58 protein-coding genes and 1 tRNA gene (1 of these 59 cut by a window edge) are annotated in these 53,983 nt (G+C 64.1%); 23 read left to right on the plus strand and 36 right to left on the minus strand.

Annotated elements, in window-relative coordinates; all coding sequences use genetic code 11:
• Positions 1-302: 302 nt before the first annotated feature.
• The 6 genes from ACQUSY_RS03415 to ACQUSY_RS03440 are packed head-to-tail and all read right to left on the minus strand — an operon-like array spanning position 303 to position 5,600.
• Positions 303-1,301, minus strand: a complete 999-nt coding sequence (locus ACQUSY_RS03415; RefSeq protein ID WP_428903113.1) for a DUF2804 domain-containing protein — start codon at positions 1,299-1,301, stop codon at positions 303-305.
• Positions 1,288-3,123, minus strand: a complete 1,836-nt coding sequence (locus tag ACQUSY_RS03420; RefSeq protein ID WP_428903114.1) for a glycoside hydrolase family 2 protein — start codon at positions 3,121-3,123, stop codon at positions 1,288-1,290. Before ACQUSY_RS03420 ends, ACQUSY_RS03415 begins: the two co-directional genes overlap by 14 nt.
• Complete coding sequence (locus ACQUSY_RS03425) at positions 3,120-3,446, minus strand: hypothetical protein (protein ID WP_428903115.1); 327 nt, start codon at positions 3,444-3,446, stop codon at positions 3,120-3,122. The genes ACQUSY_RS03420 and ACQUSY_RS03425 overlap by 4 nt, the downstream gene beginning before the upstream one ends.
• Complete coding sequence (locus ACQUSY_RS03430; protein WP_428903116.1) at positions 3,443-3,595, minus strand: hypothetical protein; 153 nt, start codon at positions 3,593-3,595, stop codon at positions 3,443-3,445. The genes ACQUSY_RS03425 and ACQUSY_RS03430 overlap by 4 nt, the downstream gene beginning before the upstream one ends.
• On the minus strand, positions 3,573-4,061 hold the full coding sequence (locus tag ACQUSY_RS03435) for an ATP-binding cassette domain-containing protein (RefSeq protein ID WP_428903117.1): 489 nt from the start codon (positions 4,059-4,061) through the stop codon (positions 3,573-3,575). Before ACQUSY_RS03435 ends, ACQUSY_RS03430 begins: the two co-directional genes overlap by 23 nt.
• 48 nt (positions 4,062-4,109) lie before the next feature.
• The gene (locus ACQUSY_RS03440; protein WP_428903118.1) at positions 4,110-5,600 is read right to left on the minus strand and encodes an L-serine ammonia-lyase, iron-sulfur-dependent, subunit alpha; all 1,491 of its coding nucleotides are present in this window, start codon (positions 5,598-5,600) and stop codon (positions 4,110-4,112) included.
• A gap of 134 nt (positions 5,601-5,734) precedes the next feature.
• Between ACQUSY_RS03440 and ACQUSY_RS03445 the strand changes: the two genes are divergently transcribed.
• Complete coding sequence (locus ACQUSY_RS03445) at positions 5,735-6,112, plus strand: cupredoxin domain-containing protein (protein ID WP_428903119.1); 378 nt, start codon at positions 5,735-5,737, stop codon at positions 6,110-6,112.
• Between the two features lie 189 nt (positions 6,113-6,301).
• On the opposite strand, the gene ACQUSY_RS03450 is transcribed toward ACQUSY_RS03445, so the two are convergent.
• The 5 genes from ACQUSY_RS03450 to ACQUSY_RS03470 form a co-directional block, all read right to left on the minus strand.
• Positions 6,302-7,219 carry a G5 domain-containing protein gene (locus tag ACQUSY_RS03450; protein WP_428903120.1) on the minus strand — a complete coding sequence of 306 codons (918 nt, stop codon included), beginning with the start codon at positions 7,217-7,219 and terminating at the stop codon, positions 6,302-6,304.
• A 152-nt stretch (positions 7,220-7,371) separates the two neighbouring features.
• Positions 7,372-7,800 (minus strand): hypothetical protein, encoded by a 429-nt coding sequence (locus tag ACQUSY_RS03455; protein ID WP_428903121.1) that lies wholly within the window; start codon positions 7,798-7,800, stop codon positions 7,372-7,374.
• A gap of 241 nt (positions 7,801-8,041) precedes the next feature.
• Entirely contained in the window at positions 8,042-8,701 is a 660-nt protein-coding gene (locus tag ACQUSY_RS03460; protein ID WP_428903122.1) for a hypothetical protein, read from the minus strand.
• A 1,500-nt stretch (positions 8,702-10,201) separates the two neighbouring features.
• Positions 10,202-10,274: transfer RNA gene (locus ACQUSY_RS03465), tRNA-Arg, on the minus strand.
• Positions 10,275-10,418: 144 nt separating this feature from the next.
• Positions 10,419-10,979 carry an asparagine synthase gene (locus ACQUSY_RS03470; RefSeq protein WP_428903123.1) on the minus strand — a complete coding sequence of 187 codons (561 nt, stop codon included), beginning with the start codon at positions 10,977-10,979 and terminating at the stop codon, positions 10,419-10,421.
• 172 nt (positions 10,980-11,151) lie between these two features.
• On the opposite strand from ACQUSY_RS03470, the gene ACQUSY_RS03475 reads away from it, so the two are divergent.
• Together ACQUSY_RS03475 and ACQUSY_RS03480 are read left to right on the plus strand one after the other, a co-directional pair.
• The gene (locus tag ACQUSY_RS03475; RefSeq protein ID WP_428903124.1) at positions 11,152-12,003 is read left to right on the plus strand and encodes an SDR family NAD(P)-dependent oxidoreductase; all 852 of its coding nucleotides are present in this window, start codon (positions 11,152-11,154) and stop codon (positions 12,001-12,003) included.
• Between the two features lie 57 nt (positions 12,004-12,060).
• Positions 12,061-13,128: a threonine aldolase family protein gene (locus ACQUSY_RS03480; RefSeq protein ID WP_428903125.1), complete on the plus strand. Its 1,068-nt coding sequence runs from the start codon at positions 12,061-12,063 to the stop codon at positions 13,126-13,128.
• A gap of 97 nt (positions 13,129-13,225) precedes the next feature.
• On the opposite strand, the gene ACQUSY_RS03485 is transcribed toward ACQUSY_RS03480, so the two are convergent.
• The gene (locus ACQUSY_RS03485; RefSeq protein WP_428903126.1) at positions 13,226-13,480 is read right to left on the minus strand and encodes a hypothetical protein; all 255 of its coding nucleotides are present in this window, start codon (positions 13,478-13,480) and stop codon (positions 13,226-13,228) included.
• 87 nt (positions 13,481-13,567) lie between these two features.
• Here ACQUSY_RS03485 and ACQUSY_RS03490 point away from each other — a divergent pair, with 87 nt between their 5' ends.
• Both ACQUSY_RS03490 and ACQUSY_RS03495 read left to right on the plus strand, forming a co-directional pair.
• Positions 13,568-14,032, plus strand: coding sequence for a nuclear transport factor 2 family protein (locus tag ACQUSY_RS03490; protein ID WP_428903127.1), 465 nt, complete (start codon positions 13,568-13,570; stop codon positions 14,030-14,032).
• A 418-nt stretch (positions 14,033-14,450) separates the two neighbouring features.
• Positions 14,451-16,946: a helix-turn-helix domain-containing protein gene (locus ACQUSY_RS03495; protein WP_428903128.1), complete on the plus strand. Its 2,496-nt coding sequence runs from the start codon at positions 14,451-14,453 to the stop codon at positions 16,944-16,946.
• Positions 16,947-16,987: 41 nt separating this feature from the next.
• On the opposite strand, the gene ACQUSY_RS03500 is transcribed toward ACQUSY_RS03495, so the two are convergent.
• From ACQUSY_RS03500 to ACQUSY_RS03510, 3 genes are all read right to left on the minus strand, one after another.
• Positions 16,988-17,479, minus strand: a complete 492-nt coding sequence (locus ACQUSY_RS03500; protein WP_428903129.1) for an SRPBCC family protein — start codon at positions 17,477-17,479, stop codon at positions 16,988-16,990.
• Positions 17,476-17,856, minus strand: a complete 381-nt coding sequence (locus ACQUSY_RS03505; protein ID WP_428903130.1) for an ArsR/SmtB family transcription factor — start codon at positions 17,854-17,856, stop codon at positions 17,476-17,478. Before ACQUSY_RS03505 ends, ACQUSY_RS03500 begins: the two co-directional genes overlap by 4 nt.
• A 150-nt stretch (positions 17,857-18,006) precedes the next feature.
• Entirely contained in the window at positions 18,007-18,624 is a 618-nt protein-coding gene (locus ACQUSY_RS03510; RefSeq protein ID WP_428903131.1) for an LLM class flavin-dependent oxidoreductase, read from the minus strand.
• 50 nt (positions 18,625-18,674) lie between these two features.
• On the opposite strand from ACQUSY_RS03510, the gene coaE reads away from it, so the two are divergent.
• A complete protein-coding gene (gene coaE / locus ACQUSY_RS03515) occupies positions 18,675-19,301 on the plus strand; it encodes a dephospho-CoA kinase (protein ID WP_428903132.1) in 627 nt (208 codons plus the stop codon).
• Positions 19,302-19,305: 4 nt separating this feature from the next.
• Here coaE and ACQUSY_RS03520 read toward each other — a convergent pair whose 3' ends face one another.
• The 3 genes from ACQUSY_RS03520 to ACQUSY_RS03530 are packed head-to-tail and all read right to left on the minus strand — an operon-like array spanning position 19,306 to position 21,913.
• Positions 19,306-20,229: an NAD-dependent epimerase/dehydratase family protein gene (locus ACQUSY_RS03520; protein WP_428903133.1), complete on the minus strand. Its 924-nt coding sequence runs from the start codon at positions 20,227-20,229 to the stop codon at positions 19,306-19,308.
• Positions 20,226-21,011, minus strand: a complete 786-nt coding sequence (locus tag ACQUSY_RS03525; protein WP_428903134.1) for a MaoC/PaaZ C-terminal domain-containing protein — start codon at positions 21,009-21,011, stop codon at positions 20,226-20,228. The genes ACQUSY_RS03520 and ACQUSY_RS03525 overlap by 4 nt, the downstream gene beginning before the upstream one ends.
• Entirely contained in the window at positions 21,008-21,913 is a 906-nt protein-coding gene (locus ACQUSY_RS03530) for an SDR family oxidoreductase (protein ID WP_428903135.1), read from the minus strand. The genes ACQUSY_RS03525 and ACQUSY_RS03530 overlap by 4 nt, the downstream gene beginning before the upstream one ends.
• Positions 21,914-22,059: 146 nt before the next feature.
• Here ACQUSY_RS03530 and ACQUSY_RS03535 point away from each other — a divergent pair, with 146 nt between their 5' ends.
• From ACQUSY_RS03535 to ACQUSY_RS03555, 5 genes are all read left to right on the plus strand, one after another.
• Positions 22,060-22,818 (plus strand): enoyl-CoA hydratase family protein, encoded by a 759-nt coding sequence (locus ACQUSY_RS03535; protein ID WP_428903136.1) that lies wholly within the window; start codon positions 22,060-22,062, stop codon positions 22,816-22,818.
• A gap of 8 nt (positions 22,819-22,826) precedes the next feature.
• The gene (locus tag ACQUSY_RS03540) at positions 22,827-23,669 is read left to right on the plus strand and encodes a CoA transferase subunit A (protein WP_428903137.1); all 843 of its coding nucleotides are present in this window, start codon (positions 22,827-22,829) and stop codon (positions 23,667-23,669) included.
• Positions 23,666-24,406 carry a CoA-transferase gene (locus tag ACQUSY_RS03545; protein WP_428903138.1) on the plus strand — a complete coding sequence of 247 codons (741 nt, stop codon included), beginning with the start codon at positions 23,666-23,668 and terminating at the stop codon, positions 24,404-24,406. Before ACQUSY_RS03540 ends, ACQUSY_RS03545 begins: the two co-directional genes overlap by 4 nt.
• Entirely contained in the window at positions 24,406-25,479 is a 1,074-nt protein-coding gene (locus ACQUSY_RS03550; protein WP_428903139.1) for an NAD(P)H-dependent flavin oxidoreductase, read from the plus strand. Before ACQUSY_RS03545 ends, ACQUSY_RS03550 begins: the two co-directional genes overlap by 1 nt.
• A gap of 157 nt (positions 25,480-25,636) precedes the next feature.
• Positions 25,637-25,909 carry a hypothetical protein gene (locus tag ACQUSY_RS03555; RefSeq protein WP_428903140.1) on the plus strand — a complete coding sequence of 91 codons (273 nt, stop codon included), beginning with the start codon at positions 25,637-25,639 and terminating at the stop codon, positions 25,907-25,909.
• A gap of 295 nt (positions 25,910-26,204) precedes the next feature.
• Here the strand turns inward: ACQUSY_RS03555 and ACQUSY_RS03560 are convergent, their stop codons facing one another.
• Genes ACQUSY_RS03560 through ACQUSY_RS03570 form a run of 3 tightly spaced genes read right to left on the minus strand, consistent with a single transcriptional unit; the run spans position 26,205 to position 29,328 of the window.
• Positions 26,205-27,356: an acetyl-CoA C-acetyltransferase gene (locus tag ACQUSY_RS03560; protein ID WP_428903141.1), complete on the minus strand. Its 1,152-nt coding sequence runs from the start codon at positions 27,354-27,356 to the stop codon at positions 26,205-26,207.
• Positions 27,357-27,370: 14 nt separating this feature from the next.
• Positions 27,371-28,162 (minus strand): SDR family oxidoreductase, encoded by a 792-nt coding sequence (locus ACQUSY_RS03565; protein WP_428903142.1) that lies wholly within the window; start codon positions 28,160-28,162, stop codon positions 27,371-27,373.
• On the minus strand, positions 28,159-29,328 hold the full coding sequence (locus ACQUSY_RS03570) for an acyl-CoA dehydrogenase family protein (RefSeq protein WP_428903143.1): 1,170 nt from the start codon (positions 29,326-29,328) through the stop codon (positions 28,159-28,161). Before ACQUSY_RS03570 ends, ACQUSY_RS03565 begins: the two co-directional genes overlap by 4 nt.
• Positions 29,329-29,446: 118 nt before the next feature.
• Here ACQUSY_RS03570 and ACQUSY_RS03575 point away from each other — a divergent pair, with 118 nt between their 5' ends.
• The 4 genes from ACQUSY_RS03575 to ACQUSY_RS03590 are packed head-to-tail and all read left to right on the plus strand — an operon-like array spanning position 29,447 to position 33,523.
• Positions 29,447-30,301, plus strand: a complete 855-nt coding sequence (locus ACQUSY_RS03575; RefSeq protein ID WP_428903144.1) for an enoyl-CoA hydratase — start codon at positions 29,447-29,449, stop codon at positions 30,299-30,301.
• Positions 30,298-31,470: an acyl-CoA dehydrogenase family protein gene (locus ACQUSY_RS03580; protein WP_428903145.1), complete on the plus strand. Its 1,173-nt coding sequence runs from the start codon at positions 30,298-30,300 to the stop codon at positions 31,468-31,470. The genes ACQUSY_RS03575 and ACQUSY_RS03580 overlap by 4 nt, the downstream gene beginning before the upstream one ends.
• Entirely contained in the window at positions 31,467-32,435 is a 969-nt protein-coding gene (locus tag ACQUSY_RS03585) for an acyl-CoA dehydrogenase family protein (protein WP_428903146.1), read from the plus strand. Before ACQUSY_RS03580 ends, ACQUSY_RS03585 begins: the two co-directional genes overlap by 4 nt.
• On the plus strand, positions 32,435-33,523 hold the full coding sequence (locus tag ACQUSY_RS03590) for an acyl-CoA dehydrogenase family protein (protein WP_428903297.1): 1,089 nt from the start codon (positions 32,435-32,437) through the stop codon (positions 33,521-33,523). The genes ACQUSY_RS03585 and ACQUSY_RS03590 overlap by 1 nt, the downstream gene beginning before the upstream one ends.
• A gap of 97 nt (positions 33,524-33,620) precedes the next feature.
• Here the strand turns inward: ACQUSY_RS03590 and ACQUSY_RS03595 are convergent, their stop codons facing one another.
• Entirely contained in the window at positions 33,621-34,733 is a 1,113-nt protein-coding gene (locus ACQUSY_RS03595; RefSeq protein ID WP_428903147.1) for a hypothetical protein, read from the minus strand.
• A 21-nt stretch (positions 34,734-34,754) separates the two neighbouring features.
• Positions 34,755-35,552 carry an alpha/beta fold hydrolase gene (locus tag ACQUSY_RS03600; RefSeq protein ID WP_428903148.1) on the minus strand — a complete coding sequence of 266 codons (798 nt, stop codon included), beginning with the start codon at positions 35,550-35,552 and terminating at the stop codon, positions 34,755-34,757.
• Positions 35,553-35,608: 56 nt separating this feature from the next.
• Here ACQUSY_RS03600 and ACQUSY_RS03605 point away from each other — a divergent pair, with 56 nt between their 5' ends.
• Positions 35,609-35,758, plus strand: a complete 150-nt coding sequence (locus ACQUSY_RS03605) for a hypothetical protein (protein ID WP_428903149.1) — start codon at positions 35,609-35,611, stop codon at positions 35,756-35,758.
• Between the two features lie 42 nt (positions 35,759-35,800).
• Here the strand turns inward: ACQUSY_RS03605 and ACQUSY_RS03610 are convergent, their stop codons facing one another.
• A complete protein-coding gene (locus ACQUSY_RS03610) occupies positions 35,801-36,406 on the minus strand; it encodes a gamma carbonic anhydrase family protein (protein ID WP_428903150.1) in 606 nt (201 codons plus the stop codon).
• A complete protein-coding gene (locus ACQUSY_RS03615) occupies positions 36,406-37,143 on the minus strand; it encodes an SDR family NAD(P)-dependent oxidoreductase (protein WP_428903151.1) in 738 nt (245 codons plus the stop codon). The genes ACQUSY_RS03610 and ACQUSY_RS03615 overlap by 1 nt, the downstream gene beginning before the upstream one ends.
• An 80-nt stretch (positions 37,144-37,223) precedes the next feature.
• Between ACQUSY_RS03615 and ACQUSY_RS03620 the strand changes: the two genes are divergently transcribed.
• Complete coding sequence (locus tag ACQUSY_RS03620) at positions 37,224-37,664, plus strand: VOC family protein (protein WP_428903152.1); 441 nt, start codon at positions 37,224-37,226, stop codon at positions 37,662-37,664.
• Here the strand turns inward: ACQUSY_RS03620 and ACQUSY_RS03625 are convergent.
• Complete coding sequence (locus ACQUSY_RS03625) at positions 37,661-38,548, minus strand: aldo/keto reductase (protein ID WP_428903153.1); 888 nt, start codon at positions 38,546-38,548, stop codon at positions 37,661-37,663. The two genes, ACQUSY_RS03620 and ACQUSY_RS03625, sit on opposite strands and share 4 nt — an antisense overlap.
• Positions 38,545-39,267 carry an SDR family NAD(P)-dependent oxidoreductase gene (locus tag ACQUSY_RS03630; protein WP_428903154.1) on the minus strand — a complete coding sequence of 241 codons (723 nt, stop codon included), beginning with the start codon at positions 39,265-39,267 and terminating at the stop codon, positions 38,545-38,547. The genes ACQUSY_RS03625 and ACQUSY_RS03630 overlap by 4 nt, the downstream gene beginning before the upstream one ends.
• 151 nt (positions 39,268-39,418) lie before the next feature.
• Between ACQUSY_RS03630 and ACQUSY_RS03635 the strand changes: the two genes are divergently transcribed.
• The gene (locus ACQUSY_RS03635; protein ID WP_428903155.1) at positions 39,419-40,282 is read left to right on the plus strand and encodes a CoA transferase subunit A; all 864 of its coding nucleotides are present in this window, start codon (positions 39,419-39,421) and stop codon (positions 40,280-40,282) included.
• A complete protein-coding gene (locus ACQUSY_RS03640; RefSeq protein ID WP_428903156.1) occupies positions 40,279-41,034 on the plus strand; it encodes a CoA-transferase subunit beta in 756 nt (251 codons plus the stop codon). The genes ACQUSY_RS03635 and ACQUSY_RS03640 overlap by 4 nt, the downstream gene beginning before the upstream one ends.
• Here the strand turns inward: ACQUSY_RS03640 and ACQUSY_RS03645 are convergent.
• Entirely contained in the window at positions 41,031-41,639 is a 609-nt protein-coding gene (locus ACQUSY_RS03645; protein WP_428903157.1) for a TetR/AcrR family transcriptional regulator, read from the minus strand. The genes ACQUSY_RS03640 and ACQUSY_RS03645 overlap by 4 nt on opposite strands.
• Positions 41,640-41,748: 109 nt before the next feature.
• Here ACQUSY_RS03645 and ACQUSY_RS03650 point away from each other — a divergent pair, with 109 nt between their 5' ends.
• Together ACQUSY_RS03650 and ACQUSY_RS03655 are read left to right on the plus strand one after the other, a co-directional pair.
• A complete protein-coding gene (locus ACQUSY_RS03650; RefSeq protein ID WP_428903158.1) occupies positions 41,749-43,362 on the plus strand; it encodes an AMP-binding protein in 1,614 nt (537 codons plus the stop codon).
• Positions 43,363-43,459: 97 nt separating this feature from the next.
• The gene (locus ACQUSY_RS03655; protein WP_428903159.1) at positions 43,460-44,089 is read left to right on the plus strand and encodes a hypothetical protein; all 630 of its coding nucleotides are present in this window, start codon (positions 43,460-43,462) and stop codon (positions 44,087-44,089) included.
• Positions 44,090-44,231: 142 nt separating this feature from the next.
• On the opposite strand, the gene ACQUSY_RS03660 is transcribed toward ACQUSY_RS03655, so the two are convergent.
• Genes ACQUSY_RS03660 through ACQUSY_RS03670 form a run of 3 tightly spaced genes read right to left on the minus strand, consistent with a single transcriptional unit; the run spans position 44,232 to position 47,084 of the window.
• Positions 44,232-45,083, minus strand: coding sequence for an SDR family NAD(P)-dependent oxidoreductase (locus tag ACQUSY_RS03660; protein WP_428903160.1), 852 nt, complete (start codon positions 45,081-45,083; stop codon positions 44,232-44,234).
• Complete coding sequence (locus ACQUSY_RS03665) at positions 45,083-46,303, minus strand: acetyl-CoA C-acetyltransferase (RefSeq protein WP_428903161.1); 1,221 nt, start codon at positions 46,301-46,303, stop codon at positions 45,083-45,085. Before ACQUSY_RS03665 ends, ACQUSY_RS03660 begins: the two co-directional genes overlap by 1 nt.
• Positions 46,296-47,084 (minus strand): SDR family oxidoreductase, encoded by a 789-nt coding sequence (locus ACQUSY_RS03670; RefSeq protein ID WP_428903162.1) that lies wholly within the window; start codon positions 47,082-47,084, stop codon positions 46,296-46,298. Before ACQUSY_RS03670 ends, ACQUSY_RS03665 begins: the two co-directional genes overlap by 8 nt.
• Before the next feature lie 63 nt (positions 47,085-47,147).
• Here ACQUSY_RS03670 and ACQUSY_RS03675 point away from each other — a divergent pair, with 63 nt between their 5' ends.
• A complete protein-coding gene (locus ACQUSY_RS03675) occupies positions 47,148-47,978 on the plus strand; it encodes an SDR family NAD(P)-dependent oxidoreductase (protein ID WP_428903163.1) in 831 nt (276 codons plus the stop codon).
• A gap of 47 nt (positions 47,979-48,025) precedes the next feature.
• Here ACQUSY_RS03675 and ACQUSY_RS03680 read toward each other — a convergent pair whose 3' ends face one another.
• The 4 genes from ACQUSY_RS03680 to ACQUSY_RS03695 form a co-directional block, all read right to left on the minus strand.
• On the minus strand, positions 48,026-48,751 hold the full coding sequence (locus ACQUSY_RS03680) for an ABC transporter ATP-binding protein (protein ID WP_428903164.1): 726 nt from the start codon (positions 48,749-48,751) through the stop codon (positions 48,026-48,028).
• Positions 48,744-50,579, minus strand: a complete 1,836-nt coding sequence (locus ACQUSY_RS03685; protein ID WP_428903165.1) for a branched-chain amino acid ABC transporter ATP-binding protein/permease — start codon at positions 50,577-50,579, stop codon at positions 48,744-48,746. Before ACQUSY_RS03685 ends, ACQUSY_RS03680 begins: the two co-directional genes overlap by 8 nt.
• Before the next feature lie 2 nt (positions 50,580-50,581).
• Positions 50,582-51,439, minus strand: a complete 858-nt coding sequence (locus tag ACQUSY_RS03690) for a branched-chain amino acid ABC transporter permease (protein WP_428903166.1) — start codon at positions 51,437-51,439, stop codon at positions 50,582-50,584.
• Between the two features lie 76 nt (positions 51,440-51,515).
• On the minus strand, positions 51,516-52,745 hold the full coding sequence (locus ACQUSY_RS03695) for an ABC transporter substrate-binding protein (protein WP_428903167.1): 1,230 nt from the start codon (positions 52,743-52,745) through the stop codon (positions 51,516-51,518).
• 132 nt (positions 52,746-52,877) lie between these two features.
• Between ACQUSY_RS03695 and ACQUSY_RS03700 the strand changes: the two genes are divergently transcribed.
• Positions 52,878-53,636, plus strand: coding sequence for an SDR family oxidoreductase (locus tag ACQUSY_RS03700; RefSeq protein WP_428903168.1), 759 nt, complete (start codon positions 52,878-52,880; stop codon positions 53,634-53,636).
• Positions 53,637-53,694: 58 nt separating this feature from the next.
• Here the strand turns inward: ACQUSY_RS03700 and ACQUSY_RS03705 are convergent, their stop codons facing one another.
• Positions 53,695-53,983, minus strand: the 3' portion of a protein-coding gene (locus ACQUSY_RS03705; RefSeq protein ID WP_428903169.1) for an SDR family NAD(P)-dependent oxidoreductase. 578 nt of this gene lie beyond the right edge of the window; the window shows 289 of its 867 coding nt (coding positions 579-867); its start codon lies off the right edge, out of view; it ends in the stop codon at positions 53,695-53,697.

A 53,983-nucleotide genomic window follows, 5' to 3' on the forward strand; every position in this document is an offset into this window, starting at 1 on the left:
ACCGACCGGTCACCGTCGGCATCAACGGCTCCATCACGGCCCACACCTCGTCAGAGATCTCCTGTCGCGTCACCGTTCAAGACTCACCCACCGAGGAGCGGAACCTCTTGATCAACACGCCCTAGCACCACAGCGCCCACGCGCCACAAAGCCGCAGCGCTCACCTAGCCCGAGAGCGCCCACCTAGCCCGCGAGCGCTCCCTGGCCGTGCCTCAGCCCACGCCGCGAGCGCACGTTGAAGAGATCACCCAACGGCGCAGCGCGTCGCTGAGCATACGTCGCCGCACCGAGCGCCAACGCCCTCACCAGCGGTTGTGCACGTCTTCCGCGAACCCAATGATGTTCTCGAACTCGACGACCTCTGACCCGGTGTCAAAGGTTCCGCTCCAGTAGCCGAAGCACTGGTCGGTGCGGTTGCTGAGCACGCCGAGGTTCATCGACGATTCTTTGTTGTAGAACGGTCGCAGTGTCGCGTCGAGGCCACCGCCGATGATGCGCCACGGGTCTGCCCAGTTGTCGAGGTCGTAGCTCCACTGCAGCTTTTCGTGAATCTTGTACAGCGTCGTCCCAACGAGCACGGAGTTCTCCGTCGACCCGGTGCCGTCGGTCCAGCGGTCGCCAACCTGCAGCCCGATAACCCGCCCGTTCATGGTTCCGGAGCCCGCACCCCAGTTCCATGCGATGTCGTACGGCCAGCGGCCGCGGCCGTGATCGAGGACCGCCCACGACTGCCCCGCCGGCACCGGGTAGGTGCGGCCGTGAATCGTGACCGACCCGGATGCCGGGCGTGCGACATCTTTCACGGTGTATTGAAACCGCTTCGTGCTCCACGGCACTACAACCGCGAGAGACTCGTGCCCCTCGGGGCGCTCAGCAAACACGTCGAATGACGCACCCGGAATCGACGCCTTCAACCTGGTTCCGCCCGCCTCCTCGACGATGTCGATCTCGAGGGTGCCGCTCTTCGCGCGCGCCGGGCCGTCGCCGAGCGTCGCGGGGAGCACGACCGAGCCGGAACCCAGATTCGTCTTGCCGAGGTGCACGACGTCGCTTGTGGCGCGGTCGAAAACCCACACATCGTTGACGGTGGCGTAGTCGAGGCTCGAGACCGTGAGCGCGAGGATGTGCGTGGGCGTGATGACGTTCCAGTACTCCCACCGCTTGTTGCGGCCCCATGCGGTGCGGCCGTTGATGCCGGCGGTCGTGACGAGCGGCTGACGCGCCCAGCCCACACTCTCCGGGTTCAGCAGACCCTGTTCGTTCGTGAGGCTGACGGGTGCGGTGAGTTCACGCAGAATCATCGTCTCGGTCCTTTCCGGTGCTGCTGTTGCTCTTGCCAGCGAACACGCGCCGCAGCTGATCATTAATCGCGCGCACGGCCGATTCATCAAACTTCACGACCTCACGGTCGTACGTCACCATACCGTTGACCTCGTTCTCGACGTCGCTCAACTGGGTGTAGACAGTGGCGGCGAGGCCATCGGCAATCGCGGGGGCAATCTCCTCCACGTGCAAGCGCATGAACCCATTCAGTAGGTCGCCAGCCGATGTGAATTTCTTGTAGCCCATCGGCTTCGCGCCCCACGTGTGCCGCTTAATCGCGTGGCTGTAGCCGCCGTATTCGGTCAGCGCGATCACGCGGTCATCGCGCTTCCAAGCACGGCGAATCTTCACCGGCCGGAAGTAGATGTGTTTGCTCACCAGGTCGCCCGCGCCCTGATCGTGCCATCCACTCGCGTGGTCAACGCCGCGCGTCGGGTCGACAGCCTTCACGACCTCCGCGATGCGCGCCGCATCGAACTGGCCCCACCCTTCGTTGAAGGGCACCCACATCGAAATGCTCGTCACCGATCTCAAGTGCTCAATCATGTCGACGAGCTCAGCCTCGCTCATCGCGCGCCCAGCCTCGTCGCTGCGGGCGAAGAGTCCGTACGCGCGGTCGCTGATCGTCGGCGACACGATCGCCGGCATCGTGACGATCGGCGCGCGGTACTGCTCGCCACCGTTGACGTGGTCTTGCCACACCAGCATGCCGAGGCGATCGCAGTGGTAGTACCAGCGCAGCGGTTCGATCTTGATGTGCTTGCGCAGCATCGTGAATCCCATGCGTTTGGCGAGCTCGATGTCAAAGATGAGTGCTTCATCGCTCGGAGCCGTCAGCCCGCCGTCGGGCCAGTACCCCTGGTCAAGGAGACCGACCGGCAAGTAGGGCGACCCGTTGAGCGTCAGACACGCGTGCCCAACGGGGCTCTTGCCCATGCCAAACGAACGCATGCCAACGTAGCTCGTCACGCGGTCTTCACCGAGACTCACGGTGACGTCGTACAAGAACGGGTCTTCCGGCGTCCACGTGCGCACCGGCTCATCCAGCCGCACCCGCGTCGGAATGTTCGGCTCGATCTCCGCAAACCCGTGCCGCTCGCCGTGCACCAAAATCTCAACGGCAACCATGGTTCCGTCTGCCGCCGCATGACTCACCACCGTCACCTCAACCTCGCGCGAAGAGAGCACCGGTGTGAGAATCAGTCGGTCGATGGCGACGGCGGGCACACGCTCGAGCCAGACTGTCTGCCAAATGCCCGACTGCGGCGTGTACCAAATGCCGCCCGGCTTCGATGACTGTTTGCCGCGTGACAGCCACGACTTGTCGGTGACGTCGCGCACGGCGACGACGATCTCGTGCGTTTCGCGGTCGCCGAGCGCGTCGGTGATGTCGAGCGTGAACGGCAAGAATCCGCCGGTGTTACCGCCGATCTCGACGCCGTTGATAGCAACGCGGCACGACTGGTCGACCGCACCGAAGTGCAGGAGCACGCGGCCACCGACACCCGCTGGGGCGGTGAACTCGCGTCGGTACCAGAGCACTTCGTCTTCGGCCAGGGTGCGAAAGGCGCCACTGAGCGGCATCTCTGGGGAGAACGGAACCAGAATCTCGCGATCGAAGGTGGGCGGATGTTCCGGGTCGGCTACGTCGAGCGGATCGGGCGAAGGGAAGCTCGTAAATGCACACTGCCACGTGCCATTGAGGTTCGACCACCCCTCGCGCACCAGTTGCGGGCGTGGGTATTCGGGCAGCGGGGTGCCCTCGCGGGCGGCGGCGCTCCAGGGCGTCGTCAAAGTCATGCGGTGGGCTCCGTGGGTTCGGGGGTTTCGCGGCGTCCGGGCGCCGCGGGAGTATCGGGGTGATCGGCGTCAGTCGCGTGCGCTGCGTGAGGTTCGGGTGCCGCGTCGGGCGCGTGCGCTGCGTCAGATTCGGCCGGGAGCGACCGGAGCCACACCCACGGAATCACAACGAGTACGGCGATACCCGCCGCCACGAGGAACATCCACGCGGTCGGCACCTGGCGCACCATGCCCAGCTCTTCGTAGGTTGCGTTCGCACCGATGATGACAGCGGCACCGATGAACGGGCCAATCAGCATCGGCACCAGCACCGTCGCGATCATGCGCAACCCTTGCACCATACCAACGCGACTGCTTGGCGTCGCATCACGTGGCTGGAGACGAGCACCGTCTTGCCCGCGTCGGCGAGTTCGCGAAGGACGGTCCAAATGCCTTCGCGCAACAGCGGGTCAAGGCCGACCGCCAGGCTCATCGAGCACGAGGAGTTCGGGGTCGGCAAGCATCGCGACGGCGAGCGAAACGCGCCCGCGCTGGCCACCGCTCAGTGTTGCGACGCGCTGTTTGGCCTGAGGCTCAAGGCCGACCGCTGCGAGCGCCCGATCGGTGTCGGCGCGCGTTCCACCAAGCACCCGGCCGAAATAGTCGAGGTTCTGCCGCACGGTGAGGTCGTCGTACACGGCCGCCGACTGCGTGGAGTACGACACCCGCTTGCGCAACCCACTGGTTCCGCCCGGCAACCCCAGCACCGTCACATCCCCCGAGTTAATTCGCTGCGCGCCGACGATGCATCTCATGAGCGTCGTCTTGCCGCAGCCGGACGGCCCGAGGAGACCAACGAGTTTGCCCTCACCGATCTCCAGATCGAAGCCGCGAAAGATGGATTGGCTGCCACGTTTTACGTGGAGGCCGCTGACAGTCACCGCCGGTGTGCTCGTCATGCGACGAATATCCTCCCGTGACGGCGTTGCGTCAAGGGTGACGCGCGGTCAGCACTCGATGACGTTGACGGCGAGGCCGCCTTCGCTCGTCTCTTTGTACTTCGTCGACATGTCGATGCCGGTCTGACGCATGGTTTCGACAACCTGGTCGAGCGAAACGTAGTGCGTGCCGTCGCCGCGCAGGGCGAGGCGGGCGGCGGTGACGGCGGTGGAAGCCGCGATCGCGTTGCGTTCAATGCACGGGATCTGCACGAGGCCGCCGACCGGGTCGCATGTCAGGCCGAGGTGGTGCTCCATCGCGATTTCAGCGGCATTTTCGATCTGGCGGTTCGTGCCGCCCATGACGGCGGTGAGTCCGCCGGCTGCCATCGCGCAGGCGGAACCAACCTCGGCTTGGCAGCCGCCCTCGGCTCCCGAGATGGAGGCATTTGCCTTGAACAGCGAGCCGAGTGCGGTAGCGGTCAGGAGGAAACGGCGGATGCCGCGGCGGCGGTTGGCCTCGGCAAGTTCTTCGTCGGTGAGGTTGTCGGGATTTGGAGTTTGGGGTTCTGAGGTGAAGCCCAGCAGGGCGCTGCCGACGAGCTCACCGTGCGGCGTGACGGCGTTGCCCTGGCCGAGGCCGGAGTCGGCGAGGAAGCGCCACCAGTACATAGCAACGGCGGGAAGGATGCCCGCGGCACCGTTCGTCGGGGCGGTGACAACGCGGCCACCGGCGGCGTTTTCTTCGTTGACGGCGAGGGCGAAGGCGCCGAGCCATTCGCCGGGGAGTTCACGGTGGCCGTCAGATTCAGAGTGCTCGAGCTGTTCGCGGATTGTGTCGGCACGACGCTTCACCCCGAGAATGCCGGGCAGCACGCCCGGTGTGTGAAGACCGGCGTCAACGCAGCCCGCCATCGCGTTCCAGATCGCGTCGAGGCCGGCCGCGACGTCTGCTTCGCTGCGCAGCGACTCTTCGTTGCGGCGAGCGATTTCAGCGATCGTGAGGTTGTGTTCGTCGCACAGCGCGAGCAGCGTTTCAGCATCGCGGTAGGCGTAGGGGAAGGAACGCGTGCCGAGGCTCTCGGCCTGACCATCGCGGCGAATGAAGCCGCCACCGACCGAGTAATAGGTCTCTTCAGCGACGATCGCGTCACCGTCATAGGCCCACAGCGTCATCGCGTTGGGGTGGCCGGGCAAGCGCGTGCGCGGCTCAAACGTGATGTCGGCCTTCGCGAACGCGATATCGTGCGTGCCCGCAAGTGTCAGCGGCTCGCCTTCGACATAGTTGGTCCACGCGTTTCGCACGGCCGCCGGGTCAACGGTTTCGGGATGCTGCCCGCGCAGGCCCGCGACAACCGCATCGGGTGTGCCGTGGCCGATGCCGGTTGCTCCCAGTGATCCGTAGAGAACGCAAGCGACCCGCGTGACGCGAGCAATGGTTCCGTCATTCTGCAACCGCTCCACGAAGTCCACGGCAGCGCGAATCGGCCCCACGGTGTGGGAGCTTGACGGGCCTACACCGATGGAGAACAGGTCAAAAGCAGAGACGTACGCAGTCACACCTCAAGCCTAGGTCGGTCGGGGCGCCTGTGGGCCATTCACGGGGTGTGGCGAGGCGGGGCGGTTTAGGCCGGTCGCACATAGTGAGAGAGGATGAATTGACCGCCCAAAGCTCAAGACGTCAGGAGAAACCGGTGTCCCTTCGCAAACCCCTCATCAAGCTCGGAGCGATTGCCGCGACGCTGATTCTGCTGACGGGGTGTGCGGCGAGCGGCCCGGCCGTTGAACCGACGGGTGAGACCACCGAAGTGACCGTGACGGTTTCGGGCATGTCGTATGTGCCTGACGTGATTGAGGTTCCGGTTGGCAACGAGCTGGTCGTCACGTTTGAGAACACCGGAACCGTGATGCACGACCTCAAGTTTGCGAACGGTGCCGACTCGGGAGACATTGCGCCCGGCAAGAGCACGGTTGTCGAGGTCGGTGTCATCGGTGATGACATGGACGGCTGGTGCTCCGTCGGCAACCACCGCGCCATGGGTATGGAACTGACGGTCGTCGCCGTCAAGTAGTTTCGCGGGCTATTACCCCGCGCCCGATGCGGCTTTCACCTGCAAAATGCATCGGATCATGTGACTGGTGTTGTTGGTGAGGCACATGAGCACGGCATTTCGCGAGTGGCGATGCATTCTGAAGGTGCTATCGGCCGCCGTTGACGGTGGTGAACCACGCCCGGTTCGCGGGCCGGAAGTCCGCCGCAGTTAGTCGCGCTCGCAGGCGTAGCCGTCTTTGTCGCGATCGAGACCGTAGACATCGCTGCCGACGACGCGCGCCACGCCGTCGAAGTACGACGGGCCGTCGCCGGTTCCCCACGCGCAGTCGACGTCGACCGGGTCGTTCGGTACGCAAGCATCGGCATAGTTGGGGTTGCACCCGTTGTCGGCGCTTCCAGCGAAGGCTGCGGGCGGCGTGTACATGCCGACCGATACCACCTCGTGGATCGGCTCGGTGGTCACGAGGTTGGAGACCTCGACGCGAGCCGTCTCGACGCCATCCGTGTACGTGACTTCGTAGGTGATGGTGCGCGTGCCGGCGACGCCTGCAACGGCAACCTGCGTGAGGCCGCTCTCCAGGTTCCAATCTTCCTGTTGTGAGGTCGCGTACGGAATTTCTTCCGTAACCGACACCTGCTTCTTTTCGATGACAGGGGTCGGTGAGGGTTGCGGTGAAGGTGCCTTCGACGGCTTCGCGGCGGATTGAGCGCTCTGCGACGGCTGAGTCGTTGTCGACGGTGTTTCGCTCGGCATCGCGACGAAACCGGCCGGAGAGTTGTTGCTCGAGTTCGTGCTCCCTGCCACGGCAGTACCGACGCTTGAGAAAGCAAAGGCGACCACGGTTGCCACGACGATGGCAACCTTGGCCTGCCGAGGTGACGCAAACTTCAGCCAGGTCGGTCGGTTCTTCGCCACGGCAACGATCGCGGTGATCAATACAACGACAGCGAAAGTTGCTGTGAGCTGCCAGAGCAGAATCGCGAGCACGACGACCGCCGCTACGATCGCACCACGAGCCCACAGGGGCAGTCGCGCCAGCGGTCCCCACAGGGATCGGGTCGGATCGGCATCAGGTGCCTGAACCGCCGACGGCGGTGTGAGTGGGGTCATCGGATCGTGCGTCATTACAGCTCCCGGGTCAACAGAGCCTCAACCAGATGAGAACTCTCTCATCTTGGATGATATCGACAGGACGACCCAGCTCAAATTGCTGCGCACGGATGCGCTATCTCGCGCCGTTGCGCGGCACATGAACAGGCATCTGCCTCAACGTAATGTCAGCCCACGGGCACCAAGTACACGGCTGCGTCACGAACCTCGAGTTCGCCCGGATACGGGTACGGCTTGAAGGTGCGTGACGAGTCAAAGCCCAGCGGGGCGCCTGCGGTCTGAACCGTCTCGACAACGACCCCGTCGCCCAGAAACACCAGCGTCGAGTTGTAGAGGTGGTCGCCGGAAATGAGGCCGCCCGGCAGTTCGACACCGGTCTTCGCTTGAATGTCATCGACCGCCGTGTTCTCGGGGAAGAAATACACCTCGTCCCACTCGAACGTGGTCATGCTGCCGAGGTTCTTGTCGGCCGTTCCCGCGTCTCTCAGGGCGGTGATTCCGTCGACCACGGCGTCGTCATGATCAGGCTGCGCACAACCTGCGAGCGACAGCGTCGAGACGGTTGCTGCGAAGGCGGCCGCTGCACGTGTTAGCACCAATGTCTTCAACTTTTACCTGCATCTTCCACAACGTCATCGAGGTCTTGATTACCGGGAAGCGCCCCCGCGCCTGTGCCAGCGCCCCCGCAGCGCCCCGCGGAACCTGATTCGACCACTACAAACTATCGTCCCGGTCGACGACGAGAAGTCGCCCCTCGTCGAGCGCTTCTTCAATCAGGTCAGCAAGTTCTTCGTCGGAAGCATCGGGATTGTGACCGTTGCTACCCTGCACGCGTCATTAGCTGATGCGGCTTGTCGCTTCTTCCGCGATAGATCTGTCCGGGTCACGACTCAGGTCGCCGAGCACGGCTTGGGGGGTCTGCGGGTTCGACGCGACGGACAACCGCACCATACGGTCTTCGTCGGTCGCGAGAAGCCGCAGAAGCGCGGCGTCGAGGTTCGGGTTTTCCGCTACTCCACGGCGCACGCGCACGTCTTCGTCCCGCACGAAGAGAACTTGGGTGTCGCTGTCTAACAAGGGGTTTCGCGCGGCGCCTTTCCTCACTTTCCCGTTAGCGCTACGCGCCAGACGCTCTCGGATGCGTGGATTCAGGGATGCCTTCGAAGCGACATCTGACCGCACCTGGGCTTCTGGATCGCGCGCCAATCGTTTCTGTAGCCGCGGCCCCGCGGACGGATTCCGCGCGACTGCGGCCCGGACGTCGACCTGCTTGTCCTTCGCGAGGCGGACAAGGACTCCGTGTGGGAGGTCCTCGCGACCAGCGACAGCCACGCGCACAGACCAATCCGCGTCTCGCGCGAGGAAGGCCAGCACATCGGGCGGAGTCTGTGTGGCCCACGCCACGTTCTTGCGCACAAGGTGGTAGGGGTGGGCCGATAGCTCACGGAGCGCATCCGCAGAAACGTTCGGGTCCCGAAGCACATCACTGTCGATCATCAACGGCCTCCCTGAGTCAATTGGTCCGATACTAGCGAACCCGCAGCACAACCTGCGGTCACCCTTCGTACCGGATTACCCCGCCGGACGAAGGGCAGGACCATGTGTCCCCAGCCCAAGTGAAGCTTGCAAAGCCGGGCCGCGGAACCCAGACGTCGCCCAGTATTTGAGTGTCGGAGATTCCTATCGCGCTGCTTCCCCGAGCCGAAAAAGTGACGGTTTCCCCTGCTTCCAGCACAAATTCGGGGAAATGCGCGAAAACACTCTGACGTGAGTCGTCTGGGTTATCGACTGTGACTCCAATTCCGGCGCTGAAGATAGCCCGAGTAGCCGAGTTCGTCACGACGATTGTAAGGGTCGAATCGTAATGGTTGCCGACGCCCAGATTGCGGAAGACACTTTCGGAAGCTTCCGAGAAAGCCACCGACGCGAGCACCCAGTCGACCGTACCCTCGGGGCAAACATTCGTCGGCGGTGGTGATTGCTCAGTTTGTGGAGAAGCAGCCACTGGCGGGCCTACGGGTTCTACACCGTTGTCGATGACTCCAACCTCATTGGAGGATGGTTCGGGACGTGGTTGAGTCACAGCCGCGGGTTTCGGCGTCACTTTCGGGCCAGCAACGATGTCGTCACCTGATGGATCGGTGCTTTGTCGCATCGAAGAACTCGCCGAGGACGGACTACGATCGATTGCTTCACCTTCCGACCCGGTGTTTGCATGGAACGACAACGCCATAAGGAGTCCCAACGCACTAATCGCTACGGCAACGCCCAGCGCGGACCACGGCAAAACATGAACTGGGGTGGCTGGACTCGTTTCCCTCCTCATACCGTGAGACTACCGTGTAGGTCCGGACTAAAATTCATCCGGACTCCGTATCAAAGTCACCGATCGCAGGAACTTGCGCGAACCGTAGATCTTCGAGTCACATCAGGAAACCTGAGTGCCTCCTAGGGGCCAATCCCGCGACGGTTTCGCGATCCATAGCGCTCAATTATTAAGGGTGCGTGCGTATGTTTTCGTCATCGATGGGCGCCGTGCGCAACTTCAAATCTGTACGGTCGCGCAACACATTGAAGGCCCTGTCTGTCATCGATTGGAGCTCCAAATGGTATTCGTCGTCCGTCCGCTCGATGATCGTGCGGAGGTAGATTGTTACATCCAAGTCGCAGTCTTCTGGGCTTTCCCAATAGGTATTACGCGTCACCCATACGTCCCAATCGAGGTTTCGACTGAAGGCCCACTCTTCTCCTCGCGGCGAGTCAGCGGGCTCTGTCTCTTGAGCCGTCGCACCAAACTCCGCTGCAAGTATCACGGCGACCTCGCGAGGAGTCGATGATCACCAAATCTCGAGCCCCGAAATAATCGTCATGCCTCTCCCGCCTCGACTGAAATACTCATCCGTTCTTAGCAGGCAAGGCCGGTTTACAGGAACCACCTGCGGAAACGAAGAAAGCCTCTGCTTTCGCAGAGGCTTTCTGTACTGTCTCAACACAGTGTGCGCTCGAAGGGACTCGAACCCCCAACCTTCTGATCCGTAGTCAGATGCTCTATCCATTGAGCTACGAACGCCCGGCCGTTGCTTTCGCTTGGCCGTAGATAAGCTTACAACACCTTCGTCGAACGAGCGAATCGGCGCCTTCCCGGAGGGATCCCGGGCGCGCCGCACTCGCGAAGCCGACGCGATGCGCGCAACAGAACCCCTGGTTCCGCGCCCTATTGCTTCGCGTGGTCCTTCTTTTTCTTCGCCTGCGCCTCGAGGTTCTGCAAATCAACCATGACGAGAGCCTGCATGCGAGCTTCGCGCATCTGCTCGTAGTCGGGATCAGCGTCGGGCCGCATCGCTTCGACGCGCAAGCGGTTCTGCAGGTTGTTAGCGACGTCGATCCACGCGGCCTCACGGCTGGACTCAACGAGCTCACGCACCGCAGCTTCGTCATCAACCATGGCACGCAAGCGCGCCGCCACCTGCTCGGAGTGCTTGCGGCGCTGACGAAGGTTCTTCACGTCGCGATCACGATAGTCGTGCGTGCCATCGGAGAGCGAATACCGGCCGAACGCTGCCCGCTGCATCTTCTTCAGGCGGCGCGCGCCCTTCTCGGATTCCTTGGCGAGCGTGTCGATGGCTTCGCGAGCTACAGCGTCGAACGCGTCGGGCTCGAAGTTCTCGCCACCGGCAATGGTGTCAACGAGGATGTGATTCTTCACAATCAGTCGAGCTGCCGCGAGCGCAATCGCCACACCTTCAGCGATGGCATCGGCATGCTTTTTCCTCATTGAAAACCTCCCTCATGATCGAGAGTAGTCGCACGCGTGCGTGAGGTCACGAAAACCCACCGTCCGGGCATGGCGTGCACAAAACCGCCCGGCATGGCGTGCACAAAACGCGGTCAGCGTGCGCCACCATGAGGATTGCGCGCAATGATGCCGCGAAAGGACTCCCCCACACATGCCCAGACTCAACGTCGCCGGCAACACGACAGCTATTACCGGCGCCGCCGCCGGTATGGGTGCCGCGATTGCTCATCTACTCGCGCAACAGGGCGCGAATCTCGCTCTCATTGACCGTGACGCCGTGGCGCTCGAATCGATCGCCGCCGAGCTCCGGTCCATCGCCTCGCACAGCACCGTCACGACCCACGTTGTTGATCTGGCCGACGACGCTGCGGTCGCAGCGGCCTGCGCCGACATCATCGCCCAGCACACCGCGCTGCAGACGCTCATCACGTGCGCGGGCTCGTCCATGCTGGGCTCAATCGACCAACTCACGATGGCCGAAATGCGTTGGCTGATGGACGTCAACCTCTGGGGCACCGTCAACATCACGCAAGGGCTCCTGCCCGCACTGCGAGCGTCGAGTCAAGCCCACATCACCCATCTCGCGAGCATCTACGCGCTCGCCGCCCCAGGCGGCCGCATCCCCTATTCGATGAGCAAGTTCGCCGTACGCGGTTTCTCAGAAGCCCTGCGCCACGAACTCGCCGGCTCTAACGTCACGGTCGGCGCGATCTACCCGGCCGGCGTGAAAACCGGCATCATTCTGCACGGTCGATACGCCGCGGCGCTCGACCCCGCCATCGCCGAACGCGCCGCCACCGCTCAAGCCCTCATGTACGACACCGAACCCGACGTCGCCGCGAACATCATCCTGAACGCAACGCTCAAACGCCGTGCCCGCACGATGATTGGCCGCAAGGCCTACCTCGTCGACGCGCTCGTACGTCTCTTCCCGGTGAAGCACTGGTCGTTCATGCGCGGCCCGCTCCGCGCGGCCACAGACACCACGACACCCATCGGGTAGCGGAACCATCGGCTTGCGACCGTCAGGGATCCAGCGAAAAAGTCATAGGCTAATCGGGTGACTTCTCTGCACGACGCAAACGTACGCGGCTTCGCTTCTGACAACTACTCCGGCATCCACCCTGAGGTGCTCGCGGCTATCGCGGCGGCCAATGGTGGCCACCAGATCGCTTACGGCGACGATCAGTACAGCGAACGCCTTCAAGAGGTCTTCGTTTCGCACCTCGGTGAGGGCGTCGAAGCCTTCCCGGTGTTCAACGGCACCGGTGCGAACGTTGTCGGCCTGCAGTCGATGATTCCGCGATGGGGTGCGGTAATTGCCGCATCGACCGCGCACATCAACGTTGACGAAGGCGGTGCGCCCGAGCGCGTGGGTGGCATCAAGCTCCTCACCGTCGACACCCCAAACGGCAAGCTCACCCCTGAACTCATCGACAAAGAGGCCTGGGGCTGGGGCGATGAGCACCGTGCTCAGCCGCTCGTGGTGTCGATCACGCAGACCACCGAGCTGGGCACCCTCTACTCGATCGACGAAATCCGCGCGATCACCGATCACGCGCACAGCCTTGGCATGACCGTGCACATGGACGGCGCCCGCCTCGCAAACGCAGCGGCCGCTCTCGGCGCCCCGATGCGTGCGTTCACGCGCGACGCCGGCGTTGACGTGATGAGCTTCGGCGGCACCAAGAATGGGGCGATGCTCGGCGAGGCCGTTGTGGTCATGAACCCTGAGGCCTCGACCGGCCTCAAGTACCTCCGCAAGCTCAACATGCAGCTGTCGTCGAAGATGCGCTTTGTGTCGGCACAGCTGATCGCGCTCCTCGAGGGTGACCTGTGGCTGCGCAACGCGTCGCACGCCAACGCGATGGCCCAGCGCTTGCGCTCGGCTCTCGAAGCGGGCGTCGCCGATGGATCCATCCGCGGCGTCGGCTTCACGCAGGCGACCGAGTCCAACGGCGTGTTCGCGACGCTCCCCGAAGGTGTCGCCGACCGCGTGCGCGAGACGTTCCGCTTCTACGACTGGGACGCCGCAAACCGCGAAGTGCGCCTCATGTGCAGCTTCGACACGAGTGAATCTGACATCGACGCCCTCGTCGCCCTGATCGCGCAAGAAACGACGCGCTAACAACGCAACAGCAAGCGGCTCTCGGAACCACGCAGATGGTTCCGAGAGCCGCTTTCGTTTGGGGGTTTAGACCGGTACCGGGCCGCTCGGTGCGACCTCAGCGAACGAACCCGGGCTGTTCGTCAGGCAGTTCGATGGATACCTCGAACATGCCCGAGGTATCCATCGCGATACGGCCGCCCACCGGAATCTGCGCGGCCGAATCGTTGATCGCGATCGCGTCGGCGAGCGGGTACGACTCCCCCGGCGTGAAGATGCGAAACTCCAGGCCAAAGAGGCGGGTGTAGCGTTCAACGGCTTCGTCCAGGTCGTTAACGACAACGCCGAGCAGTTCCATGCGATCGATCTTCATTGATCCTCCTGTTTCGTTGACCGCCACGGTATACCAAGCAAGCACCCGTTTGGTATAGCGTGAACGAAACAGTTCAAGGAGGAACGCATGGCCACGGTCGAAGAACGACTAGAACAGCTCGAATCCCGCCTCCGGGTGGCCGAAGACCGCCTCGCGATTGCCGACCTGATTGCCTCGTACGGCCCCGCCGTTGATCGTCGCGATGGTGCCGCTACCGAGGCGCTGTGGACCGCAGACGGAACCTACGTGATCGGTGATGAGGTGGTTCCATTTGCCGAGTTGGCTGATATCGTCGACCGCCCCGGCCACTTGCGCTACGTCAACGCCGGCTGCAGCCACTTCCTCAGCCCACCGCGCATCGAGATCACGGGAGACACCGCGGCTGCGGTGAACTACTCCATGGTCGTCATGCACGAAGGCCAACGCTGGGTCGTTGACCGCCTCAGCGCAAACCGCTGGGAGCTTGTGCGCACGGCCGAGGGCTGGCGCGTACAGGTTCGCTCCAACCGCACGATCACGGGTGTCGAAGAGGCGCGCGCACTGCTCGCGTAGTTCATAGAGACACACGAACGGGGTTCGCACTGCGGTGCGGGCCCCGTTTTCGTGCGTGCGCGTCACCTCCGTACGCAACCGGGAGGCGAGCACGCTCAAAATGCACGATTCGGGAACCCAGTCGGGTGTGGAGCGATATTTTACGGACACTTACTTACGTACTTACGCAGACACGCCCATCAAATTACTGCGATGCAGCCTCAAACCACGGAGAAACCCGTGATTCTGTGCCGGAGAACCCCTGAACGAGGGCTTAATTCACCAATCCGTCGCCATAAAGGAATACGTTCGAGGAAATTCAAGATCATGGCATTTCTGGTCTCAATCCTCGTTTCCGAGACGAGGACCGAAACCTATTGCAACGCAGCAGTATGCAGTACCAGCAAGAAAACCCGTTCACCTCCTCTCAGGTTCCGTCATGCAACACACAGATTTTCCGTCTCCGAGGACGCCAATCGCTGACTCTTCAGCGCCCCTTTACTACGGTCGGGCAGAGACCGTCAGTGCGATTCTTGACGCGCTCGCATCGAACCGCGACGTCATCGTTGAGGCCGAGCCCGGTCTCGGCAAGTCCATGCTCCGCGCAACCGTCGCCCGTGCCGCGCACGCCGAAGGCTGGCGCACCATCCGGCTCGACCAACCGGTCGCCGAAGCAAGCAACAAGCGCGCGCTCCTCATCGCCGACCTCGACGTGCTGAGCACGACCGACCTCAGCCGTCTCGCCGATCTGCAACGCGCCCACGGTGTGCGTTTCGTCGCAACCCGACGGCCGCCTCACCCGTTTGCCGCGCCTACCGATCACTCCCACACACCCGCGCTTGCTCACGCCACCACGATGACACTGTTGCCGTTGACGTTGTCGCAGTGCGACGCACTCATCGAGGAACAGGTGAGCATCACACCGATGCACTCCGAGCCCACGCTCGTCGAGCGTCGGTGGGTGTGGGCCCGCAGCGGTGGCTTTCCTCGGGTGGCCGCCTCGTTGCTGGAGACGTTGAACGACACCCCCGCTGAAGAAGACAGCCTGTCGACGCCGTCGCGCCGCACCCTCATCGAGGCCTCTGCGGTACTGACGGGTCTGCCGCCGGCGATGCAACGCTTCGCCAGCAGTTTGCTCCCACTCGTGGGCGTGAGCTTCACGCGCATCCGCCGGTTCTTCAACCGCGTTGAGTTGTCTCTGCTGATTGAGTCGCACGTCATCAGCGATCACCGTGACACCCTGGTCATTCCGCTACCGTTTCAGTCGGCGCTGCGCATGATGGCGGAGCCAGAAATGACGCCGCTGGCGCAAGACATCATTGCTGACATCTGCGCCTCGGTCGTCATCGATGCCGAATGTAGCGAGAGCGAAGTCGATGTCGCCGCCCGCGCCTTGACGGTTGACCCCACGCTTCGCGCCCTCATCGACGCTGACGCGCAACTGGCGGTGCTCAGCATGGCGATGTGGCTGGCCCGCCGTCGCGGCGAATCTGAGCCCGCTGCCGCGCTGGCTCGTCGCATTCTGACGACCTACCCGGCTGCCGCCAACGACGGTCTGCGCCGCATCGCACGCCAAGAGGGCGACGACTTCGCACGACTCGCCGCCGACCTTCGTGACGGCCAGAAGGTTCCGGTCGCCGACCTGTGCCTGTGGGCGCTGTGCTTGCAAATGCCGCTGACCGCGACTGTCGATGGAATCGACGACCTCCTCGTCGAGATCGGCGAACGCCAACGCGACACGATCGACCGCTACGGCCTCGACGCGCACCGTGCGAGTCTCGCGGCCGCCGGCGCGCTGGCTCGCGGTGACAGCGATGAAGCTCTGCACCTCACCGCACCTCTCCTGGTTCCGTCTCACCGCAATGCGCTGGCCGCCCTGCGCTCCTACAGCGTGAACGCACTCGTATACGCGCGCAGGCTTGACCATGCGGCCTTGCGCGCAACCGCCGAAGGATTCGCACAGCTCGCGACCGCGACAACATTTGAACGTGGCCTCAAGGCCGACCTGACGCGCCGCATGACGCTCGACGCCATGACGGTGATCGTGTGTGCGTTTGGGGCTGCCGGGCAGCGCGTGCCCGCCAGCTTCGAGGAGATTGTCGACCGCTTCATCACCGAGGGCCTGGTGCACGAAGACCTTTCGATGAGCACGTCGGCCACGATCTGCCATCTCGTGACGTCGGCACAGCACGATCGTCAGGCCGAACTGCAAGGAGACCTGCGCTTCCTCACTCGCGAAGCGCGCACCGATGTGTCGGCCTGGGTTCTCGCCGCCGTTGGGGGCCAGCACCCGGAGCCGCTATTTTCCCCTGTCACCTCGGCGCTCTCGCAGGCCGTCTCACTGACACTGGCCGTGACGATCGCAATGCAACATGGCCAGGTGGCCTTTGCTGACGCCATCAGTGCACTTCCTGACGCCACCGTTCCGCTCGTTCGTCTCGCCCAGCAGTTCATTGCGACGGCCTCGACGGGCAAGGCCGGCGCGATCGACCAGATCGCAGGCATCGACGAGGCCACGATTCCCGGCGCGATGATCGACTTCTGTCTCGGCATTCGCGACAATGACCCCACGCGCCTCCGCCGCGCCGCTTTCACCTTTCAGTCGATGGGCGGCGGCGAGCAGGCGCAGGCCGCGCTCACGGCCCTCGCGCCACTCGTGACCGGCGACCACGCGTTTGAGAAGTCGCTGCGTCCACTGAAGCGCACCGTCACATCGCGCCTGCGTGCCATGGAAGAGAAGGCGGAACCATTGACGCCGCGCGAATACGAAATTGCGTTGCTTGCTTCGCAGGGGCACCGCAACGCCGACATCGCGCAGCGACTGTTTTTGTCCGTGCGCACCGTCGAGTCACACCTGTATCGCGCGATGCGCAAGCTCGCCGTCGACCGCGACGGCCTGCACCCCTCCGTGCTCCTGCGCATCGGCATCGACTAGGTCGAGGCCTTTGGGGGCTGTGCTGCGCGTTGAACCGCGGCTCAGAGTGCGCCGAATCGGGCTTTATACTCCGGTGAGAGCTCGGCGAAACGGGTGTCCCAGTCGAACGGGGCCTCCTCGCCAGCGAGGTGCGCGGCCAATCGCTCGAGGTAGGTCTGCCAGCCGGCGCCATAGAAGATCGAGCGAATGCCTGTGTGCACGAGCCGCATGCGTGTGCCATTCTCAACCTCGTCGAGGGCGACGACGAGGTCGGTGGGTTCTTCTTCAATCGCGTGCCATGTGGAGGTAAACGAGCGGGGTGCGTCGCACGTGGTGATCGTGCCGGTCGCCCATGACGGTTCTCCCTCTTTCGCGACGACGGCCCAGGTTCCGCCAACGCGCAGATCGCCGGTGAGGTCGACCATCCACCGTGCGAGGCGGTCGATCGTGGTGATGGCCTGCCACAGGTCAGCAATGTCGGTTGCGTAGACGTCTTCGTAGACGAGTCGGAAGCCGGACGGGTGCTTCTCGATGACCGGACTTGTGATGCTCATGATGCGTTCCTTTCCGAATGTTCCACGGAGCCTGCGGTACGCGCAGGCTCCGCCGTCGCGGCGCGCTGGCCGCGGGCGATCTCGGTGTGCAATGCGTCGAGGCGTTGGGCGAGTGGGTCAGTCAGTCGCGCGAGTGCGCGCTCGGCGGCATCCACTCCCGCCCGGTCGAGAGCGTAGATGCGACGCGAGCCATCGGCCCGCACAGTCGCGAACCCGTTCTCGCGGAGCACCTTCAAGTGCTGCGACACCGCCGGTTGTGAAATGCCAAACTCTGCGCGGACAACGTCGGTCAGCACACCCGCGGGCTGTTCACCCCGGGCAAGCATCTCGAGCAGCCGCCGCCGCGCGGCATCTGCCAACACCTCGAACTCATGCACGGCACAAGCGTATAAACCATGGCTTATACGCGTCAAGGGATAGGGCGGAACCAGGTCAGTGGAGGCGGGAGGCGTCGCGCTGGGCGAGGAGGTCAGTAAGGTAGCGCTCCACGTCGGTCATTGACGAACAGAAGTGACGCGGGTGGGCGATCACGCCAGTGTCACGATGCGCTGAACGCCCCGTGGGGTCAGCGCGAGACCGAGGTAGATGGGCAACGAAGATCCCTGCGCGGGCAGCGGCATCGACCAGGCATCGTCGAACGACACCTTCTTGCCTGTGAACTCTGCGTCGCCACCCGCCCACAGGGCACGACATGCGGCGATCTGCTCGTCCATGGTTCCGAAGCGCCCCTCAAATGCCCGCTCAGACGCGTCATACTCTTCACGTTGCCAGCCGACCCCAAACGCGGCATCGAGGCGTCCGCCGCTGAGCGCATCGAGCGTCGCGAGCTGCTTGGCGAGCAGAGGTGCCGGGCGCAGCGGCGCGATCATGACATTCATGCTGAGCCGCGCTCGCCTCGTCACCGCCGCGATCGAACCGAGCGTCACGGTCGGGTCGTACCAACTCACGTCGACCGGGTAAGGAAAACCCTCACGGTTGGCGTGCGCCTCACGTGAGATCAAAACATGCTCGAGCAGCACGATCTTGTCTATGCCCATCTCGTCAGCCATCACGGCGGCATCCCGCATCGCGGCGAAGCCAGCCGGTGCGCCCGAAGCGGTGGATAGCGAATCAAGGTCCATCAGGTTGAGAGCCAGAAAAGTCATGGTGCTCCTTTGCACGAGTCGCGCCCGTAGGCTGGGCGACGGAGGTTGACATGCGAATCATTGCGGTCACCGGCGGCATCGGCGCCGGCAAAAGTACGGTGGCTCGAGGCTTGGCCGAGCGTGGTGCGCAGCTTCTCGACGGTGACCAGGTCGCGCGAGCGGTCGTCGACCCGACCGACCCGATCGGCGCCGAGACGACCGCGCAAATTCGTGAGCTCCTCGGAGACGAGGCCTTCAACGCCGACGGCACCCTCAACCGCGAGGCGGTCGGAGCCCGCATCTTCGCCGACGACGCCCTACGTGGTTCCTACAACCGCATCCTGTTTCCCGCGATCGAGCGTGCCACGGTCGCGCGCATTGCCGCGATCCGCGATGCTGACCCGCATGCGACGCTCGTGCACGAAATTCCGCTGTACACCGGCCGAGCCTTGCCGTGGACGTACGACTACGTCGTCACCGTCGAAGCCGACGACGCGGTACGCGCCGAGCGGCTGATCACCGGCCGCGGCTATTCGCCCCAGCACGCTGCCGACCGCATTGCGGCGCAGGGTGCGTCGGGCCCGCGCGAAGCGATCGCCGACCTCGTTGTTCACACCGACGGAACCATGCAACAGACGGTGGAGCAGGTGGAGACTCTGTGGCAGCACGCCCAGAGCCTCCCCCACACCGAGCACTAGCGCCCTAGCTACGTGGCGGCAGTGCGTCGACAGCCGCCACAATCGCCGCGAGTTCGCGGCGCACATCGTGGCGGTCGTATCCGAGCAGGGCGGTTTCGGCGGCGTCAGGCTCGTAAGCGATGACATTTCCGCGGCCCTGCACAATGAAGCGGTCCGGCTGGAACGGGTGCTCTTCGTCACGCTCACCGATCGTGTGCGACGACCCGGCGGCATCTGCGATCCACTGCCAGTACTCGGCGTAGCGCAAGCTCTCGTCGCCGACGAGATACGCCTTTCCAGGTTCGCCACGGTCGAGAGCACCGATCAGCGCCTGCGCCAGCGAACGTACCGACATGTAGTTCGTACCACCCGCCGGACCCCAGAGTCCTGGTTCCGCCCGCTCGCCACGCACCCACGAAACGAGGCGTGCGAAGCCGCGAACGCCACGATCGGAGTTCGCGCCGACGATCGACGGCGGGTTCAGCGTGATCGCTGCGAACGTCTCGTCGGTGAGGGCGCGAGCGCCTTCGTCGGCCGCCTTGCGTGCCGCGACGTAGAGGTCGTTCTCGGCCCACTCCGGGTGCAGCTGGTGGTAGTACGAACCGACCTGCACGAACCGCGGAACCCCGGCTGCTTTGGCAGCAGCGGCGAACGCGGGCACGCCTTCGCGTTGCACGCGACCCCAGAACGCTTCGTCATCGTCACCAGCGGCAACGTGGCGAATGTCGTGACCGGCAGCGAAAATGATGCCGTCAAAGCCAGAGAGATCAACCTCGCCGGGTGCCATGTAGTCACCAATGAGGCGCTCGACACCGGCAACGTGCTTCGGGTCGTTTTCGCTCTCTTCGCGGCGCGACAGGATGACAACGTCATCACCACGCTCGCTTAGCTGGCGCACAACCTCCGAACCGATGAAACCGGTTCCGCCGACAACCAGAACGCGGCTCATGCGAAAGCCGCCTTACCTCCGGCGATCACGACGGTGCCGTCGCGCTCAATGTCGAACGACTCGCCCCACGTACGGATCTGCAGCGTGTCACCCGGGATAACCATGCCGGAGAATCGACCCTCGAGCTCGACGAGGTCGGCAGGGTGCTTGCCAGCAGCATCAGCCAGCGGAATCAGTGCGCCAGCGATGGTCGCGAGACCCTGCAGAATCGGCTTCTCCTGACCGATGCGCGCGGCAGCGGCGGGGTCGATGTGGATGTGGTGGCGGTCACCGGTGAGGCGGTAGAGCGCGGCCGAGTTGAGGGCAACCGGGTACGTCAGAACATCACCTTCCCCCTCACGCACCGCAGGTTCCGCCTTCGCACCACGTTCACCGCCCCAGCCACCGGTGTTCGGGGCAAAGATCGACCACGTCGCGGTGAAGTATTCACACGTGACTTCGATTTCGAAGATCGAGGCCGAGCCCTTGTCCCACACGTTGCCGACGCGAGCGCCCATCGAGACCTCGCCGTGGCGGGGCATCTCTTTGTGAACAGTAAGCTTCTGCGAGCCGTGCACCGACGTGTTGTCCCACGCACCCTCAGCGGCGAGCACATCAGGTGCCCACTGCGCGAGCGTGAGGCCAAAGGTCGGCATGACGCGGAACTGGTCTTCGAAGACGAGGTCAAGGCGGTCAGCCGGGGCGCCGACGGCGAGAGCGTAGAGAATCGCGTCCCACTCGGTGTAGCTGACGACGCGGTCGCCGATGGGGCGACCGGCCCAGGCTCCGGCGGCCTTCGTCATGAGCCGTACACCGGCTCGGGAGCGGGAGCGGCGGCGATCAGGTCGCGCACGGCGGCGCCAACTTCAGCAGCCTCCCAGCGGCGACCGAGGTCGTTCGCGGGGCCGTGTGCCCAACCGTTTTCGAGGCAGATCTTGCCACCCTCGATTTCGATGACGCGACCGGTGACGTCAGCGGAGTCAACGCTTGCGAGCCACGCGACAACCGGCGAGACGTTGGCCGGGTTCATCTTGTCGAAGCCGTCTTCCGGAGCTGCCATCGCCTCAGCGAACGGACCCTCGGTCATGCGGGTACGTGCCGACGGTGCGATCGCGTTAACGGTGACGCCGTAACGACCCATCTCAGCCGCAGCGACGATCGACAGGGCTGCGATACCAGCCTTGGCAGCCGAGTAGCTGGCCTGACCGATCGAGCCCTGCAGGCCAGCGCCCGACGACGTGTTGATGACGCGAGCGACCGGCTGGCGGCCTTCCTTCGACTCGGTGCGCCAGTAAGCACCCGCGTGACGCATCGTCGCGAAGTGACCCTTGAGGTGCACGCGGATAACGGCGTCCCACTCGTCTTCACCGGTGTTGACCAGCATGCGGTCACGCACGAAGCCCGCGTTGTTCACGAGAATATCGAGGCGACCGAACGTGTCGATAGCCTGCTGCACGAGCTGGCCGGCCTGCTCGAAATCTGCGATGTCGGAACCATTGGCCGTGGCTTCGCCGCCGGCTGCGCGAATGATGTCGACAACTTCCTGCGCGGGACCGACTGATTCGCCGTCGCCACCGAGGGTCGTGCCGAGGTCGTTAACGACAACCTTTGCGCCCTGGCGGGCAAGCTCAAGGGCGTGCTCACGCCCGAGTCCGCGTCCGGCACCCGTCACGATTGCAACGCGTCCATCCAGAATTCCGGCCATGTGCCAGCCTCCTCATTGAGTCTTCAAGTCTTACGCTAGCGCGCTTGATTACCAAGCATTTGCTAGGTATCTCTATCCTGCCCTTTTGTGAGCGACCAAGCAAGTGCTAGGGTCAAGCAAGCAAACGTTAGGTTACGAGGTTGTCCATGACGCTTACATCCCAGATGCACGACAAAGGTGTTCGTGTCATCACGATGAACTACCCACCCGTCAACGCCCTGCCCGTGCAGGGATGGTTTGACGTGGCCGACGCCATGATCGAGGCCGGAAAAGACGCAGAAACCCGCGTCGTTGTACTCCGCGCCGAGGGCAAGGGCTTCAACGCCGGTGTCGACATTAAAGAAATGCAGAAGATCGAAGGCTTCTCCGGCATCCTCGGCGCAAACCGCGGCTGCTACGAATCCTTCAAGGCGATCTACGAGTGCCCCGTGCCCGTGATTGCTGCGATCAACGGCTTCTGTGTTGGCGGCGGCGTCGGCTTCGCTGGCAACGCTGACACGATCATCGCCTCGGAAGACGCCTACTTCGGCGTTCCCGAGGTCGACCGCGGCGCCCTCGGCGCGGCAACGCACCTCAGCCGCCTGGTTCCGCAGAACCTGCTGCGCTCGATGTACTACTCGAGCCGCACCATCACGGCACAGCGCCTGTACGAACTCGGCACCGTCTTCGACGTGGTTCCGCTCGACAAGCTCGAAGAGACCGCGCTCTCGTTCGCGAGCGAAATCGCCGCGAAGGACCCCCGCGTCATTCGCGCTGCGAAGGCTGCGCTCAACGGCATCGACCCGATGGACGTCAACGCGTCGTACCGTTTCGAGCAGGGCTTCACGTTCGAGCTCAACCTCGCCGGTGTCGCCGACGAGCACCGCGATGAGTTCGTCGCGACCGGCAAGAACCTCAACACGTAAGTTCAGTCATGAGTGACAAGCGCCTGCGCGATGAGGAGGTTCCCGAGCTCTTCCGCGATGGCATGACGATCGGGATCGGCGGCTGGGGGTCGCGGCGCAAGCCGATGGCCCTCGTGCGCGCCCTCATTCGCTCAGGCGTGCGTGACCTCACCATCGTGAGCTTCGGCGGCGCCGACGTCGGCATGCTGTGCGCGACCGGGCAGGCTGCCCGCGTCGTGCACGGCTTCGTGTCGCTTGACACGATTGCCATCGAGCCGCATTTTGCTGCGGCTCGGGTTGGCGGAACCATTCACAACACGGATCTGGATGAGGCCATGTTGGTCTCGGGGTTGCGTGCGGCAGCTCACCGGCTGCCGTTCGAAGTGACGCGTGCTGGTTTGGGGTCGGATGCGGTGGTGCGCAATCCCGACATTCAGATGATCACGTCGCCGTATGCCGATGGTGAAGAACTCGTGGCGATGCCGGCGATTCCGCTCGACCTGGCGCTGATTCACGTTGACCGCGCCGACGAGCGCGGCAATGGTCAGGTGCTCGGCGAAGACCTGTTCTTCGACGATCTGTTCGCAGCCGCCGCAGACGTGACGATCATGAGTGCAGAATCTGTGGTTCCGTCGCTGTCTGGCGAGCCCCTGCATTCGCTCGTAATTCCGCGGTTGAACGTGTCGCACGTTGTTGAGGCTGTGCAGGGTGCCGCCCCCACCGCGTGTCTGCCCGCGTACCCACGCGACGAGGCGTTCCAGAAAATGTATGCCGCCTCGGTTGGCGACTGGGATGCTTTTGCCGCCCGCTTCGCGAACGTCACGCACGAGGAGTTCCGTCGTGCGTACGCCGCGTTTGGGGAGGCGTCATGACTGACGTGACGCGCGCCGAAGTGTGCGCGGTCGCGGTGAGCGACCTGTTCGTTGGTGCCGGTGAGATTCTCGCCAGCCCGACAGGGCTCATCCCCCAGCTCGGTGCGCGCTTGGCGCGTCTGACGCATGCGCCCGAGCTCATGCTGAGCGACGGCGAAGCCACGATGTACGCCGATACCCCGGCGATCGATGAGCCGTTCGCTGAGCCCGAGCACTACCTGCCGTACCGCGCGCTGTTCGATCTGATCGCTCGAGGCAAGCGCCACGTCGTGATGGGCGGCTCGCAGCTCGACCAATACGGCAACCACAACTTTTCTGCGATTGGTGATTGGCAGCGTCCGTCGCACCAACTGCTCGGCGCTCGCGCTGCGGCGACCAACACCGCAAACCATGCGGTGAGCTACTGGATTCCGCGGCACGCACTCCGCGTCTTCGTGCCCGCCGTCGACACCGTCTGCGGTGTTGGTTCCGCTCGCCTCAAGGGCGCCCGCTTCGCAGACCTGCGACGTGTGATTACCAACCTCGCGGTGCTCGATTTCTCGGGCCCCGATGGCACGCTCGCGCTCGTGAGTGTGCACCCCGGAGTCACCGTCAACGAGGTGGCGGCAGCCACCGGTTTTGACCTGCACGTGCCCTCCGAGGTTCCGTTTACCCGTCTTCCCACTGCTGGCGAACTCGCGATCATTCGCGAGCGCCTTGACCCGCGCGATGCGCGATACCGAGAGGTTCCCCGTTGATGACCACTCCGCAGATGATTCGCACTGCTCTGACCGACCTGACCGGCGTCGCGCACCCCGTTGTGCAGACCGGCATGGGGTGGGTGGCCGGCGCCAAGCTTGTGTCGGCGACCGCCAACGCGGGTGCGCTCGGCATTCTGGCTTCGGCGACGATGACCTACGACGAGCTTGAGAAGGCCATCATCGAGACGAAGGAGCGCACCGACAAGCCGTTCGGCGTGAACCTGCGCGCTGACGCCGGCGACGCCGTTGAGCGGAGTGAGCTGCTCATCAAGCACGGTGTGAAGGTCGCGTCGTTTGCGCTGGCACCGAAGGAGGCGCTGATCAAGCGTCTGAAGGACGCCGGCATTGTTGTTATTCCATCGATTGGTGCCGTGAAGCACGCCGAGAAGGTGGCTTCGTGGGGTGCTGACGCCGTCATGATTCAGGGCGGCGAGGGCGGTGGCCACACCGGCGCCGTGCCGACGTCGATCCTGCTGCCGTCGGTTGTCTCGTCGGTGGATATTCCGGTTATCGCTGCCGGTGGTTTCTCTGACGGACGCGGCCTCGCCGCGGCCCTCGCATACGGCGCCGTCGGTGTCGGCATGGGCACGCGCTTTCTGCTGACGTCAGACTCGTCGGTGCCGGAGGCGATCAAGCGTCGCTACCTCGAATTCGGCCTGGACGGCACGGTTGTCACGACCAAGGCCGACGGTATGCCGCACCGCCTGCTGCGCACCGAATTCGTTGAAGGCCTCGAGAACACCAACATCATCACGAACCTGCCCGCGACGCTCAAGCGTTCGCTGCAGTTCAAGAAGATGAGCGGCCTGTCGTGGCCCGCTCTCGTCAAGGACATGTTCGCGATGAAGAAGGCGACCGGCCGCAGCTGGGCGCAGATGTCACAGGCCGCAAACACCCCGATTCTGCTCAAGCAGGGTCTCGTCGAGGGCGACCTCGCCGCTGGCATGCTCGCATCGGGTCAGGTCGTCGGCGTGATCAACGACCTGCCGTCGTGTGAAGAGCTCGTCGACCGCGTCGTGCGCGAAGCTGCCGAGCGCCTCGACGCGCTTGGTGGACTGCTCGTTCGCTAGGTTTCTATTTCGCTCGCGGGGCATGGCTGTCGCAGGTGCACGTGGTTCCGTCAACCCCTGTCGCCGGTACCGACGCTTCGCCTAGGCTCGACGCGACGGCGCGAGCATCGCAGCTCGGTGACGGCCGCATCCGGTACGACGGCGTAAGGGGCCTGAGATGACTAAGAAACTGTTCGCAACTGTTCTGTGTGCTGCGGCACTCGCCGTGGCCTCCCCCACGCTGGCAACCGCAGCTCCCGTGGTTCCGGCCACCATGGTTCCGTCGGTTATCGAAGACTACGGAACCTACATCGAAAAGCCCGTGGAAGGCTTCTTCCCGAACGCCAACATCTGCAACGCCGAGCGTCTGAGCTTCAAGAGCCAGGGCTATTGGACCGGCGGCTGCTTCTACTCCGCCACCAACCGCGGCTGGGGCTTCTACTACGGCTAACTCCCCCGCGGCATTGCACACCCGCGCGGCACTCTCCTGTTGTGCACGACGAGCTCGCACTCACAGCGCAACACCCCGCGTTTTCGACACCTTCAAGTGCCCACATCGTGCAGAACAGGGTGATGGGAGCGGAACCACGGGGCTGGGTCGCGCGGACGGAACCACGGGGCTGGCGCGGGGGCGGAACCACGGGGCTGAGTTGGGTTGCAAGGGCGGGGCTGAGTTGGGTTGCGGAGGCGGGGCTAAGCATAGAAAACGGCCCGCCGGGAGCCGGCGGGCCGTTTGTGGGGAGGGCTTAGAGGCGCTCGATGATGGTGACGTTGGCGAGTCCGCCGCCCTCACACATCGACTGCAGCGCGTAGCGGCCGCCGCGACGCTCGAGCTCGTTGAGCATCGTCGTCATGAGACGGGTTCCGGTCGCACCGATCGGGTGGCCGAGGGCGATACCGCCGCCGTTCACGTTGACGCGGTCGTGGGTGGCGCCGGTTTCCTTCATCCACGCCAGCACGACGGGGGCGAAGGCCTCGTTGATCTCGAACAGGTCGATGTCGTCGATCGACAGACCGGTCTTCTCCAGTGCGTACTTGGTCGCCGGAATCGGAGCGGTCAGCATGAAAACGGGGCTGTCACCACGCACTGAGATGTGGTGGATGCGAGCGCGCGGGGTGAGGCCGTGGTCCTTCACAGCCTGCTCCGATGCGACAAGCACAGCCGACGAAGCGTCGGAAATCTGCGACGCGACAGCGGCCGTCAGGCGTCCGCCATCGACGAGCGTCTTCAGGCCCGCCATGCGCTCGAGCGTGGTGTCGCGGCGAATGCCCTCATCAAACGTGAGGCCGTTCAGCGGCGAGATTTCGTTGTCGAAGTAACCGGCGTCCTGCGCAGCAGCGGCACGCTGGTGGCTCGCAAACGCGAACTCTTCCATCTCTTCGCGGGTGATGTTCCACTTTTCGGCGATCATTTCAGCCCCACGGAACTGCGAAATCTCTTCGCCCGGGTAGCGGGCGTTCCAGCCCTCTGACTCTGCGAACGGCGTGGTGAAACCGAACTGTTCGCCCACCATCATGGCCGCCGAAATCGGAATCTGCGACATGTTCTGCAGGCCACCGGCGATCACCAGGTCTTGCGTGCCCGAGAGCACGCCCTGTGCCGCAAAGTGCACGGCCTGCTGGCTCGAACCGCACTGGCGGTCAATCGTCACGCCCGGAACGTGCTCAGGAAATCCTGCCGCAAGCAGCGCGGAGCGGCCGACGTTGCCCGACTGCCCACCGATGGTGTCGGTGGTTCCGATGATCACGTCATCAACGGCGCCAGCGTCAATTCCGGTGCGCTCAACGAGCGAACGCAGGGCGTGCGCGCCGAGGTCGATCGGGTGGATGCCCGCGAGCGAGCCGCCGCGCTTTCCGACGGGAGAGCGAACAGCGTCAACGATGTATGCTTCTGCCATTTTCTTGTCCTAACTTATGCGTGCTGGCTGCTGACCGAGATGACTTCACCCGTCATATACGACGAGTAGTCGCTCGCGAGAAACACCATGACATTGGCGATTTCCCACGGCTCGGCTGCACGATTAAAAACTTCTTTGCTCTTGAGTTCGGTGAGCAGCTCAGCGCTGGTGACCTTCTCCAAGAACGGGTGCATCGCCAGCGACGGCGAAACAGCGTTGACGCGAATGCCCTCGGTCGCGAGGTCCTTCGCCGCCGAACGAGTGAGCGCCATCACGCCAGCCTTTGCGGCGGCGTAGTGGGCCTGGCCCTCCTGCGCGCGCCAGCCGATGACCGAGGCGTTGTTAACGATGACGCCGCCGTTGCCGGCTGCCTTCATGCGCTGTCCAACAGCGCGGATGCAGCGGAACGTGCCCGTCAGCGTGACGTTCAGCACGAGGTTCCACTGGTCGTCGGTCATCTCCAGAATCGATGCCGTGCCGCCCAGGCCCGCGTTGTTGATCATGACGTCGATCGGGCCAACAGCCTCAGCGGCGTCCAGCAGCGCCTGGACCTGCTCTTCGTTGGTGACGTCGCACGCCTTGGCAAACACGCGGTCGTCGCCGAAGCGCTCGCGCAGCTCCGCCAGCGATGTGTCGAGGCGACCCTGGTGAGTGTCCGAGATCATCACAGAAGCGGCGCCCTCTTCGAGGCACTTGATAGCGGCGGCGGAACCAATGCCTGCGCCCGCAGAGGCGGTCACGACGACACGCTTTCCGGCGAGCAGGCCGTGGCCCGGGACGTACTGGGGGTTCAGAGCCTGGTTCATGCGCGTGCCTCCCTTGGCAGGCCGAGAATACGCTCGGCGATCACGTTGCGTTGCACTTCGTCGCTACCGCCGTACAGGGTGTCGGCGCGGCTGAAGAGGAACAGCGTTTGTAGTTCATCAAGTTCGTAGGGCGCTTCCTTCACGAGGATCGACAGCGCCCCCTCTGCTGCCATGGCGAGCTCACCGAGGTCGCGGTGCCACCGCGCCCACAGCAGCTTCGTGACAGAAGCGTTGAGTCCCTGCTCGCCGCCGAGCGTGCGCAGGGCGTGCAGGCGAATAATTTCGAGCCCCTGGTGCGCACGCACAATCGCGTCACGCAGAATCGGGTCGTCAATGGTTCCGCTCTTCTTGGCCGCCTCGATAACGCCATCCAGCTCCGCGCGGAACGCGATCTGCTGCGCCAGAGTCGAAACACCGCGCTCGAAGCCGAGGGTCGCCATCGCGACCTTCCAGCCGTTGCCCGCGCCGCCGACCACGAGGTCAGCGGCGGTCGTGGCGTCGGTGAAGAAGACTTCGTTGAATTCGCTCGTGCCGGTCAGCTGCAGAATGGGACGCACTTCGACGCCGGGCTGGTCGATCGGAACCAGGAGGTAGCTGAGGCCAGCGTGGCGGGACGAGCCCTCCTCGGTGCGCGCGACTACGAAGCACCACTGTGCGTGCTGCGCGAGCGAGGTCCACACCTTCTGGCCGTTGACGACCCACTGGTCGCCGTTCAGGCGCGCCTGGGTGGCGACGGCGGCGAGGTCAGAGCCAGCGCCCGGCTCGGAGTAGCCCTGGCACCAGAGTTCTTCGACGGCGACGATCTTCGGCAGGAAGCGTGCCTTCTGCTCGGCAGTGCCGTGTTCGATCAGCGTCGGGCCGAGCAGTTCTTCACCGAGGTGGTTGACGCGAGCGGGGGCACCCGAGCGTGCGTATTCCTCGTGGAAGATGACCTGCTGCGCGATCGTCAGCCCACGGCCGCCGTACTCCACCGGCCACGCAACGCACGACCAGCCAGCGGCCGCCATGTGACGGTTCCACTCCAGTCGCTCTTCAAAAGCTTCGTGTTCGCGGCCGGAGCCGCCCTTACCGCGCAGCTCGGCGAACTTACCCGTGAGGTTTGCTTCGAGCCAGGTGCGAATCTCCGCACGGAACGCCTCGTCCTCAGCCGAGTAGGTGAGCTCCATTGCGCCTCCTTGATGTCGGGCCTTCTTCGGCCATCGACGTATGTGTCGATGTCATGCTAGCGTACAACCAAGCAATTGTTTGGTTGTTTTTGATTTTCGAGTTCAGTGAGGAGCTCCCGTGACTGAAGCAGAAGTTGACGTTGTCACCTACGAGGTGCAGGGCACGACGGCGATTGTGCGCCTCAATCGCCCGCAATATCGCAACGCACAGAACTCGGCTGTGACCTACGCGCTTGACGCCGCTTTCACGCGCGCCGTCAACGATGACGAGGTCAAGGTCATCATTCTTGCTGGTAACGGAGATCACTTCTGCGCGGGTCACGACATCGGAACCCCGGGTCGCGACATCGACAAGAGCTTCGAGCGCAAGGCGGTCATTTGGTACGACCACGTCGGCGCTCAGGGTGTCGACGCACGATTCGCTCGCGAGAGCGAGGTCTACCTCGGCATGTGCCGCCGCTGGCGTGAGATTCCGAAGCCGATGATCGCGATGGTGCACGGTGCGTGCATCGCTGGCGGTCTCATGCTCGCCTGGTCGTGTGACTTCATCGTGGCCAGCGATGACGCGTTCTTCCAAGACCCGGTTGTACGCATGGGCATTCCCGGCGTCGAATACTTCGCACACCCGTGGGTCACCAACCCGCGATTCGCGAAGGAAATGCTGTACACCGGCGAGCGCGTTCCCGCACAGCGTGCGTACGAGGTTGGCATGGTCAACCACGTGGTTCCGCGTGCTGAGCTCGAAGAGCGCACCCTCGCGATTGCCGAGCGCATCGGCCAGATGCCCCGCATCGGCCTCACGCTCACAAAGAAGGCCGTCAACCAGGCCGAAGACCTGATGGGCCAGCGCGCCGGAATGGACAGCGTTTTTGGTCTGCACCACGCAGCCCACGCCCACAACGCCGAAGTCGGGGGCGACTCGCTCGGCGGCGTTAACCACAAGACCATCCGCGACGCGGAGGAGAAGAAGTGAATCTCGATTTCACCCCCGAGCAGGAAGCGTTTGCCGCTGAGGCACGCGCTTGGCTCGCCGAGAACGTGCCCGCCGAGCGCTTTGCCTCGATGGACACCGCCGAGGGTTTCGAACAGCACCGCGAGTGGGAGCGCACGCTCGCCTCGGGTAACTGGTCGGTTGTTTCCTGGCCCGCCGAATATGGTGGCCGCGAAGTTGGCATCACCGAGTGGGTCATCTTCGAGGAAGAGTATTACCGCTCCGGTGCGCCGACCCGCGTAGCGCAGAACGGCATCTCGTTACTGGCTCCGATCGTTTTCGAGCACGGTACGCCCGAGCAGAAGGCGAAGTACCTGCCGCTCATGGCGAATGGCACCGAGATCTGGGCGCAGGCCTGGTCAGAGCCGGGCGCTGGTAGCGACCTCGCCGCGATCCGTGCCACCGCGACGCGTGATGACGCTCGTGGCGGCTGGCTGCTGAACGGCCAGAAGATATGGTCGTCGCGTGCCGTGTGGGCAGACCGTGGCTTTGGTCTGTTCCGCTCCGACGCGGAGGCACAGCGCCACCGCGGCCTCACCTACTTCCTGTTCCGGATGGACGCCCCCGGCATCACCGTGCGCGCTATCGAGCAGCTCGATGGTTCGACTGGTTTTGCCGAGGTCTTCTTCGACGACGTCTTCGTTCCTGACGAGGACGTGCTGGGCGCACCCGGCGATGGCTGGAACGTCGCCATGTCGACCGCAGGCAACGAACGCGGCCTGTCGCTTCGCGCCCCGGGTCGCTTCCTCGCCCCCGTTGACCGTCTGATCGACCTGTGGGACGAGCGCGGCGCCGCCGAGCCGAGCGCTCGCGACGCCGTCGTCGACAGCTGGATCGGCGCCGAGGCCTACAAGCTTTTCACGTGGCAGACGGTTTCGCGCCTGCTGCAGGGTGGCGATGTGGGTGCCGAAGGCTCGATCAACAAGGTGTTCTGGTCAGAGCTCGACATTCACATTCACGAGACGGCCCTGCGCCTACTCGGCCCCGAGGGCGAACTCATCGGCGACGGTGCTCCCGTCGGCGGAAAGTGGGCTGAGGACTACCTCTTCGCCCTCGCAGGCCCGATCTACGCCGGTACCAACGAAATTCAGCGCAACATCATCGCGGAGCGAATCCTTGGACTCCCCCGCGGCGACCGAAGGAAGGCATGATGCAGTTCCTCCCTACTGACGAACAGACCGCATTCGCTGAGGCAATCGACGAAATCGTGGCCGCTAACAGCGGCGCCGACGTCGTGCAGGCGTGGGCCGCAGGCGACAAGGCCGCGGGCCTCGCCCTGTGGGGACAGTTCTCCGAGCTGGGCTTCGGCGGACTCCGCGTCGCCGAAGACGACGGTGGCCTGGGTGCCAGCGTCGTAGACCTCGCGATCGTGTTCGAGCGCCTGGGTTACCACGGCGTACCCGGCCCGTACATCGAGTCCCTCGCCTTCCTGCCCGCGGTCGTCGCTGACGATGTGCGCGCAGAGATCTGCGGCGGCGCGATGGCAACCGCAACCTATGCACCGTTCGTGCCCTACGCGCTCGACGCTGACGTTGCTTCCCTACGCTTCGCTGTCGATGGTTCCGGCTACTCGGCAGCAGACGCTGGCGACGCTATCGCGTCGATGGCGAAGACCCGTACGCTGTTCCCGCTGACGGCGAACGGAACCACGACTGCGGTTTCTGAGGACGCTCTCGATCGCGGTTTCGCAGAGGCTGCGCTCGCTACCGCCGCGATGCTCGTCGGCGCCGGCGAGCGCCTGCTCGATGAGGCCGTCGAATACGCAAAGATTCGTGAGCAGTTTGGCAAGCCGGTTGGCGAATACCAGGCGCTCAAGCACCACCTCGCCAACGTGCGCGTTGCGCTGAGCTTTGCCCGCCCGCTCGTGCTGCGTGCGGCGCTCGACATTGACGGCCCGAACCGCGACCGCGATGTCTCGGCCGCGAAGGTTTCGGCATCGGACGCTGCGACGCTGGCCGCGCGCCTGTCGCTGCAGGTTCACGGCGCCATCGGTTACACCGCTGAGCACCACGTGGGCCGCTGGGTAACGCTCGTGCCCGCGCTTGTGCAATCGTGGGGTTCGACGTCGTTCCACCGCGACCGTGTGGCCGCCGCGATTTTGAACCAGGGGGCGTGATGCAGTTCGATCCCACCGAAGAGCAGGAAGAGCTCGTCGGCATGCTGCGCGACCTGTTGTCGTCGCGTTCCGACTCGGCGGCCGTGCATCGTGCGATGGAGTCGGAGTCGGGCTACAACGCTGACCTCTGGCGCGTGCTGTGCGAAGAGATTGGTGCGGCGTCGCTTGCGATTCCGGAGGAGTTCGGCGGCGCCGGCTTCACCGCGTTTGAGACGCACCTCGTGCTCGAAGAGCTCGGTGCCGCGATGACGCCGTCGCCGTACCTCGGAACGGTGGCGATCGCCGCGCATGCGGTGCTCGCTTCGGGCGACACCGACGCGTGCGAGCGCCTGCTGCCCGGTATCGCCGCTGGTGAGACCACCGCGGCTCTCGTTTGGGCAGATGCCCGCGGTCGCTTTGATGCGTCGCGTCTGGGCGTCTCGTTTGACGGTGCTGCGCTGAGCGGAACCGCGCCGCTGGTGATCGACGGATCGACCGCTGACGTGCTGCTGGTTTTGGCCGAGACGCCTGACGGTGTTGGCCTGTTCGAGGTGGCCGGCGACGCAACCGGCGTGACCCGCGTGGCAACGCCCGCGATGGACACCACACTGCGTTTCGCCCAGCTGACGTTCGACAGCGCTGCCGCCGTGCGCATCGGCACGGCCGTTGACACCGACCGCATCCGTGACATCGCCGCAACGGCCGTCACCGCGCTGCAGATCGGTGGCGCACGCCGCATTCTCGACCTGACCGTTGAGTACTCGAAGCAGCGCGTGCAGTTCGGTCGTCAGATCGGATCGTTCCAGGCTCTCAAGCACCGCATGGCTGACATGCACTTGCTCGTCGAGACGGCGACCACGGCGTCACGTGCGGCTGCTTCTGCCGTGGCCGATGGTTCCGACCTCACCTTCGTCGCCGCCCTCGCGAAGACGTGGGCATCGGACGCATTCAGCACCGTGTCGGGTGAAGCCGTGCAGCTGCACGGTGGCATCGCGATCACGTGGGAGCACGACGCGCACCTGTACTTCAAGCGGGCACACGCTACGCGTGAGCTGTTTGGCTCGCCCGAGACGATCCGCGCACGCGAGGCGGAGCGCCTGCTGGCTTAAGTATTCGTTTCGTTCAGAGGGCTCGTGCCGTAGTGGTACGGGCCCTTTGGCGTTTGCTGATGGGTGTGGTTTAGCGGCGTGCACAGGCAGGGGCACTCTAGCGGTCGAGGAACCAGCCCAGCACGTGCGGGTACGCCAGCAGGAGCGCGATGATGCCGAAGAACGCGGCGGTGAACCAGGCTGCGGAGCGGAGCCGCAACCGTCTTCCGGCCTCAGCCACTTGCGATCGCGGTTTCTGCGCCCGCGGGTCGGTGTACGTCTTGGCCTGGTAGCCGAGCTCCGCCCCGATCAGCTCGGAGAAATACAACATCGCGGTGTACTCGGCCCGATCTGACGAGCGCGCCCACCGACGTGACGCGACGACGAGCCGATCATCGACGATCTCGATGTCCCACTGCCGACCGTGGTCGATGAGGCACACCATCACGTCGGGGGTGAGCAGTTCGAGCGCGTCCCGCTCATATTTGGCGGGCACATATACCGAGAAATAGCGGTCGAAATCGCCCTCGAGCGAGAGCTTTTGTGTGCCTGGCAGCATGGTGCGAAGGCTTCCGTTGCCGCGCGCATCGATCATGATGTGCGGCAACCGCCTGGGCAGCGCGAGCTCCATATACCGAAACGTGTTTCGCGGCCCCTTCGGGTCGGCGTCGGTGCCGCTGTACGCGGCGATCGCGATCTGCAGTGACGGGATCGTCGTGCGCCCGCCCTGCCAGAGCGCGAACTTTGCACGAAACAGCGATGGGTTGACCGGGTCTGCGTTCACGAGCCTGGGCGGACGCGACGGCGTTCGGCCACGGCCCTCCGCGAGCAAGACTCCGATACGGTCTGGTGCCCGACCGTACTGCGAGTAGAACAGGTCGCGTTGCTCCGCGAAGCCCTTAATCGCGAGGCCGCGACGCACATCGCCCGGTAGCGACAGCAGGATGAGGCCCCAGATCCAGAGGACGATGGCCAGAAAGAGGACGATAACCATCACGAGGCCTCGCGACCAGTCGATCCATTCCGGAAGGGCGATTGCCCACGGAGTCTCCATCGCGAGGCTCCCGGCGAGGAGTGTCGCCGCGACAGCAGGGATCAGCAGGAGCGCACCGTTGCGCGCGCTACGAAAAACCCCCGGATCTTCGGCACGAACGTCGGCCCACGTCACCACGCTCGGCCACTCCCGCCGAAACCGGGCGAGTCGGTCTTGCGATTTCGTGGCTCGGGTCACACCGCCACGTTATCGGACACGTCAACGCCCCAAGAACTTGAGCACGCGGAGCGTGGTGGGGGCGGCGTTGCGCATCATGGACTGGTGGCTCGTGTCGGGCAACGTGTCGTACGTGGCATCGGGGATCAGCCGCGCTGCTTCCTGAGCCCATGGTTCCGGAACCACGCAGTCGTGTTCTCCACGCAGGATGAGGGTTTTCTGCGTGATGCGAGGGTAGCTGCGCTCCGGACTGTGCACCATCATGGCGCGCATTTTGCGGATGAGGTGGGGGCCGGCGCGCAGATACTCGTAGCCGCCGAGCAGCACAACCTTGGGGCTCTCTCCCCACAGGTCACGCAGAAGGCGGCCGATTTGAATCATGATGCGGCGGGCCGATTCATCGACGGTCGGCGCAATCATGACGAGCTCACTCACGAGCTTCGGGTGTCGCACGGCGAGTTCAGCGACGACCTGCGTGCCCATGGAGTGGCCGATCGCCGCGACACCGCTCACGCCGCGATCACGCAGCAGGGCCGCCAGCATGTCGGCGGTGCGTTCCATCGTCGGCGTGCGTGGTGGTTCCGGCGAATCGCCATAGCCCGGCTGGTCGATCGCGATCACGCGGCCAATCTTCTTGAGGTCGTCGATGAGCTCGGCGAAGACGACACGGCCCATACCGATGCCGTGCACGAGAACGAACACCGGGGTTCGGGAGCCAAACTCCTCGAACACCATGTCGGCGCCCTGCCACGAAAACGTGTCGGCGCGGCCGTCGAGCGCGGGCGCACCAGCGGCCTCAGCGACGGCGTCGGAGAGGCTATCGTCGGGGTTATCGGCCATGCCCCCAGCATAAAAGCGCCCGGCCCCGAAAACGGAACCGGGCGCTCAATCCCGACATGCCGGTCGCGATCACACGTGCAATCGCGACCGCGTATCAGTCGGCACTGTTCGCAGCGCTGACTGAGTGGGCTGCTGGCGACGCTTCCGGCGAAGCCCTTGACGCGATCGACGCGATGCTCGCCCACCTCGGCCCCCTCGGGGACTAACCCTCGCGCCTACCCGCCTGCCCCCTCGGCGGGCGCGACCCCTCAGTCGCGCTGTTTGTGGAGGGGTTGTGACACGTCTTTGCCCGTCGACACCCGGGGGCGATCGGGCTCAACCGCAGCCAGGGGCTCAACACGAACGAGGGTCTGCCGCGAGCGCACGGCGAGATCTTGGTACACGTGGGTGCCGTTGCGTTTCCACTCGACGGTCGCGTCGTCCAGCGTGCGTACGACGCGAGCGGGCGATCCCAGCACCATCGAGCGCTCCGGTACCGTGGTTCCGGCCGTCACCAGCGCCCCAGCACCAACGAGGCAGTCGGCACCAATCGTCGCACCGTCGAGAATCGTGGCGCCAATGCCGATGAGGGCGTAGGAACCAATACGGCAGCCGTGCAGGACGGCCGCGTGGCCGACGTGGGACGCGGGTTCGAGCACGCAGTCCTCACCCGGAAACGCGTGGATCACCGCCGAGTCCTGCACGTTCGACCCCTCCCCCACGATGATGCGACCGAAGTCGCCGCGAAGCGACGCGTGTGGGCCGATGTAACACCCGGGGCCAATGATGACGTCACCGATCAGCACGGCAGTTTCGTGCACGAAGGCGGTGGGGTCGACGACCGGAACCACGCCGTCGATTGCGTAGGACGGCATTAGGCGATCTGTCCGCCGTCGACCACGAACTCCTGGCCGGTGCAGTAGCTGGCAGCGTCGGAAGCCAGGAATGCCACCATGGCGGAGACCTCATCGGGGCGCCCAACGCGCGCGGCCGGGATCGTCGTGATGAACCCGACACCGTTGCGCGTGTCTTCGCTCGCCATGGCGGTGTCGATCGCACCCGGCAGCACCGCGTTCACACGAATGCCGTAGGAACCCCACTCGCGTGCGGCAGAACGCGTCAGGCCACGCAGCGCGAACTTGGTCGACGAGTAGTGCGCGCGCTCGGCGTAACCCTGCATGCCCGACGTCGACGAGATGTTGATGACCGAACCACCCTGCTTCTTCAGCAACGGCAGCATCGCCTGCATGCCCAGCATCGGGCCGAGAAGGTTGATGTCGATGATCATGCGCAACTGTGCCTCCGACATGTCCTCCAGACGACCGACCGGTGACACGGCGGCGTTGTTCACGAGGATGTCGACGCGGCCATACTTCTCTTCCGCGGCCGCAGCAACCGCCTCCCAGTCAGCCGACGATGCGTTGTCGTGCTTCAGCGCGAGCGCGTCATCACCGTACGCCGCAGCCACGTCATGAACGGCATCCGCGATGTCGGTGAGCACGAGACGCGCGCCGAGCTCGTGAAACAGCGCGGCGTGCGCGCGGCCCTGACCGCCAGCGGCACCGGTGATAACGGCGACCTTGCCGTCGAGGCGAACGAGGGGATTCGTCATGATGTGACCTTTCCAGTATCTTCTTGAGCAAATATTTGATCGATTAACGGGCGATGACGCCCGGCGAGGATAGACACGCAATGGCGCGACTGCATCACATGGGTATCACCGTCAGCAACACCGAAGCCGCGACCGCGTTCTACGCGTCGCTGACGCGCGGCACCGTGACCGGCCCGCTCGTGAAGGAGGGCCCCGCGGTCGAAGCCGTGACCGGCTATCCGGGCGCGCAGATCCTGCTCACCTTCATCGCCTTCGACGGCGGTGACAGCGTGATCGAACTCGCCGAATACCGCGGCACGGGCGACCAGCGCATCATCCCCAACAACGGCAAAGCTGGTTCCGCTCATCCGGCGATTGTCGTCACCGACATTGAAGCCGAAATCGCGCGCCTCGCGACGGAGGGCTACGCCGCGACGAGCGCACCCATGGTCGCGACTTCGGGCCCCATGGAGGGCTACCGCTACGCATACATCATCGGCCCCGACGAGGTACGGGTCGAGCTTCTCGAGGAACCGCACTAAACAACCACCAGCGTCGGACGGCGAGCGGAACCAAAGGCAAAGGTGTTGAGGGCCGCAAGTTCATGGCGTGCGAGCGTCAGCGTCGGAGCCGCAGCGCTGTCAATGATGCTGGAGGGGCGCCGCCCACCGGGAATCGGGATGATTGCAGGCGACAGCGCCAGCATCCAGGCAAGCACAACGCGGTAGACGCTCACACCGTACAGACGAGCGACCCGCAAGAACGGCGGCGCAACCTGGCCAAGCCCCTGCGCGGCACGAAGCCCGCCGAACGGACCCCACGCCAAGAACGCGATGTCGTGCGCTTCGCACGTGTCGAGCAGGTCAAGGCTCTCGGTACGCAGTGGCGACAGCTCGTTTTGCACACTGACGAGCGTCGGCCCCAGCACCTCGATCGCGATGGCAAGTTGCTGCGCGTTGACGTTGGAAACACCCACACGCTGCACGACCCCGTCATCACACAAGCGCGCCAGCGCCTCCACCGACGCTCGAAAGTCGATCTGCGGGTCGGGTCGGTGCAGGTGATACAACGGCAGTGCGTCGAGGCCAAGGCGCTGTGCGGAGTTGCGGGCTGCCTGCGCGAGGTGATCGGGCGCCCCGTTGATCCACCACGACGCGTTCTCATGCCGCGTGTGGCCACCCTTCGTGCTGACAACGACGTCGCGCACGCGCGAACCCAACAGCCGAGCCAACTCGCTCTCGTTCACGCCCATGTCAGACGTCGGGCCATACGAGTCAGCGGTGTCGAACAGCGTGATGCCATGCTCGAGCGCACAGTCAATCGCGCGCTGCCCGACCGCCGAATCAAAGTCGGGCAGTTGCGTGAGCGTCATCGCCCCCAGCCCAACGGCCGAAACCGTGAGGTCACCGATCATGCGCGTCGTCATTTACCGACCGCCGTCCAGCCACCGTCAACGGCGAGGCACTGTCCGGTGACGTACGTCGCCTGGGTGAGGAGATAGCAAATCGCATCGGCCTGCTCGCTCGGCGCCGCGAGACGACCCAGCGGCGTGCGCTGCGCGACAGGAGCCGTGTCGTACCCCTTGTCGATCATGTCTTGCACCATCGGGGTCAGGGTGTGTCCGGGGGCGACGGCGTTCACGCGCACGCCGAGCGGCGCCCACTCGACCGCGAGATTCTCCGTGAGCTGCATGACGGCCGCTTTTGCGGTTCCGTAGTCCGCCTGCTGCGCCCAGCCGCGGTAGGCCGTCGTTGACGAAATGAAGACGAAGGACGCCGGAACCCCGTTCAAGCGCCGCACGATTTCTCGCGCCACCGAGAGGGTGCCGACGAGATGCACGTTGTAGAGCAGGCGCAGTCGGTCGAGGCTCATCTCGAGCGCGGGCACGAATTGGCCGCGGATGCCGTGGCACGTGACGAGGCCGGTAATGACACCGGCGCGGGCCGTGGCTGACTCGACGGCGGCGATGACGGCTGCCTCGTCGGTGGCGTCAACGATCTCGGTCGGGGTGCCGTCGGGAGCCTCGGCAAGGTCGAAAACAGTGACGGTATGCCCCTGCTCCTGCAGGCGTGCGACGACCGCCGCACCGATGCCGCTCGAACCGCCCGTCACGACAACGTGCTGCGCTTCGATATTCGATGACATTTCGCCTCCGTCGACCACTCTGTCTCCAGCTTTCGGCCCGCTATTTATGAAACCGAATAGGGGGTACGGGATCATGCTAGCCTTGCAACCAAACAAACGCTAGGTTTGTTGACAGCGCGAGCCTCTAAAACTCGCATCAAGGGAGTCAAGGATGACCGACAAGACAGTGTCGATCGCCGAGGCCATCGCCGGAATTGAAAGCGGCATGACCATCGGTATTGGCGGGTGGGGATCCCGCCGCAAACCCATGGCGTTGGTGCGCGCACTCGCGCAGTCCGATGTGACCGACCTCACGGTCGTCGCATTCGGTGGACCCGACGTCGGCCTGCTGGCAGCAGCGGGCAAGATCAAGAAGCTCATCTACGGCTTCGTCACGCTGGACTCGATCCCGCTCGACCCGCTGTTCACGCAGGCTCGTGAACGTGGCGCGTTCGAGATCGAAGAGTATGACGAGGGCATGTACGTTGCCGGCCTCCGTGCCGCCAACCAGCGTCTGGACTTCCTGCCTATTCGCGCAGGTCTTGGTTCCGACGTACTGCCCGCCAACCCGCAGCTGAAGCTCGTCGAGTCGCCGTACTCGGACGAGGTTTACGTCGCGATGAAGGCACTGCCGCTCGACGTTGCACTGGTGCACGTCAACCGCGCAGACGCTTGGGGCAACGCCCAGTTCTTGGGACCAGACCCGTACTTCGACGACCTCTACGCGATGGCTGCGAAGCGCACCATCGTGTCGACCGAGAAGATCGTCGAGACGAACGAACTGCTGAACGAAGGCTCGTTCCACACGCTGCTGTTCAGCCGCATGTACACGTCGGCAGTCGTCGAGGCTCCGAACGGTGCGCACTTCACGTCGTGCGAGCCGGACTACAACCGCGACGAGGCTTTCCAGAAGCACTACGTCGCTTCGGCGAAAGACCCGGAGGCCTGGAAGGCGTTCACCGAGCGCTTCCTGTCGACCGATGAGGCCGGCTACCATGCCGCCGTCGCGAAGTTCCACGAGGAGGCACAGGCATGAGCGATGCAACCATTGCTGAGATCTGTGTCGGCGCCGTCGCCGACACGTACCTCGAGTCGGGCGAAGTTCTCGCCCACGCCGTCGGCCTGATTCCGGCGATCGGCGCGCGTCTCGCGAAGCTGACCACCGCTCCCGACATCATCCTCAGCGACGGCGAAGCCTTCTTCATGGCTGAGCCGCCGGCACTCGGCAAGTCGGCCGCCTCGGGTGGCGTCATTGAGGGCTGGGCACCGTTCCGCCGCATCTTTGACATCCTCGCGACCGGCCGCCGCCAGTCGATGATGGGCGCCAGCCAGATCGACGCGTTCGGCAACCAGAACATTTCGCTCATTGGCGACTGGAAGACCCCGAAGCGTCAGCTGATCGGTGTTCGTGGTGCCCCCGGCAACACGGCCAACCACCGCGTCGACTACTGGATCTCGCGCCACTCGGCACGAATCTTCGTCGAAAACGTCGATATGGTTTCGGGCGTTGGTAACGACCGTGCCCGTGCTGTCGGCGACACGCTGCGGTTCCACCACCTGGGTGCGATCATCACCAACCTCTGCGTTTTCGGCTTCGACGCCGACGGCCGCATTATGGTGAAGTCGGTACACCCGGGCGTTGACCCGGCAGAGGTTGAGCGCGAGACCGGTTTCACGGTCGACGCGCAGTCGGCTCCGCTCACGCGGGTGCCGAGCGACGAAGAGCTGCGCTTGATCCGGGAGGTCATTGACCCCCGCGGATTGCGCACTCGCGAGGTCGCGAACTAATCCGCGAGGAGCCCGGCGTGAAGCAGGTTCAGCAGGTGGTTGGTGAGGCTCTCGGCGGTGTGACGACCGCCGGGGCGGAACCAACGAACCGTGGACCACACCGCATCACGGATGAAGCGGTAGCTGAGCGCCGGGTCCAGTTCCTCACGGAACACGCCGTCTTTCTGGCCTTCGGCGAGAGCAGCAATCCAGATGCTCTCAATGCGGTTGGATTCTTCGGTCAAAAACTCAAAACCGGGAACAGTCGACAAGAACGCCGACTCCTGCTGGTACAGCCCGACGGCGTCCGGCTGCTGCTCGATGGTCTCGAAGGCCACCGCGATGAGTCGGTCAAGCTGAACGCGCGGGTCGGTCTCTTCAGTCTCGATTCGCTGCAGCTTCGCCAACAACGTCGCCATGAAGTTACGCAGGATCTCCTGCAGGATCGCTTCCTTCGACGAGAAGTGGTGGTACAGACTGCCCGACAGAATGCCGGCCTCGTCGGCAATGTCGCGGACAGTCGTCGCCGAGTAGCCGCGGCGCGCGATCAAATGCGCGGCAATCGCCATGATTTGGTCGCGTCGCTCCGAACTCTGGTCGTTGCGCACTCGCGTTCCTGCTGGCATTTCTCGTCTCCTACAACTTCACCAAGCGTTTGTTCAACTTCTGTTCTACCACCGAAGTGGCGTAAAGCCTCCGCATACGCTACACAGAAACTTCCAAGAAAGGGCAACGATGTCCCACTTTTTGTCTCGTGCTGACACGATTCCCGCGCTCCTGGCCGAAAAGGCGGCGCTCGGAGATCACCCCGCAATCGTCGATGGCGACGTGCGCATCAGCTACGCAGAGCTCAAGAAAAAGGCTGACGCTGTAGGCCGCGCATTCATTGCGGCTGGCGTCGAGCACGGTGACCGCGTTGCCATTTGGATCCCCAACCGCGCAGAATTCATCCTCGCGATGCTGGGCGCACAGTCAATCGGTGCCGCCGTGGTTCCGCTCAACACGCGCTACACCGGCCACGAGGCCGCCTACATTCTGGGCCGTTCACGCGCCACGGCCATCGTGCTCAACAACGGCTTCCTCGGCAAGAACTATGCCGCCATGCTCCGCGAGGGCGCAGCCGAAGCCGGCACCGATGGTTCCATCGTCGTCGGCATTCCGTCTCTCAAGATCATCGTGAGCATTGACGACGACGCGCACGATGACCAGACGGTCGAATGGAACGACTTCGTCGCGAGCGGAACCACGGTGAGCGACGCAGAATTGCACGCGCGGAGCGGGGCGGTCACCGCCGACGACATGGTCGATATGCTGTTCACATCGGGCACGACGGGCAACCCCAAGGGCGTCATGTGCTCGCACCGTCAGACGACGCAGATCGCCTACTCGTGGGCCCTCGGCGCTGACCTCACGCCGGAAGACCGCTACGGCATCGTCAATCCGATGTTCCACGGCTTCGGCTACAAGGCTGGCCTCACGTCGTCGCTGATCGCTGGTGCGACCGTGTATCCGATTCAGGTTTTCGAACCGGTTGGTCTGATGCAGCTCATCGAGACCGAGCGCATCAGCGTGCTGCCCGGCGTACCGACCATCTTCACGACGCTGATCGACCACCCCGACCGTGAGAAGTTCGACCTGTCGTCGCTGCGTTTTGCGGTGGCTGGCGCGACGGCAGCTCCCGAGACGCTATTCCACGACATGGTCAACAAGCTCGGCTTCGAGCGCGTGGCACAGGCCTACGGCCTCACCGAGTGCCTCGTGGCGACGTTCTCCCGCCGCGGTGAATCGCTCGAGCACACCGCGCAGACAACGGGCCCCGCGGTTTATGGCCTGGAGATTCGCACGATCAACCCGGACGGCACCGACGCCGATCTGAACGCCGACGGCGAGATTCTGATTCGTGGCGGCAGCGTCATGATGGGCTACTTCGAAGACCCCGAAGCAACCGCCAAGGCACTCGACGCCGACGGCTGGCTGCACACCGGCGACATCGGCCAGCTCGACGAGCACGGCTGCCTGAAGATCACCGACCGCATCAAAGACATGTTCATCGTTGGTGGCTTCAACGTCTACCCCGCCGAGGTCGAGAACGTGCTGCGCAAGCACCCCGCGATCAACGAGTCGGCCGTCATCGGCGTCGAAGACGAACGTCTCGGCACCGTCGGCCGCGCCTACATCGCCGTGCTGCAGTCTGCCGAGAAGCCGTCGGTCGAAGAGCTCGAAGCCTTCTGCCGCCAGCGCCTCGCGAACTTCAAGGTGCCGCGTGAATTCGTCTTCGTCGACGACTTCCCCCGCAACGCCACCGGCAAGATCTTGAAGGGCGAACTGCGCGAATCCGCGTCGGCGTAACTCCTTTTCTCGGCTCCGGAACCATCCCCTGCGTCAGCAGGAATGGTTCCGGAGCCTTTTGGTTGACGAGGTGCGCAGGAGCCGAGAGGGTGGAGGCATGGGGAATGCCGACGACCGACGCCGCAAGCATATGAAGACGCTGGAGCTCGGCACCGGGGCGCTGGTTTCAGACCTCATCCCCCGTTCCCACGCGCACCTCCGCATCGGACGGGTGTTCTTTCCGTTCGAGACCAAGACTGGGGAGCTGGTGCCGTGGACGCGGTTCATACCAGCCGACCGCGCCTTTTCGGCGAGCACGACGTGGCACGAGCTGCTCGATTCGGCGGGCCAAGACGCTGCGAACTTCAATGCCGCGAGCGGCCAACTCGATCAGCGAACTGCCGAGGGCCTTCGCCAACTCGTCGGCGACCTCACGATGACGGGCTTGCGCTGGCGCGGGTACGGGCACGAGACCGGAGAGCCCGACTACCTCGCGACGACGTGGAGCAACGCTGAGGAGTGGTACATCTCATTCCGATTCACGGCGGCCGACCTCCAGACCGGCATGCAGGTGCCGGAGTTCGCGTCGGATGACGATGGCCGCCTCGCGTGGGGTGGGTTCTTGTATCCCGACTCGCTCGCCGTCGCAGTCGAACCCGAGCGTCTCGGCGCGCTCTATGGTTCCGGCCTCCTCACGGCAACCGGCGCACGCCCCGACGACACGATGCCCCCCAGCTCTGGAGACTAGCCTCGTCTGCCCAGCGTGTCTCGATGATAACTTTCGCCAAGCAACACTCTGTTCTGCACGACCAAAATCGCTACCTCGGCAAACACGCCGTGAGTATCGGGGTCGCTGGCATCTCGACCGTGCAGAACAGGATGAGCGAGGGTTAGACCTGCTGAGCGGCGGCTCCGGCGCCGAGCCCGACCGGGGTTACGCCCACCGCGAGCCGACCCGCGATGGCCTCGTCAATGGCGTCGAGGGTCCAGTCGCGTCCGGGCACCGTGTACGCAAACGCGGGCGGCGCCATCAGCGCGAGCTGGGTGCCATCCGCGCGCATCACCTGACCATTGAGAGCGGCAGAGCGATCCGACAGCAGGTAAACGGCCGCCGGGGCGATGGCATCGGGTGCACCACCCTTGCCAGCATCGTCGCCGCCCATTTCGTTGCTCATGTCGGTCCATGCGAGCGGCGCGAGCGCGTTCACGCGAACGCCGAGGTTCGCACCCTCCAGCGCCCACCCGTAGGTGAGACCGAGAACGGCCGCCTTCGTCGCGCCGTAAAGAGCGAGACGATCGGAACCAAGGAGGGCTCCCGAGATGATGTTGACGATCGCGCCGCCGCGGCCAGACATGGCACGCATAGCCGCGGTTCCGCAATTGATCACACCGGTCACGTTCGTGTCGATGGTGTTGCGGATCGTCGCCGCGTCTTGCTCGGTCGCCAGCCCCGGGCTCAGCACGCCGGCATTGTTGATCAACCCGTCGACGGTGCCAAACGCGTCGCGGCACAGCTGCACGAGAGCTTCGCCGGTGCCGGCTGCTGACACGCTCGCGCCGTGTGAGACGGCGTAGCCGCCACCGACCGCGATCTCCGAGGCGACGGCAGCCGCGCCAGCAGCATCAACGTCGGCTACGACGACCGCGGCACCCTCACGGGCAGCCGCGATCGCGTAGGCGCGTCCGAGGCCCCGGGCCGCTCCCGTCACGATGACGGCGCGATCTTCGAGGGCTCTGGCCATTAGCTGAGGCGTTCGAGAATCATGGCCATACCCTGGCCACCAGCAACACACATCGTCTCAATAGCGAACTGCTCGTCGCGCTCCTGCAGGGTGTGAATAGCAGTCGTCGTGATGCGAGCGCCGGTCATACCAAACGGGTGGCCGAGAGCGATAGCGCCACCGTTGACGTTGACCTTGTCGGGGTCGATGCCGATGTCATCGATCGACGGCAGCACTTGAGCTGCGAAGGCCTCGTTGAGCTCCATGATGTCCATGTCGCCGATCGACATCTTCGCGTTCGACAGCGCCTGCTGCACAGCACCAACCGGGCCGAGACCCATGATCTCGGCGCTGACCGACGAGACGCCGGTCGATACGATACGAGCCAGCGGCGTGAGGCCGAGCTCCTTCGCGCGCACGTCGCTCATGATGACGAGAGCGGCAGCACCGTCGTTGAGCGGGCAGCAGTTGGCGGCGGTGACGGTGCCGTCAGCACGGAACACCGGCTGCAGGCCCGAAATACCCTCGAGCGTGACACCGGCGCGCGGGCCGTCGTCGGTCGACACGATGGTTCCGTCGTTCAGCGTGACGGGCGTGATGTCCTTCTCCCAGAAACCGCGAAGCTTTGCCGCCTCAGCGCGGTTCTGCGAGCGTACGGCCCACTCGTCCTGCGCCTGGCGCGAGACCGAGCGCAGGCCCGCGACGTTTTCAGCCGTCTCACCCATCGCGATGTAGATGTCGGGGCGCTCGCCGCGCTCGCGCGGATCACTCCACACGAAGCCGGGCGTCTGCGCGTTGGTAGCCGTGCGCTCCATTTCAGCAGCCCATGCCGGGTGCTTGGTGTTCTCCATGCCGTCAGCCTTACCAAGGCCGAAGCGCGAAACCGCTTCGACACCGGCCGAGATGAAGACGTCACCTTCGCCCGCCTTGATGGCGTGGAATGCCATGCGCGACGTCTGTAGCGACGACGAGCAGTAGCGCTGCACGGTCACGCCGGGAACAGTGTCCAGGCCCAACTGCTGCGCCACGATGCGCGCGATGTTGTAGCCCTGCTCACCGGCGGGCTGTGCGTTGCCCATCATGAGGTCGACAACCGTGGTGGGGTCGAGCTCCGGAACTGCGGCAAGAGCCGCGCGCACCATCTGCGACGCGAGGTCGTCGGCGCGCATGTCTTTGAGTGATCCCTTGAACGCGCGGCCAATCGGCGAGCGAACAGCGGAGACGATGACGGCTTCAGGCATCTTCGGCCCTTTCTGCGGGGAACGCATCTGCGTTCGGGGTGTGTGCGAGGAAGGCGGGCCATTCGCCGCCGCCATCGACATTGAGGATGGCACCTGTCGTGTGCGAAGACAGATCAGACGCGAGCATGACGCACGTTGCGCCAAGCTCGAGCGGGTTCGCTAGGCGACCCCGCGGGATAGTGGCGGCGACCCCAGCAAGCTGCTCCGGGGTTCCGTAGTGTCCATCAGCTGACTCGGTGTCAACGAGGCCCGAGCTGATGGCGTTGACGCGAATGCGCGGGGCCCATTCGGCACCGAGCGAACGCGTGAGGTTTTCGAGAGCTGCCTTGGCAGCACCGTAAACGGCGGTGCCGGGGCTCGGACGGCGAGCCGAGATCGACGTGATGTTTACGACGTTGCCCCCGGTCTTCTCCAGGTGCGGGTAGGCGGCGTGGCACGCGTACGAAGCGGAGAAGAAGTTAATCTCCATGATCGCCTTCTGGTAGCGCGGCGAGCCATCTTTGAACGCCGAGAAGGGCGAACCACCCACATTGTTCACGAGCACGTCAAGACGCCCGTGGCGCTCGGCAATGCCATTGATCCATGCGGCCACCTGCTCAGCGTCACGCACATCGACTGCCGTGAAGGCGGCGGAACCAATGGGCGCGTCTGGCGCGGTGCGCGCGCAGTACTCAACCGTCGCGCCTGCTTCAAGAAAGCGTTCAACGATTCCTCGGCCGACACCCTTGCTGCCACCGGTGATGGCAACGACCTTGCCGGTGAAGTCCAATGCGATACTCACGCGTCCTCCTTGCGCATCTTTGCGTCTCTTTCGAGGCTACCAAACAAATGCTAGGTTGTGTTAATGATCGACAACGAAGTCTCCACTCCTCGCAACGTCATCGTTACCGGTGGCGCCCTCGGAATTGGTGGTGGCATCAGCCGCCGATTCGCCGCCGATGGCGACAATGTTCTGCTGGTAGATATTAATAATGATGCCGCCACCGAGACCGCCTCGGCCATCATCTCGGCAGGCGGAACCTGCACGCCGCTGATTGCGGATGTCACGACCCCCGAGGGTGTCGCTGCCGTTGCCGCCCACGTTGATGCGGCGTGGGGCGGCCGGGTTGATGTGCTCGTTAACAACGTCGGCGACTTCCGCCCGGCAAAGGCGGTCTTCGTGAAGTCGACGCCCGAAATGTGGGAGCAGCTGTACCGCGTCAACCTGTGGCATGTGCTCGCGATGACGCACGAGTTCGCACCACGTATGATCGCGCACGGCACCGGAAATATCGTCAATGTCTCGACCGTCGAGGCCTTCCGCGGCATTCCGGGCAACGCCGCCTACTCGGCGTACAAGGCTGGCGTTTCAGCCTTCACCAAGAGTATGGCAATTGAATTGAGCCCCAACGGCATCCGCGTCAATGCGATCGCGCCCGACCTCACCGACACCCCGCAGACATCACGCGAGGCCATGCTCAACGGCCGCGACGCCGAGCTCATCCCGTCATGGATTCCGCTCGGCCGCTTCGGCGAGCCCAGCGACCACGCCGACGTCGTTGCGTTTCTCGCATCGAACGACTCGCGCTTCGTCACGGGCGTCACGATTCCGGTCGACGGCGGCACGCTCGCCGCGAGCGGCTGGCACGGCAAGGCGCGCTCGCGCGGCTGGACCAACATGCCTGACGGCGCGTAGCCAAAAGCGGCCGTACGGAAACCGTACGGCCGCTTTTGCAATAGAACTTACTGAGACTGCACGCCGAAGTACGCGGCCTGCAGGTCTTCGACCGTGATGTCGGCAGCCTTGCCTGAGATCACGTTCTTACCCATGTCAATAACGGCAACCTCGTCGGCGATCGCGACGGAGTCTTGCACAGCCTGCTCGATGAGCAGGATGCCGAGGCCTGTGGCTTTGAGCGAGTGCACGCGGTCCATGACCTCCTTGACGATAACCGGGGCGAGTCCCTGGCTCGGCTCGTCAAGAATCAGCAACTTCGGGTTTGCCATCAGCGCCTGACCGATCGCCAGCATCTGCTGCTGACCACCCGACATGCTGGCAGCCGTGAGCGAGCGCTTCTCACCGAGGATCGGGAAGAACTCGTAGATCTCCTCCACCTTCGGCATCAGCGCGCGCTTCTTCTGCTTGGTCGAGAAGCCGCCGAGCAGCAGGTTCTGCTCAATCGTCAGCTCGTGGAAGACGCGCTTGCCCTCCTGCACGTACGACAGGCCTTCGGCGACGCGCTTGTGCGCCGGCACGTCGGCAATCGACTGGCCAAGGTACGTGACGGAACCGCCCTGCACCTTGTTGAGGCCGGTGATCGCACGCAGGGTGGTCGTCTTACCAGCACCGTTGCGGCCCAGCAGAACCGTGATCTCACCCGCACGAACCGTGAGCGACACATCGCGCACGACCGTGAGGTCGCCGTAGCCGGTCTTCAGGTTCTGGACGTCAAGAAGAACTTCAGACATCGCTTTCTCCACTCGTGACGTCAACCTCCGCTGCGATACCAAGGTATTCCTCCTTGACGCGCGGGTTGTTCTCAATCTCTTCCGAGGTTCCGTGTGCCATGACCTTGCCCTGTGCGAGCACGTAGATCGAGTCGGCCAGGCGCAGCACCAGCTGGAAGTTGTGCTCCACGAGCACGATCGTGAGGCCAGCGTTGCGCAGGCGGCGGATCAAGGCTTCCAGCACCTCGAGTTCGTCCTCGTCGAGACCCGAAGCGGTCTCATCGAGGAGCAGAACGCGGGGGTTGGCGACGAGTGCACGCGCAACTTCGAGGAGGCGACGCTGACCCAGGGGCAGCGCGTCGGCTTCCATGTCACGCTGCTCCGTGAGGCCGACGAGCGCGAGGGCGCGTTCGGTCTCCATGCGGTCACGACCGCGCACCCGACGGAACTTCGGGGTGCGGAAGATGGCACCGGCGATCGACACGCGGTCGGATCCGATGCGGCCAGCTTCAACAGCCTCGAGAACCGTGAGTTTCTCCGGAATGTGCGGCGTCTGGAACGTGCGCGAGACACCGGAGCGAGCCACCTGGAAGGACGACAGGCCAGCGATTTGGTCCTTGTCGAGGCTGATCGAACCCGAATCGGTCTTGTAGAAGCCCGAGATCATGTTCAGCAACGTCGTCTTGCCCGAACCGTTCGGACCAATGATGGCCGTAACCTTGCCGGGCTGAGCGTCAACCGATACGTTCGACAGCGCCTGGTTTCCGCCGAACGCCTTCGAGACGTCGGTGACAACGAGGGGCGCGCCGGTCAGGTATCCGACCTCAACGGTGGCGGCAGACGTCGAGTCCGTCGTCAGCACGCGCTTCGTGGTTCCGGTCTTTTCAGCAGCCCAATTGTCGATCTTCTTTACGAGGCTCGTGCCGAGGCCCGCGAGGCCGCCGGTGAAGACCACACCACCGAAGACCAGGAAGGCACCCGTGATGATGATGTTCCAGCCACCGAGGTTCGACGCCTGGTTCAGGCCGAACTGCAGAACCGCGGCACCGATCGCGGCACCGTAGACGGAAGCAGAACCACCAAAGATGGACGCTGCCAGAACGGTCATGGCGAAGGAGAACGCGAACGCTTCGGGCGAGATGTAGCCGTCGAGGTTAGCGAACAGCACACCGGCAACACCGGCGGGAATAGCGCCGAGGGCGTAAGCCGACAGCTTCATGCTGAAGACCGAGATACCCATAGACGATGCCAGCACGGGGCTGCGCTTGAGCACCTGCAGTGCCAGACCGTTGCGCGAAACGATGATGTTGCGCATCACGGCGAACCACAGGATCGCGACGACGCAGAGCAGAATGTAGTACGTTGCCGGGTCCAGCGGCGCACCGAGGATCGTGGCCGGAACCACCGTCATGCCGTTACGGCCACCGGTGCTTTCCTTGAAGATCGACAGCACGTCGGGAATCAGCAGGATGAGGAAGAACGACGTCATCGCAAGCGACCAGCCGCCGAGGCGGAGGCCCGGGATACCCGAGATCAAACCGATCAGGAGGGCGACAGCGGCACCAGCGAGAAGCTGGAGGAAGATGTCGGTCACGCCAGCCTTGCTCATGAGACCCGCGGTGTAAGCACCACCGGCGTACATGGCGACCTGACCCATTGCGAGCTCACCCGCGTAGCCGAGGCTGAGGTTGAGGCCCGTCACGATGAGTGCGAGCAGGATCGTCAGCTGAACCTGACGGGTAACGGCGTAGCCGAGGCCCATGTACGGCACAAAGATCAGGGTGATGCCGAGAATGAGCGGAACAATGAAGCCCGGAAGGGCGCGGAATTTAAGCCACAGTGCAGCCATGGTCAGACCGTCCTTTCCTTGCGGCGCGTGAACAAGCCGGTCGGCTTGATCATCAGAATGATGACGAGGATCGCGAAGACGGTGAGCGCAGCGAAGTCAGCACCCCAGTAGCGGCCGGCGATAGCTTCCGCGAGGCCGACGATGGCGCCGCCAACGAGCACGCCCCACATCGAACCGAAGCCACCGATGGCGAGAACCACGAAGCCCTTCAGCGCGAGTGATGCGCCGAGCGTTGCCACGGCGTAGGTCTTCGGGCCGACGATGACGCCGAGGAAACCGGCGATGACACCCGTCGCGACAAACGCGAGGAAGGCGAAGCGACGCACGTTGACACCGCGCAGCACGGCAGCCTCGCGGTCTTCACTCATGCCGAGGAGGGCAATACCCACCATGGAGCGCTTCGAGAACTGCGTGAGTCCCACAACGAGCAACACGACAACCACGACAATCGCGATTTCGACGGGCAGAACCGCGCCGCCGGCGATCTCGAGCGGCTTGTTGCCGAGGAAGAACGGAACCGCGTGGGGCTCGCCGCCCCAGATCAACTGAGCGACGCCTTCAATAACGAAGGAGGCACCGAGCGTGGTGACAAGCAGGTTGTGCATGTCTTTAACCGGGCGAACCGCTACGCGCTCTTCGAGCGCAGCAATCAGACCGACGATGATCGCGGCACCAATGCCGACGAGCCACCAGGGAAGGCCCCACACCGCGATGCCCAGGTATGCCAGGAAGGCACCGAACATCATCAGCGTTGCTTGGGCGAAGTTAAAGGTCTTCTGAGAAAGGAAGACGATGTTGTAGCCAATGGCGACGAGTGCGTAGATCGCACCGAGCGCCAGGCCCGAAAAGATAATAGTCATGTGTTGCCGTCTCCGGGAGGGGCGGGAGGGGGCCAAAGAATGGGCCCCAGAGCCTGAGCTCTGGGGCCCGAGGTACTTACTGGAACTGGCCGTTTACGAGCGGGCCGGGCGCGATGAACTTGAACTCAGACGCGTCGGGGTGCGGGCTGTGCTTGTCAGCAGTGAAGCCGTACTTCTTCAGAATGACGGTCTCTGCGCTGGTCAGTACCGAGTCGTCGACAAGCGCCGTTGCAAGCGCTTCAGCGTCGAGCGATCCAGCCTTCTCAGCGGCAGCCTTAACCAGCCACATGGCGTCGAGGTTGTACGCAAGAATCAGCGAGCTCTTGATGTCGCCAGCCTCGACCATAAGCTGGACGCCGTCGTTAACCGCGGTGTCTGCCTTATCGAACTTGGTCGAGTTGAAGACCTGCATCGTCAGGTTCTTCACCTGGTCGGTGCCGAGCACACCGGTCGGCGGCTCCGTCGCGATGAGCGCGGTAGCCGACACCGAGTTGTTGCCCATGATGGGAACATCCCAGCCGATCTTCTCGATACCCTGCAGCACGTAGCCGAGCGGGGCGCCGTAGGCGTCCAAGATCAACACGTCGGGGTTCGATGCCTTCAGCGTCTCGAGCTGAGCCGTCATGTCGAGGGCAGCAACGTCGTAGCCCTGATTGCCGACAACGTTGAATCCGGCTTCGCCGAAGACCTCACTCGAGCTCTTGCCGAACATTTCGCCGTAGGCGCTGGAGCCGTGCAGAATCGCAACGTCTTCGTAGCCCTTGTCTTCCATTGCCGGAACGAATGCTGCGATGTAGTCAGCAGCACCCGGCGACAGGTCAAAGTTGTACGGAGCCTGTGCGGGGTCAGACGACGTAGCGGTGGGGCCGATATTGAAAGAGAGAACCTTGTTCTGCGTCAGAATCGGGATCATCGCGTCAGCGACCGTCGAGGGGCCGGAGTTCATGACGGCAACGGGCTTGTCGCCGCTCGCCAGGAGTTCCTTGAGCTTGGTGACGGCAACGGTCGGGTCACCGGTGTCGTCAATAACTTCGATCTCAACCTGGCGACCGTCGATACCACCAGCAGCGTTAACGCTGGCGACCGATGCCTTGGCTGCCGTGATCGAGGTTGCGGCGTTGTTAGCCAGGATGCCTTCGGCGCTAACACCACCGAAAACGACGACCTTGATCGGCTCGCTCGAGGACGAACCGCCCTCGGTCGGCTTGTTCGTTTCGGGTGAAGTGCTGTTGCCGGAGCAGCCTGCGAACGTGAGCGTCGCGACCGCGAGAGCCGCTACGGATGCGGCGAGTTTTTTGCGGTGCATGTGAGGGGACCTTTCTCGTCATTGAGTGCAGCAAACAAATGCTTGGTTAGTCAATCATACGGCGTTCCGTTAGGCAAGACCAACGAAGCGTTTGCTTGGTTTCTAATGTAGTGCAGTGCTACGTTGCCGTGCATGGACCTCGTCGAACCTTCGCAAGATTTCGCTCAGCTTCCCGGTGTTGCCATCGTGATTGGTGGTTCCGGCGGCATCGGTGCCGCTTGCGTTCGCCGGCTGGCTGCCGGGGGCGCGCGCGTCGTCGCGACGTACCGATCGACCGCGCCGACTGACCTCGGTGATACCAAGCTGGCGCGCCTCGACATCACAGATGCTGCCGCTGCTGCCGATCTTTTCGGGGAGATCGCCGAGCGCCATGGCGGCATCCATACGGTGGTGCATGCGGCGGGTCCGCACGTACCGATGAGGTATCTGTCTACTGTGTCGCCTGCCGAGTTCGCGGCGCAAGTTGACGCGGATCTCGTGGGTTTCTACAACATCGCGCACGCCGCGGTGCCACACCTGCGCGCGAGCAGCGGTTCTCTCACGGTCGTATCGTCGGCGGGTACGAAGCGCTACCCCGTGCGTGACGGCTTGTCGGCTGCGCCGAAGTGCGGGGTCGAGGGCCTCGCCCGCGGCATCGCCGCAGAAGAGGGTAAGTACGGCGTGCGCGTAAACAGCGTCGGACCAGGCATGCTCCACGACGGCATGTCCGCCAAGCTGCAGGCATCGGGTGACCTTGACCAGCGCGCGCTCGACGTCGCCACCGCCAACATTCCGATGCGCCGCTATGGCTACGCGACCGACATCGCCGAGGCTGTCGCATTCCTCGCGTCACCGCGCGCAAACTTCATTTCGGGCCAGAAGCTCGACGTCGACGGCGGCTACGGCATCTAATTTCCGCACACCATCCCGTGGTTCCGCTTCTCAAAAAGTGGAACCACGGGGATTTTCGTTAGCGGACGACAGCGTCGCTGAAGCGGGGCGGGTCTCCAAGCAACGGGCGACGCGACGCCGGCTGGCGGCCGTCGACGTCGGCCACGCCAAGAATCGCGGCCATCTCAGCGGCGACGAGTACACGACCAGTAAAGCGTTCTTTGTCGGCGTGCGCGTCGAGCGCCGCGATGACGCGGCCCGGAAACTCGGGTGACTCCGTCGTCTGATCCGCGCCGCGATACTTTTCGGGCTCGGCGGCGAGCACGCGGCTCGTGCGCTCGGTTCGCAGCAGACCCATCCACAGCGAC

Source organism: Microbacterium daqui (genome assembly GCF_050408675.1).
GTDB lineage: Bacteria > Actinomycetota > Actinomycetes > Actinomycetales > Microbacteriaceae > Microbacterium.

What these genes read in the sequence shown, in the direction of transcription:
- ACQUSY_RS03475 (WP_428903124.1), top strand. Translation starts at nt 11,152, where the DNA reads ATGCCCAGACTCAACGTCGCCGGCAACACGACAGCTATTACCGGCGCC.
- ACQUSY_RS03685 (WP_428903165.1), bottom strand. Translation starts at nt 50,579, where the DNA reads ATGGCTGCACTGTGGCTTAAATTCCGCGCCCTTCCGGGCTTCATTGTT.
- ACQUSY_RS03535 (WP_428903136.1), top strand. Translation starts at nt 22,060, where the DNA reads ATGACGCTTACATCCCAGATGCACGACAAAGGTGTTCGTGTCATCACG.
- coaE (WP_428903132.1), top strand. Translation starts at nt 18,675, where the DNA reads ATGCGAATCATTGCGGTCACCGGCGGCATCGGCGCCGGCAAAAGTACG.
- ACQUSY_RS03470 (WP_428903123.1), bottom strand. Translation starts at nt 10,979, where the DNA reads ATGAGGAAAAAGCATGCCGATGCCATCGCTGAAGGTGTGGCGATTGCG.
- ACQUSY_RS03610 (WP_428903150.1), bottom strand. Translation starts at nt 36,406, where the DNA reads ATGCCGTCCTACGCAATCGACGGCGTGGTTCCGGTCGTCGACCCCACC.
- ACQUSY_RS03640 (WP_428903156.1), top strand. Translation starts at nt 40,279, where the DNA reads ATGAGCGATGCAACCATTGCTGAGATCTGTGTCGGCGCCGTCGCCGAC.
- ACQUSY_RS03560 (WP_428903141.1), bottom strand. Translation starts at nt 27,356, where the DNA reads ATGGCAGAAGCATACATCGTTGACGCTGTTCGCTCTCCCGTCGGAAAG.
- ACQUSY_RS03415 (WP_428903113.1), bottom strand. Translation starts at nt 1,301, where the DNA reads ATGATTCTGCGTGAACTCACCGCACCCGTCAGCCTCACGAACGAACAG.
- ACQUSY_RS03510 (WP_428903131.1), bottom strand. Translation starts at nt 18,624, where the DNA reads ATGACTTTTCTGGCTCTCAACCTGATGGACCTTGATTCGCTATCCACC.
- ACQUSY_RS03590 (WP_428903297.1), top strand. Translation starts at nt 32,435, where the DNA reads ATGCAGTTCGATCCCACCGAAGAGCAGGAAGAGCTCGTCGGCATGCTG.
- ACQUSY_RS03485 (WP_428903126.1), bottom strand. Translation starts at nt 13,480, where the DNA reads ATGAAGATCGATCGCATGGAACTGCTCGGCGTTGTCGTTAACGACCTG.
- ACQUSY_RS03625 (WP_428903153.1), bottom strand. Translation starts at nt 38,548, where the DNA reads ATGACGACGCGCATGATCGGTGACCTCACGGTTTCGGCCGTTGGGCTG.
- ACQUSY_RS03565 (WP_428903142.1), bottom strand. Translation starts at nt 28,162, where the DNA reads ATGAACCAGGCTCTGAACCCCCAGTACGTCCCGGGCCACGGCCTGCTC.
- ACQUSY_RS03655 (WP_428903159.1), top strand. Translation starts at nt 43,460, where the DNA reads ATGGGGAATGCCGACGACCGACGCCGCAAGCATATGAAGACGCTGGAG.
- ACQUSY_RS03650 (WP_428903158.1), top strand. Translation starts at nt 41,749, where the DNA reads ATGTCCCACTTTTTGTCTCGTGCTGACACGATTCCCGCGCTCCTGGCC.
- ACQUSY_RS03600 (WP_428903148.1), bottom strand. Translation starts at nt 35,552, where the DNA reads ATGGCCGATAACCCCGACGATAGCCTCTCCGACGCCGTCGCTGAGGCC.
- ACQUSY_RS03675 (WP_428903163.1), top strand. Translation starts at nt 47,148, where the DNA reads ATGATCGACAACGAAGTCTCCACTCCTCGCAACGTCATCGTTACCGGT.
- ACQUSY_RS03495 (WP_428903128.1), top strand. Translation starts at nt 14,451, where the DNA reads ATGCAACACACAGATTTTCCGTCTCCGAGGACGCCAATCGCTGACTCT.
- ACQUSY_RS03420 (WP_428903114.1), bottom strand. Translation starts at nt 3,123, where the DNA reads ATGACTTTGACGACGCCCTGGAGCGCCGCCGCCCGCGAGGGCACCCCG.
- ACQUSY_RS03425 (WP_428903115.1), bottom strand. Translation starts at nt 3,446, where the DNA reads ATGATCGCGACGGTGCTGGTGCCGATGCTGATTGGCCCGTTCATCGGT.
- ACQUSY_RS03550 (WP_428903139.1), top strand. Translation starts at nt 24,406, where the DNA reads ATGACCACTCCGCAGATGATTCGCACTGCTCTGACCGACCTGACCGGC.
- ACQUSY_RS03555 (WP_428903140.1), top strand. Translation starts at nt 25,637, where the DNA reads ATGACTAAGAAACTGTTCGCAACTGTTCTGTGTGCTGCGGCACTCGCC.
- ACQUSY_RS03545 (WP_428903138.1), top strand. Translation starts at nt 23,666, where the DNA reads ATGACTGACGTGACGCGCGCCGAAGTGTGCGCGGTCGCGGTGAGCGAC.
- ACQUSY_RS03605 (WP_428903149.1), top strand. Translation starts at nt 35,609, where the DNA reads ATGCCGGTCGCGATCACACGTGCAATCGCGACCGCGTATCAGTCGGCA.
- ACQUSY_RS03635 (WP_428903155.1), top strand. Translation starts at nt 39,419, where the DNA reads ATGACCGACAAGACAGTGTCGATCGCCGAGGCCATCGCCGGAATTGAA.
- ACQUSY_RS03665 (WP_428903161.1), bottom strand. Translation starts at nt 46,303, where the DNA reads ATGCCTGAAGCCGTCATCGTCTCCGCTGTTCGCTCGCCGATTGGCCGC.
- ACQUSY_RS03540 (WP_428903137.1), top strand. Translation starts at nt 22,827, where the DNA reads ATGAGTGACAAGCGCCTGCGCGATGAGGAGGTTCCCGAGCTCTTCCGC.
- ACQUSY_RS03660 (WP_428903160.1), bottom strand. Translation starts at nt 45,083, where the DNA reads ATGGCCAGAGCCCTCGAAGATCGCGCCGTCATCGTGACGGGAGCGGCC.
- ACQUSY_RS03450 (WP_428903120.1), bottom strand. Translation starts at nt 7,219, where the DNA reads ATGACGCACGATCCGATGACCCCACTCACACCGCCGTCGGCGGTTCAG.
- ACQUSY_RS03570 (WP_428903143.1), bottom strand. Translation starts at nt 29,328, where the DNA reads ATGGAGCTCACCTACTCGGCTGAGGACGAGGCGTTCCGTGCGGAGATT.
- ACQUSY_RS03690 (WP_428903166.1), bottom strand. Translation starts at nt 51,439, where the DNA reads ATGACTATTATCTTTTCGGGCCTGGCGCTCGGTGCGATCTACGCACTC.
- ACQUSY_RS03435 (WP_428903117.1), bottom strand. Translation starts at nt 4,061, where the DNA reads ATGACGAGCACACCGGCGGTGACTGTCAGCGGCCTCCACGTAAAACGT.
- ACQUSY_RS03490 (WP_428903127.1), top strand. Translation starts at nt 13,568, where the DNA reads ATGGCCACGGTCGAAGAACGACTAGAACAGCTCGAATCCCGCCTCCGG.
- ACQUSY_RS03530 (WP_428903135.1), bottom strand. Translation starts at nt 21,913, where the DNA reads ATGGCCGGAATTCTGGATGGACGCGTTGCAATCGTGACGGGTGCCGGA.
- ACQUSY_RS03520 (WP_428903133.1), bottom strand. Translation starts at nt 20,229, where the DNA reads ATGAGCCGCGTTCTGGTTGTCGGCGGAACCGGTTTCATCGGTTCGGAG.
- ACQUSY_RS03700 (WP_428903168.1), top strand. Translation starts at nt 52,878, where the DNA reads ATGGACCTCGTCGAACCTTCGCAAGATTTCGCTCAGCTTCCCGGTGTT.
- ACQUSY_RS03620 (WP_428903152.1), top strand. Translation starts at nt 37,224, where the DNA reads ATGGCGCGACTGCATCACATGGGTATCACCGTCAGCAACACCGAAGCC.
- ACQUSY_RS03695 (WP_428903167.1), bottom strand. Translation starts at nt 52,745, where the DNA reads ATGCACCGCAAAAAACTCGCCGCATCCGTAGCGGCTCTCGCGGTCGCG.
- ACQUSY_RS03460 (WP_428903122.1), bottom strand. Translation starts at nt 8,701, where the DNA reads ATGATCGACAGTGATGTGCTTCGGGACCCGAACGTTTCTGCGGATGCG.
- ACQUSY_RS03525 (WP_428903134.1), bottom strand. Translation starts at nt 21,011, where the DNA reads ATGACGAAGGCCGCCGGAGCCTGGGCCGGTCGCCCCATCGGCGACCGC.
- ACQUSY_RS03500 (WP_428903129.1), bottom strand. Translation starts at nt 17,479, where the DNA reads ATGAGCATCACAAGTCCGGTCATCGAGAAGCACCCGTCCGGCTTCCGA.
- ACQUSY_RS03585 (WP_428903146.1), top strand. Translation starts at nt 31,467, where the DNA reads ATGATGCAGTTCCTCCCTACTGACGAACAGACCGCATTCGCTGAGGCA.
- ACQUSY_RS03430 (WP_428903116.1), bottom strand. Translation starts at nt 3,595, where the DNA reads ATGAGCCTGGCGGTCGGCCTTGACCCGCTGTTGCGCGAAGGCATTTGG.
- ACQUSY_RS03680 (WP_428903164.1), bottom strand. Translation starts at nt 48,751, where the DNA reads ATGTCTGAAGTTCTTCTTGACGTCCAGAACCTGAAGACCGGCTACGGC.
- ACQUSY_RS03615 (WP_428903151.1), bottom strand. Translation starts at nt 37,143, where the DNA reads ATGACGAATCCCCTCGTTCGCCTCGACGGCAAGGTCGCCGTTATCACC.
- ACQUSY_RS03630 (WP_428903154.1), bottom strand. Translation starts at nt 39,267, where the DNA reads ATGTCATCGAATATCGAAGCGCAGCACGTTGTCGTGACGGGCGGTTCG.
- ACQUSY_RS03645 (WP_428903157.1), bottom strand. Translation starts at nt 41,639, where the DNA reads ATGCCAGCAGGAACGCGAGTGCGCAACGACCAGAGTTCGGAGCGACGC.